The organism is Streptomyces sp. NPDC022552 (assembly GCF_055561875.1).
This window is the reverse complement of record NZ_JBVHGJ010000024.1, coordinates 1-52,026: the sequence shown is the minus strand read 5'-3', so window position 1 is coordinate 52,026 and position 52,026 is coordinate 1. Positions and strand designations below refer to the sequence as shown.

Genomic DNA, 52,026 nt, shown 5'->3' with positions numbered 1-52,026 from the left:
CCCGTCGAGCGCATGATGCGCGACGCCAAGATCACCCAGATCTACGAAGGCACCAACCAGGTCCAGCGCATCGTCATGGCCCGCAACCTCCCGTAATCGTCCGTCACCTGCCCGCTTGATCGCTTGAAAGGAGCCAGGCCGTGACCCTGAGGATCGCTGTCTGTGTGAAGTACGTACCCGACGCGACCGGCGACCGCGGTTTCGCCGACGACCTGACGGTCGACCGCGACGAGGTCGACGGCCTGCTGTCGGAGCTCGACGAGTACGCCGTCGAGCAGGCGCTGCGCATCTCCGAGGAGTCCGACGACGCCGAGGTCACCGTCGTCACCGTCGGCCCGGACGACGCCAAGGACGCGCTGCGCAAGGCGCTGTCGATGGGCGCCGACAAGGCCGTCCACGTCAACGACGACGACATCCACGGCACCGACGTGATCGGCACCTCCGCCATCCTCGCCAAGGCCCTGGAGAAGACCGGTTTCGACCTGGTCATCTGCGGCATGGCGTCGACCGACGGCACGATGGGTGTGCTGCCGGCGCTGCTCGCCGAGCGGCTGAGCCTCCCGCAGGTCACCCTCCTCTCCGAGGTCTCGGTGGAGGGCACCCTGGTGAAGGGCCGCCGGGACGGCGACGCCGCCACCGAGCTGATCGAGGCCCCGCTGCCCGCCGTCGTCTCGGTCACCGACCAGTCGGGCGAGGCGCGTTACCCCTCCTTCAAGGGGATCATGGCCGCCAAGAAGAAGCCGGTCGAGGAACTGGACCTGGACGACCTCGGCATCGACGGCGACGAGGTCGGTCTCGCCGGGTCCTGGACCCTGGTCGAGTCGGCCACCGCGCGCCCGGCCCGTACCGCGGGCACGATCGTCACCGACGAGGGCGACGGCGGCAAGCAGCTCGCCGCGTTCCTGTCCGCCCAGAAGTTCATCTGACCCACCGTCACTATCGTTCAGGAGCAAGGAATCATGGCTGAGATCCTGGTTCTCGTGGACCACGCCGACGGTGCGGTCCGCAAGCCGGCGCTCGAACTGCTCACGCTGGCCCGCCGGATCGGCGAGCCGACGGCCGTCGTGCTCGGCGCCGGCGAGGCCGCCGCGTCGATCGCCGCCACCGCCGGTGAGTACGGCGCGGCGACCGTGTACGTCGCGGACGGCGCCGAGTTCGCCGACCAGCTCGTCGTGCCGAAGGTCGACGCGCTCACCCAGATCGCGAAGGACAAGGGCGTCGCCGCCGTTCTGGTGACGTCCTCGGGCGAGGGCAAGGAGGTCGCCGCGCGCGTCGCGCTGCGCCTCGGCTCGGGTCTGATCACCGACGCCGTGGAGCTGGAGGCCGGTGACGAGGGCCCGGTCGCGACCCAGTCCGTCTTCGCCGCGTCGTACCAGGTGAAGTCGCGGGTCTCGCACGGCGTGCCGGTCATCACCGTCAAGCCGAACTCCGCCGCCCCGGAGGCCGCCCCGGCCGCCGGCACGGTCGAGAACGTCACCGTCGCCTTCACCGGCAACGCGGCCACGGTCGTCTCGCGCACCCCGCGCGTCTCCACCGGCCGCCCCGAGCTGACCGAGTCCGCGATCGTGGTCTCCGGCGGCCGTGGTGTCGGCGCGGCCGAGGGCTTCGAGGTCGTCGAGAAGCTCGCGGACTCGCTCGGTGCGGCCGTCGGCGCCTCGCGCGCCGCCGTCGACGCCGGCTGGTACCCGCACTCCAACCAGGTCGGCCAGACCGGCAAGCAGGTCTCGCCGCAGCTGTACATCGCGGCGGGCATCTCCGGTGCGATCCAGCACCGCGCGGGTATGCAGACCTCGAAGACCATCGTGGCCGTCAACAAGGACGCGGAGGCCCCGATCTTCGACCTGGTGGACTACGGCGTGGTCGGTGACCTCTTCGAGGTCCTGCCGCAGCTGACGGGCGAGATCGGCGCACGGTAGGGGCCGGTCCCCCAGCAAGCGGAAGCGGCCCGGTGGCACAGAGTGCCACCGGGCCGCTTCGTCGTGTCCTGATCAGATCCAGCCGTCGAGGGGGACCTCTTCGCAGAGCCGGACGACCGGCTGCCCCGCAGCGGCCGGGCGGGCGGACAGCCTGACGCGGACGCCGGGGCGTACCGCGTGCGGGGGTCCGTCGACCCGGCACCGTACGACGAAGCCCTCGGCCATGTGGACCGGCCACAGGTCGTTGTCGGCGGCGGCGACCCCGCGGCGCACGGAGATCACGCCCTCGCCCTCGCTCCGTTCGGGGGCCAGGTCGGTCGACCCGCAGGTCGGACAGAGCAGGCGCTGGAAGGTCGTGGTGTGGCACCAGCGGCAGAGCTGGTAGTAGAGCTCGGCGTCGTCGACCGATTCCTCGGCCCGGACGGCGGTGCTCCCGTTCCTCAGTGCTACGGACCCGGTGTGGAACACGATGCGTTCTCCTTGCACTCGGCGGCTCGACCGTGCATGGAGCAAAGATATGGCACTGAGTGCCATCAAATAAAGACCTGAGTTCCCTCAATTGAAGATACTGAGATCCCTCAGGCGTCTCTCAGCTCTCGCCGAGGCTCGACTCCACCTCGCGCACCACGCGCCACATCGGCGTCGACCGCTTGGTGATCACCACGACGACGTCCTCGGCCTCCTCGCCCTGGCCGGCACCGCCGCCCTCACCGCCCTCGCTCCACGTGTCGCGGACGAACCCCAGGGCCCGGTCCACCTCGGCCAGCGGATCGCCCTCGCCGCCCGAGCGCAGCCAGTGCCGGAGCGTGTGGTTGTGCGCGGCGACCACGGCGGCGGCGACCACGTTGGCCCGCAGGGTGCCGTCGCGCCGGTCCGCGTAGCGGGTGCGCAGGTAGTCGCCGAGGGTCTTCTCGTACCGCCACACGACCGACAGTTCGTACGTCCGCAGGCCCGTCACCTCACGGGTGAGGCGGTAGCGCTGGACGGAGAAGGTGGGGTTCTCGGCGTACATCCGCATGACGAGGCGGGTGGCGTCGCAGACCCTGACCAGCGGGTCGTCGGTGTCCCCGCTCGCGGCGAGGAACGCGGTCATGTCGGCGAGGCTCTGCTCGTGGTCGGGGAAGACCACGTCCTCCTTCGACGGGAAGTACCGGAAGAACGACCGGCGGCCGACCCCGGCGAGGGTGACGATGTCGTCGACGGTGGTCTGCTCGTACCCCCGCTCCAGGAAGAGCTGGAAAGCCGCGGCGATGAGGGAGTCCCGCATCGCGGGCTTCGCGGAGTTCGTCGAGGCTGTTCCCATGGCCAGAACCTAACATCCGGCGGAGGGTACGCGGCACTTGGTGCCAGCTTTCACCGGCACCAAGTGCTCTCTGGACGGGCGTGTCAGCGGGCAGCCATCCGGAGGGCCCCGTCCATCCGGATCGTCTCGCCGTTCAGGTAGTCGTGCTCGGCGACCATCGTGACGAGCCTGGCGTATTCGTCCGGGCGGGCCAGGCGCTGCGGGAAGGTGACGCTCGCGCCGAGCCCGGCGCGGATCTCCTCGCTGAATCCGGCCATCATCGGGGTGTCGACGATGCCGGGGGCGATGGTGACGACCCGGATGCCGAACTGCGCGAGGTCACGGGCGGCGGTGACGGTCATACCGGCGACACCCGCCTTGGAGGCGGCGTACGCGATCTGTCCGACCTGGCCCTCGAAGGCCGCGATCGACGCGGTGTTGACGACGAGACCGCGCTGGCCGTGCTCGTCCGGCTCCTGACGGGCGATGGCCTCGGCGGCCAGCCGCATCACGTTGAACGTTCCCAGCAGGTTGACGTTCAGGACGGAACGGAACAGGTCGAGGTCGTGCGGGCCCTTGCGGCCCAGGACACGGGCGGAGGGGGCGATGCCCGCGCAGTTGACGGCGAGCCGCAGCTCCGCGCCGTCGGCCTCGATCCGGGCGAGCGCCTCGCGGACCGGCGCCTCCTCGGTGACGTCGGCGGCGAGCAGGGTGACGCCCTCGGGCAGGGGCCCGGCCGCGGCGACGGCCTTGTCCAGGTCCAGGCCGTAGACGGTGGCGCCACGGGCGGCGAGTGCGGCGGCGGTGGCGGCGCCGAGACCGGATGCGGCGCCGGTGACGAGCGCGGCGGAGCCGGCGATGTCCATGGAACTCCTCGAAACGTCAGCGGGAAATCAGCGGGAGGGAGCGGGCGTGGGCAAGGGCGGGCGTCAGCGGACGAGCTGGCGGCTGATGACCAGCCGCTGGATCTGGTTGGTGCCCTCGAAGATCTGCATGATCTTGGCCTCGCGCATGTAGCGCTCGACCGGGAAGTCGCGGGTGTAGCCGTACCCGCCGAGGACCTGGACGGCGTCCGTGGTCACCTTCATGGCCGCGTCGGTCGCCGTCAGCTTCGCCACGCTGGCCTGGCGGCTGAACGGGCGCCCGAGGTCGCGCCGGCGGGCCGCGTCGAGGTAGGTGGCGCGGGCGGAGTCGACGGCGGCGGCCATGTCGGCCAGGAGGAAGCCGAGCCCCTGGTGGTCCACGATCTTCCGGCCGAAGGTGGTGCGCTCGTTGGCGTACGCGACGGCTGCGTCGAGCGCGGCCTGAGCGAGGCCCGTGGCGCAGGCGGCGATGCCGAGGCGGCCGGAGTCGAGCGCGCTGAACGCGATCTGGAGGCCCTGGCCCTCGTCGCCGATGAGCCGGTCGGCGCCGAGCAGCGCGCCGTCCCAGTGGGCGGAGGTGGTGGGGACGGCCTGGAGGCCCATCTTGCGCTCGGGCTTGCCGAAGGAGAGGCCCTCGGTCTCGCCGGGAGCGAGGAAGCAGGAGATGCCGCGGCTGCCTGGGGCCGTACGGGCGAAGAGGGCGTAGAAGCCGGCCTTGCCGCCGTGGGTGATCCACGCCTTGGTGCCGGTGACGCGGTACGCGGCGCCGTCCGGGCCGTCGTCCACGCGCTCGGCCTTGCAGGCCAGGGCGGCCGCGTCGGAGCCCGCCTGGGGCTCGGAGAGGCTGTAGCCGCCGATGGTCTCGCCGGCGAGCATCGCGGGGAGCCAGCGCTCCTTCTGCTCCGGGGTGCCGAAGGAGTGCAGGGGGTGGCAGGCCAGGGTGTGGACGCTGGTGGCGACGGCGACGGCCGCCCAGCGCGCCGCCAGCTCCTCGAGGACCTGGAGGTACACCTCGTACGGCTGGCCTCCGCCGCCGTACTCCTCGGGGTAGGCGAGGCCGAGCAGTCCGGCCCGGCCGAGTGTGGCGAAAAGACCCTCGGGATACGTCTCCGCGGCCTCGTGCTCGTCCACCCGGGAAGAGAGCTCCTTGTCGGCGATCTCCCGGGTGAGGGCGATGAGGTCCGCTGCCTCGGGGGTGGGAAGCAGGCGGTCGACATCCATGGCGACTCCATTGACACTCAGCCACTCAGCACCGTTGTAACGGTACTGCGGGCGGTACGGCAGTACCGCTTAGCGTAGCGCAGAAGGGGTCTGCCGTAACCCCCGGAACGGGCCGACCGGCATACTGTTCGGGTGATCGACACTCCAGCCCCCGGCGCCCCCAAGCTGACGGGCCGCGGCGCGGCCCGCCGGTCCGCCCTCTTCGAGGAGCTGGTGGAACTCCTCGTCGGAGAGGGCTTCGCCCAGCTGACCCTGGACGATCTGGCGGCCCGGCTGCGCTGCTCCAAGCGCACGCTGTACGGCCTGGCGGGCAGCAAGGAGCAGCTCGTGCGGGCGGCCGTCGTCCACTTCTTCCGCCGCGCGACCACCCGGGTCGAGGCGGTCCTCGCGGCGGAGCAGGACCCGGCGGAGCGGCTGGCCGCGTACCTGCGGGCGGTCGCGGCGGAGCTGGCTCCGGTCTCCCCGCAGTTCTTCGACGACGTCGCGGCGTTCGGACCGGCCGCCGAGGTCTACGAGCGCAATACGCGCGCGGCGGCCGGGCGGGTGCAGCAGCTGATCGAGGAGGGCGTGCGGGCGGGCGTCTTCCGCGAGGTCCACGTGACGTTCGCGGCCGATGTCATCGCCTCGGTCATGGTCCGCATCCAGCAGCGGCAGGTCGCGGCGACGACGGGCCTGGCGGACGCGGAGGCGTACGGCCAGCTGGCCGAGCTGCTTCTGAACGGCCTGCGCAAGAGCTGAGAGCGCCCCTCACAGCCCCCCGAGCCGCACCGGCCCTCCGACCCCGGCGCACCGATACCGGCCTTCCGGCCCCGGTGTACGGGGCCCGGTCCAGGCCGTTCCTTGCCGAAGGCGGGCGGGCGCCTGATCGGCCTCGCTTCTTGCGGTTGGCAACCTGGTCGGAGGGTTGAGGGATCACCGTCCGAATCCCGCGCCGGCGGAGATGGGTCCATCAACCAGCGATCGGATGATCCGCAGGAAACGGGCTAGCCCCGGGCCTCCTCGGCCGCGGCGATCTCGGGCGCCGTCGCTGTGGCCCGTCGGCCCGCTTGGACCTGCTGGAGTCGCTTGATCGTGGCAGCCAGTACGTCATGGGCGTCCGTGGTATCCCCGCCCGCGTCCTCGACGCGGACCCGGGCGATGACCGTGCCGGACCGGCTGTAGCCGTAGACCGTGCCGCTCGATCCGCTGTGCGCGAGGAAGACCGATTCCTCTCCGACCGAAGTGCGCACCTTGACGGGAGCCGATTCGTCCCTGTCCGGCCACCGGTCGTACGCAGCCTTCGCGTGGGCGGCGGTGTCGAACTGACAGACGTCCAGGTCGATCCCACGCGAGAGGGTCGATCCCTGGTAGTCGTAGTCGCCGCTGCCCGCTCGCTGCCAACCCGTCGGCGCGGGAGCCTTCAGGGGAGCGCAGTCATCGGGTTCCCCGGGCATGCTCTTGTGCAGGCTGCCGGGGTAGTAGTCGGGGACCACGTCCTCGGCGTCGGGGATCGCCTGGGTGAGCTCGCCCCGGTCGAGCTGCCTGGTCAGCGGCACGTCGGTGTCGTCCTTGAAAGGCTGCGGCTCGCCCTTTCCCCTCGCGGACGGCGCCCCGGCGGGCGGCGGTGCCCCCTCCGAAGCCTTGCCCGCCGAGCACGCGGAAAGCGTCAGGCACGCCAGAAGAGATGTGATTATCGCGATGTGACTGCGTGTCATGTGATCAACATAGCCTGGACGCGGCCACCGGACGGCCGGAGCCCGGGGCCGTCGCTTCGCTCTCGCCGAGCTGCACAGGCCCAGCGAGATCCGAGAGCCGTGCCCTAGAACTCGTCGTCGGTGTGCGGCAGTCGGGGTGTGCGCAGCGCGGCGTCGAGCGTGGCCGCCGCGCCCGGCGTGTGCTCCTCGACCAGGCCCGCGGCGACCAGGTCCACGACCTTCGTACCGCCGAGGTAGCAGGCCGCCAGGTCCCGTACGCCGAAGGAGAGGTCGACCGGGTCGCCCGTCGGCTCGTACCGCGTCCCGTCCGGGCCCGACGTCAGGCGGAAGCGGCCGGAATTGACCGGAAGGCGGCTGTCGTGCACTTCCAGGACGAGATCGACGCCGGCGAGCCAGCCCCGGGCCGTGAGCGCGGCACGGACGTCGATCAGCCGCACCCACAGCGCGGGGAACTGGCCGGTCACACGGACCTGGTCGCGGTCCGCGGCGAAGAGCAGCAGCGGGTCGTCGAGCGGCCGGCCCCAGGCGCGGACGGTGCCGGTCAGGTCGATGGAGGCGAGGTACCGCCAGAGCGCGGCGGCCACGGCCGGGGTGTCGGCCTCCAGCTCGTCGACACGGACCAGGCCGGGGGTGCGGGTGTCCTCGTCCTCGCCCTTGGTGCGGTAGACGGCGTACCCGGCGACGGGGTCGCCGAGGGCGACGGTCCGGGGCGGGGAGAGCTCGTCGTCCTCCTCGTCCTCGTCGGCGAGCCACTCCCCGCTCCAGCGCTCGTCGTCCCGCCCGATCCGGCCGGCCCGGTCCGCGCGCGTGGCCTCGAAGTAGGGCCCGACGACGGCCGGCGCGTCGGCCGGGTCGATGAGCCGCAGCGGGCGCTCGTCGGGGTCGATGCGCAGGGCGAGGGGACGCCGTGAGTCGATCTCGACGGTGACGCCCTGGGTGGCGGGGCCGAAGCCGAAGCGGCCGTAGATGGCGTCCTCGGAGGCCCAGAGCGCGGCGATCGGCACGGCGCGCTCGGCGGACCGGCGGAAGAGCTCGGCGAGCAGGGCGGAGAGCACGCCACGACGCCGGTGCGTCGGGGCGACGGAGACGAACGTCAGTCCGGGGCAGGGCAGTTCGCCGCCGGGCACGGAGAGTGTGAAGCGGTGGGCGGCGACGAAGCCGACGAGGGTCTCGCCGTCGTACGCCCCGATCCGCTCGCAGGGGAGCAGCAGTTCGCGGTGGTGCTTGCGCTGCTCCTCCTCGTGACGCTCGTGGAAGACGAGGTACGCGAGATCGAGGGCGCGGTCGAGATGCACTTCGGGTACGTCACGAATGTCCATGATCCGGACCCTAACCGCCGGGTGGACTGCCTCTCAGGCGACGGAACCTATCCGGCCATCGGGTGCGCGCGGTCCGTCGTGGTGGATCGGGGTGTGCGCGCCGGTGAGGGAGACGCCGGTGCCGCCGCGGCGGTTGGCGACGATCTCGGCGGCGATGGAGACGGCCGTCTCCTCCGGGGTACGGGCGCCGAGGTCGAGCCCTATCGGGGAGCGCAGGCGGGCGAGTTCGATCTCGGTGACACCGACCTCGCGCAGTCGCTCGTTGCGGTCCTCGTGGGTACGGCGGGAGCCCATCGCGCCGACGTAGGCGACGGGCAGCTTCAGGGCCGCTTCGAGGAGCGGGACGTCGAACTTGGCGTCGTGGGTGAGGACGCAGAGGACGGTCCGCCCGTCGACCTCGGTCGACTCCAGGTAGCGGTGCGGCCAGTCGACGACGATCTCGTCGGCCTCGGGGAAGCGAGCCGGCGTCGCGAAGACGGGCCGGGCGTCGCACACGGTGACGTGGTAGCCGAGGAACTTCCCGACCCTGACCAGGGCGGAGGCGAAGTCGATGGCACCGAAGACGATCATGCGTGGGGCGGGGACGGAGGACTCGACGAGGAGGGTGAGCGGCTGTCCGCAGCGGCTGCCGTCCTCGCCGATCTCGACGGTGCCGGTGCGGCCCGCGTCCAGCATGGCCACGGCCTCGCCGGCCGCGGTGCGGTCCAGCTCGGGGTGGCCGCCGAGGCCGCCCTCGTACGATCCGCCGGGACGGACCAGGAGCGCCCGGCCCATCAGGTCGGAGGGTCCGGAGACGATCCTGGCGAGGGCTGCCGCCTCCCCCGAGACGGCGGCGGCCAGGGCGGCGGGGAAGACCCCGCCGCGTACCGGGGTGACGAGGATGTCGATGATCCCGCCGCAGGTCAGGCCCACGGCGAAGGCGTCCTCGTCGCTGTAGCCGAAGCGCTCGACGACGGTTTCGCCGTCTTCGAGTGCCTGTCGGCACAGGTCGTAGACCGCGCCCTCCACACATCCGCCGGAGACCGAGCCGATCGCCGTGCCGTCGCTGTCGACGGCGAGCGCGGCGCCCGGCTGCCGGGGCGCGCTCCCGCCGACCGCCACGACGGTGGCGACGGCGAACGTGCGTCCCTGCTCGACCCACCGGTGCAGCTCTTCGGCGATGTCCAGCATCTCGAACTCCTCGATACGTGTGTGGAGGGCGACGTTACGGGCGTCAGCTGACGCCCAGCCAGCTCTCGATCGGATGGATGGCGAAGAACACGATGAAGATCGCGGTCAGGCCCCACATGAAGGCGCCGACTTCGCGCGCCCTGCCCTGCGCCGTCTTGATGACGGCGTAGGAGATGACACCGGCCGCGACACCCGTGGTGATGGTGTACGTGAACGGCATCAGCACCACGGTGAGGAACACCGGGATCGCGACGGAGCGGTCGCTCCAGTCGACGTGCTTGGCGTTCTGCATCATCATCGCGCCGATGACGACCAGGGCGGCGGAGGCGACCTCGGCCGGCACGATCGCGGTGATCGGGGTGAAGAAGAGACAGGCGGCGAAGAACGCGCCCGTGACGACGGAGGACAGACCCGTACGGGCGCCCTCGCCGACACCGGTCGCCGACTCGACGAACACGGTCTGGCCGGAGCCGCCGACGCCGCCGCCGATGACACCGCCGGCACCGTCGATGAACAGGGCCTTGGAGAGGCCCGGCATCCGGCCCTGGGAGTCGGCGAGCTTGGCCTCGGAGCCGACACCGATGATCGTGGCCATGGCGTCGAAGAAGCCGGCGAGCACCAGGGTGAAGATGATCATGGTGATCGTGATGTAGCCGACGTCGCCCCAGCCGCTGAAGGACACCTCACCGATGAGCGAGAAGTCCGGCGTGGAGACGGCGCTGCCGCTGAGCTCCGGCGGGCCGGAGAACCAGGCCTTGGCCGGCAGGTCGCCGACGGCGTTGACGATCGCGGCGATGACCGTGCCCGCCACGATGCCGATCAGGATGGCGCCGGGCACGTTGCGGGCCTGGAGCGCGAAGATCAGCAGCAGGGTGAAGGCGAAGATCAGGACCGGCCAGCCGGCCAGCTCACCGGCCGGGCCGAGGACGACCGGGCCACCGCCGGGCGAGGGGTTCTCGTGGACGAAGCCGGCCTTGACGAAGCCGATCAGCGCGATGAAGAGGCCGATACCGATGGTGATCGCGTGCTTGATCGCCAGCGGGATCGCGTTCATGATCATCTCGCGGAGGCCGGTGACCACCAGGAGGCAGATCACCGCACCGTAGGCCACACACATGGCCATCGCCTGCGGCCAGGTCATGACGGAGATGACCTGCGAGGAGAGGACACCGGAGACACTGAGCCCCGCCGCGAGGGCGAGCGGGACCTTGCCCCAGAAGCCCATCAGCAGGGTCGTCGCCGCGGCGGCCAGAGCGGTCGCCGTGATGAGGGCGGGCTGACTGAGGACGTTGCCGTCCACATCCTTGCCGCCGAGGATCAAGGGGTTGAGCAGGAGAATGTACGCCATCGCCATGAAGGTGGTGACGCCGCCGCGGATCTCCGTCGCGACGGTGGATCCTCTCTCCGAGATGTGAAAGTACCGGTCGAGCCAAGAGCGGCCGGCGGGGACGTTCGAGCCGGAGCCCGCGTCCTCCGAGGCGGTCTTGGGCTCCACTGACGACTGGGTCATGGGGCCTACTCCCAAGGTTCAAAGGGGCACCCGCATAAGACTTTCCGAAGGTCAGACAAGCTGCGGGATTTGGGATGCTGCGTGGGCTGCACGACCCGGGGGACGGCCCGAGACGAACTGTGTGAATCAGGTCAATCTGGTGCTGCTCGGTACTGCTGGTGGTGCTGGTGGTGCTGGTGGTGCTGGTGGTGCTCGGTACTGCTGGTGGTATCGGTGAGCGGTGATACCGGGGGCTGCTCCGGGCGGTGCGGGCGGGGAAGTGTGACGTTCCTGGGAGGCACACACCGCCCGGAGAGTTCTAGAGGGTGCCGGTGAGCGCCTCGGGGCGGACCGGCGTCTTGTTGAGCTCCAGGCCCGTCGCCGCCCGGATCGCCGCGAGGACGGCCGGGGTGGACGAGAGGGTCGGGGCCTCACCGATGCCGCGCACTCCGTACGGGGCGTTCGGGTCCGCCAGCTCGAGGTAGTCGACCGGGATGGTCGGCGTGTCGAGGATGGTGGGGATGAGGTAGTCCGTGAAGGAGGGGTTGCGCACCTTCGCGGTCTTCGGGTCGACGATGATCTCCTCCATCACCGCGACGCCCAGGCCCTGGGTGGTACCACCCTGGATCTGACCGACGACGGAGAGCGGGTTGACCGCCTTGCCGACGTCCTGGGCGCAGGCCAGTTCGATGACCTTGACCAGGCCGAGCTCGGTGTCGACCTCCACCACCGCGCGGTGCGCGGCGAAGGCGTACTGGACGTGGCCGTCGCCCTGGCCGGTGACGAGGTCGAAGGCCTGGGTGGGACGGTGTCGCCACTCCTCCTCGATCTCCACGGCCTGGTCCTCGAGGACGTCCGCGATGGAGGCGAGGGCCTCGCCGCCGTCGGTGACGACCTTGCCACCCTCCAGGAGGAGTTCGGCGTTGGCCCACGCGGGGTGGTACGAGCCGAACTTGCGCCGGCCGATCTCCAGGACCTTCTCGCGGACGAGCTCGCAGGAGTTCTTGATGGCGCCACCGGTCATGTACGTCTGGCGGCCCGCGGAGGTCGAACCGGCCGAGCCCACCTGGGTGTCGGCGGGGTGGATCGTGACCTGCTGGACACCGAGCTCGGTACGGGCGATCTGCGCGTGGATCGTGACACCGCCTTGGCCGACCTCCGCCATCGCGGTGTGGACCGTGGCGACGGCCTCGCCGTTGATGACCTCCATGCGGATCTTGGCGGTCGAGTAGTCGTCGAAGCCCTCGGAGAAGCCGACGTTCTTGATGCCGACGGCGTAGCCGACGCCCCGCACCACGCCCTCGCCGTGCGAGGTGTTGGAGAGGCCGCCCGGCAGCGCGCGGACGTCCGCGCCCTCGCCGGCGGTCTCCCACTGGCGCTCCGGCGGCATCGGGCGGGCCTTGACCCGGCGAAGCAGCTCGGCGACGGGGGCGGGCGAGTCCACGACCTGGCCGGTCGGCATGATCGTGCCCTGCTCCATGGCGTTGAGCTGGCGCAGCTCGACCGGGTCCATGCCCAGCTTCGCCGCGAGCTTGTCCATCTGGGCCTCGTAGGCGAAGCAGGCCTGGACCGCGCCGAAGCCGCGCATGGCGCCGCAGGGCGGGTTGTTGGTGTAGAGGCCGATCGCCTCGATCTCCACGTCCTCGATGACATACGGGCCGACCGAGAGGGAGGAGGCGTTGCCGACGACCGAGGCCGTGGACGAGGCGTACGCCCCGCCGTCGAGCACGATCTTGCACTTCATGTGCGTGAGCTTGCCGTCCTTGGTGGCACCGTGCTCGTACCAGAGCTTCGCCGGGTGCCGGTGGACGTGCCCGAAGAAGGACTCGTACCGGTTGTAGACCATCTTGACCGGCTTGCCGGTGCGCAGCGCGAGCACGGAGGCGAGGATCTGCATCGAGATGTCCTCGCGGCCGCCGAACGCGCCGCCGACGCCGGCCATCGTCATGCGGACCTTCTCCTCGGGCAGGCCGAGGCAGGGAGCGATCTGCTTGAGGTCCGAGTGCAGCCACTGGGTGGCCACGTACAGGTCGACGCCGCCGTCCTCGGCCGGCACGGCGAGGCCGGACTCGGGGCCGAGGAAGGCCTGGTCCTGCATGCCGAAGGTGTACTCGCCCGTGACGATGACGTCGGCCCGCTTGGCGGCCTCGTCGGCGTTGCCGCGGATGATCGGCTGGCGGTGCACGATGTTGGGGTGCGGGACATGACCGGAGTGGTGGTCGTCGCGGTTCTCGTGGACCAGGATCGCGTCCGGGGCGAGGGCCGAGGCCTCGTCCGTGATGACCGGGAGCTCCCGGTACTCGATCTTGATCTTCGCGGCGGCGCGGCGGGCGGTCTCCGGGTGGTCGGCGGCCACGAGGGCGACCGGCTCACCGTGGTGACGGACCTTGCCGTAGGCGAGGACCGGGGTGTCCTGGAACTCCATGCCGTAGTTCTTCGCGGCCGGCAGGTCCTCGTGCGTCAGGACGGCGTAGACGCCGTCCATCGTGAGGGCCTCGGAGGTGTCGATGGACAGGATCTCGGCGTGCGCGACCGTGGAGCGCAGGATCTGGCCCCACAGCATGTCCTCGTGCCACATGTCCGAGGAGTACGCGAACTCACCGGTGACCTTGAGGGTGCCGTCCGGGCGGAGAGTGGACTCCCCGATGCCGCCCTTGACGTGGTTCTGCGTGACTTCGGTGGGCGTGCCCACCGGAACCGTGCGTGTGTTCTGAGCCATCGTCAGACCGCCTCTCCCTGACGCTCCTGGCGAGCGGCCGCGAGGCGGACCGCGTCGAGGATCTTCTCGTAACCCGTGCAGCGGCAGAGGTTGCCGGAGAGCGCCTCGCGGATGTCCGCGTCCGTCGGGGACGGGTTGCGCTCCAGCATCTCGTCGGCCGCGACCAGCAGACCGGGGGTGCAGAAACCGCACTGCACGGCACCGGCGTCGATGAACGCCTGCTGGATCGGAGACAGTTCGACGCCCTCGCCGGTCTGCGAGTCGCCCGGCTTGGCCTGCCACCGCTTGGCGGCGTCCAGGCTGGTGCCGCAGCCGCCGGTGCCACAGGCGCCGCCCGGGTGGGCGTCCTCGCGGTGCTGGGCGTAGTCCGCCAGACCCTCGACCGTGACGACCTCGCGGCCCTCGGCCTGGCCGGCCGCGACCAGACAGGAACAGACCGGCACGCCGTCGAGACGGACGGTGCAGGAGCCGCACTCGCCCTGCTCGCACGCGTTCTTGGAGCCGGGCAGGCCCATCCGCTCACGCAGAACGTAGAGGAGGGACTCGCCTTCCCAGACGTCGTCGGCTTCCTGCGGACGACCGTTGACCGTGAAATTGACGCGCATGGTTATGCAGCTCCCTCAAGCGTGCGGCCGGTGCCGCGGTACTGCTCCCAGGTCCAGCCCAGCTGGCGGCGGGCCATGATGCCCACGGCGTGGCGGCGGTACTTGGCGGTGCCACGGACGTCGTCGATCGGGTTGGCGGCGCCCGAGCAGAGCTCCGCGAACTGCTTGGCGATCGACGGGGTGATGATCTTTCCGCTCTCCCAGAAGCCGCCCTCCTCCAGAGCCGCGTTCAGGAAGGCCTCGGCCTCCTTGGCGCGGATCGGGGTGGGCGCGGCCGAACCGATGCCGGTGCGGACCGTGCGGGTCTCCGGGTGGAGCGCCAGGCCGAAGGCGCAGACCGCGATGACCATCGCGTTGCGCGTACCGACCTTGGAGTACTGCTGGGGGCCGTCCGCCTTCTTGACGTGGACGGTCTTGATGAGCTCGTCGGGTTGCAGCGCGTTGCGCTTCACGCCCGTGTAGAACTCGTCGATCGGGATGAACCGGTTGCCACGCACCGACTCGACCTCGACCTCGGCACCCGCGGCGAGCAGCGCGGGGTGCGCGTCACCGGCGGGGGACGCGGTGCCCAGGTTGCCGCCGACGCCGCCGCGGTTGCGGATCTGCGGGGAGGCCACGGTGTGCGAGGCGAGCGCGAGGCCCGGCAGCTCGGCCCGCAGGTTCTCCATGATCTGGGTGTACGGAACGGAAGCGCCGAGGCGGACGTTCTCCTCGCCGACCTCCCACTCGCGCAGCAGCTCGATTCGGTTCAGGTCCAGGAGGCACTCGGGACGCCGGTGGTCGAAGTTGATCTCGACCATGATGTCGGTACCACCCGCGATGGGCACGGCCGTGGGGTGCTCGGCCTTGGCGGCGAGCGCCTCCTCCCAGCTGGCGGGGCGAAGGAAGTCCATGGTGGCTCTCTTCTAGTGCTTCTAGTGATCGGGGGTCGGTCGGTCTGACGGGCCCGGGGGGACGGCCGGCCCTCGACTTCGAATTCATGTTCACGTGCTGTTAACGCGATGTGTGGCCTAGTACACAAGGCCTGCCCGCCGGGGTGCAGTCACCGAAAACATGAAGGAGTTGGCTGGTGACCTTGTTCGTCTTGTAGATTCGAACGAACGGCGGTACTCGGCAACCTCGCCGTTTCCCCCTGGAAACAGTGGCACCGGGCCACCGACGACAACGCGACAGTCTTGGTGACCGTCGGACGTGCCGTCGGCCCCGGGGGGCGCGACGGGCGAGTACCCCCGAAAGTGACAGACGAGTGACGGACGAGAAGGAACGGCGGCAACGAGATGCGGCTGCGCGCACTGCTGGAAACCGACGCGCTGGGGCTGCGCCTGCTCGGTGGTGAGGACGAGCTGGACCGCACCGTCCGCGGCGTGATGACGACGGACCTCAAGGACCCCAGCCGGTATCTGTCCGGCGGCGAGCTGGTCCTCACCGGCCTCGCCTGGCTCCGGGACCCCGAGGACGCCGAGCCGTTCGTCCGGATCCTGGCCTCCGCCGGGGTGGCCGCGCTCGCGGCCGGCGAGGCGGAGCTCGGGGACATCCCCGACGATCTCGTACAGGCGTGTTCTCGCCATCGGCTGCCGTTGTTCGCAGTCAACGAGACCGTTGCGTTCGCGACGATCACCGAACATGTTGTTCGACAGGTGTCCGGCGAACGGGCGGGCGACCTGGCGGCGGTCGTCGACCGCCACCGGCGGCTGATGACCTCCGGACCGGCGGGCGGCGGGCCCGAGGTCGTTCTGGACCTCCTGGGCTCCGACCTGGACCTCCGGGCCTGGGTCCTCTCCCCCACCGGCCGCCAGATCGCCGGCGCGGGCGAGCCCCTGGAGGCCTCGCTCGCCGCGACCCTGGCCGGCGAGCACCTGGCGGCGACGAGGACCGGACGGCGCGGTCCGCACCGGCTCAGCGCCGCCGGAACCACGTACTCCCTCTTCCCTATCCGCAACACCGGGCGCGGCGCGGCCCCCGCCGTGCGTGACGTACGGGAGACCGTGCTGTCCGACTGGCTGCTGGCCGTCGAGGCCGACGCGGGCGACTGGCCGGCGGCCCGGCTCGACCTGCTCCAGGGCGTCACGCAGCTGATCGCCGTGGAGCGTGACCGGCGGGACGCGGCCCGTACGGTACGGCGCCGGCTCGCGCAGGAGGTCCTGGAACTGGTCCAGACGGGCGCCGCCCCGGCCGAGATCGCCGCGCGTCTGCGGGTCGCCGCCCCGGTGCTGCTGCCGGGCCTCGGGACCGCCCCGCACTGGCAGGTCGTCGTCGCGCGCGTCGAATGGGAGCCGGAGGGCGGGCAGAGCCCGGTGGAGACCGGTCCGGTCGCCCAGGCGCTCCTCGAGGAGATCCTCGTCGACCCGGCGACCGTGGGCCCCGAGTCCACCGACCGGATCGCGGTCGCGCACCACGGGGACGAGGCCATCGCCCTGGTGCCGCTGCCCACGGGCCCGCTCCCCGACAGCGAGGACGAGGGCACCACCGGCATCGGGCTGCACGCCGACGCGCTGCTGGCGGCCGTACGGGACCCCCTGTCGTCCGGTCTCGCCGACGACGGCCGGCTCACGCTCGGCGTCAGCGCCGCCGTCCACTCGGCGGAGGGCCTGCGCGGCGCCCTGGAGGAGGCCCGGCACGCCCGTCGTGTCGCCGCCGCCCGCCCGGGCCGCGTCTGCGCCGCGGGCCACCACGAGCTCGCCTCGCACGTGCTGCTGCTGCCGTTCGTCCCGGACGACGTCCGCCGCGCCTTCACGGCCCGGCTGCTCGACCCGCTGCGCGACTACGACCGCCGCCACCGCGCCGAGCTCATCCCCACGCTGGAGGCCTTCCTCGACTGCGACGGCTCCTGGACCCGCTGCGCGACCCGGCTTCACCTGCATGTGAACACCCTGCGCTACCGGGTGGGGCGGATCGAGCAACTGACGGGCCGCGACCTGTCGCGTCTGGAGGACAAGCTCGACTTCTTCCTGGCACTGCGCATGAGCTGACCCTCCGGGGCCGAGGGACGCCGTCTGCCCGGAGCCGGGGCGGGCACGCGGGGCCTGGCACGTCGGGGCCGGGCCGGTGCGCGGGGCCGGGCGCCTGGGCCACGCGGGTCACCCGCGTGGCCCAGGCGCCCGCGAATCCCGGGCCGTCACCCGAAGGGATCATGGCGGGATTCATCTCTTCGGGGGAATGCGGGCCCGAGCGGTACGGAAGGTGCCGAGGCCCTGACGGAGCGGCGGCCCACGCGCCGTGGCGCCCCCCAGAGGCAGGCCACAGGCGGAGCGGATCGGCCATCGGGCCATGCCGAACGCACGCGTCCGCATAGCGGTCAAGGTCCAGCACTTGTGAAAAGTTTCACCTGACCCCTTGGCCAGCGCCACGCGTTCGTGCTGAGATGCGGGCCTGACTCAACAGCTCAATGGCGCGCTCGGGGAGGGCAATGTGGCGGACACCGCCATGTCTGGTTCCGAAACAACGGGTGGCGACGATCCGTCCCTTGGCTACGGCGGGGCGACCCCGATGGAGACGGCCATATGGCGTCTCCGCTCGCGCGGCTGCTGGACGGACGCCGCTGCCCTGCTCACGCCCCGCGCGGCGGAACCGGCGGCGGCACTGGAACGGGCGGCCCTGCTGATCGAACGGTGTCTGTACACCGAACAGGGGTGGGCGGACGCCGAGGAGGCGCTCCGGGCGGCCGAGGCCGTGGCCCAGACGGACGAGGAGCGAGGTGCGGCCGCGTGTGAACGCGGCTATCTCGCCTACGCGTCGACGCTGCTCGGCGTCCGCGACCGGGCCGACGAGGCGACCGCGGCGCTCGGGCGGGCGGCAGCGCTGATCAGCCCCGAGGGCGAGGGGCGCCCGCTGCTCGACTACCGGCGCGGGCTGATGGCACAGAACCTCGGCGACTCACCCCAGGCCGCCCGCGCCGCCTACCGTCGCGCCCACGCGGGCGCGACGGCCCAGGGGGACGAACTGCTGCTCTCCTCCACCTGGCGCCACCTCGCCGGACTCGCTTTACGGGAAGGCGAGTTGGCGGAGGCACGGCACGGCTTCGCGGAGTCCCTCCGCATCCGTGAGGAGCTCGGCTACCTGGTCGGTACGGCCCCGGCCCTGACGGCCCTCGCCGACACGGAGACGGAGCCCGAGGCGGGCCGCCTCCGAGCCGAGGCGGGCCGCCTGTTCCGCCTCCTGGGCGGCGTACCGACCTGGCTCGCGGCCCAACTGACTCCTCGGCCCGCGATCTGACGGAGCGTCCAGAGACTGGGGGTGGGCGGAGAGTGATCCGCCCACCCTTTGCCGAGCCCCCGGAAGACGCGGCGCACCGTCACGAGCGCCGACGTACATGACGTACCGTCACCTCGCCCGGCCTGTCCCCCGATGCAGGCAGAGCAGGCCCTCCTCCATCCCCACCACCAGCGCCCCGTCGGGCGTCAGGGCCACCGCGCGGACCGGCGGTCCGGGACGGAAGGTACGGCGGGTCCGGCTGTCGAGGTCGTGGAGTTCGACGAGTCCGTCCGCCCAGGCGATCGCGAGCGACGGACCCTCGGCAGTCTCGGCGGCGTGCAACGACACGACCGCGGCCCGGCGTTCGGCGATCGGGGCCGGGTCCGGGTCCCGGCCCGGGATCCAGCGGCGGACCGTGCCGTCGAGGCCGCCGCTGCAGAGGAACGGGGTGGCCGTCTCGACCGCCGTGACGGCCGTGACGCGGCCGCTGTGCAGCGCGGCCTGGTGAATGCCCGTCAGGCCGAAGGCGTGGACGGAGCCGAGCCGGTCCCCGACCACCACCGAGCCGCTGATCGCCGCGAGCGCGCTGCCCGGGTGCCGGGTGAGGGTCGCCGCGACGGCCGTCGTGAGCCGCTCCAGATAGGGCGGCCGGGGCTCGGGCCCGGGGACAGGTTGCAGCCGACCCCGCTCGTCCAGGAGCAGCACCGTGCCGTCCGGCGCGGGCGCCAGCGCCTTGACCCGGCCGCCCGAGGGGGTCCGCAGGGGCTCGCCCGCGGGGGTCGCGTCGGCCGCGTCGAGCACCCGCACCTCGTCCGTCGTACCCGCGACGAGGAGGCGGTCGCCGATCGCGCCCAGGGCCGTGACCGGGCCCGGCCAGGGCGGGGTCAGGTCGCCCCGTACCCGGGTCCACCGCACCCGCCAGGGCGCGTCGGCGGCGAGGGTGCGCAGCGCGGGACGGAGCCGAGGGTCCGCGCCGTCGCCGAGGGCACCGAGCAGGACGACGGCCCGGTCCGCCGGGTTCTGGTCGCGGCAGAGGGACTGGCCCGCCCGCAGCCAGGCGGTCCGCAGACCGCCGCGGTCGTCGCCGGGGCCGGTGGCGTACACGGTGGTGACGCGCAGCGGGTCGACCGTGCACACGGCGACCGGGTCGGCCAGATCGACCGCGTGGCGCGCCTCGTACGGCTCGGAGGGGACCCCGTGCGCCGACTCCCCCCGCTCGGCGCCCTCCTGGGCCTCCTCGGCCGTCTCGGCGTCCCCGTCGAGGTCCACGACCGTGACGCGGCGGTCGGCGAGGAGGGCGTACGACGGCGTTCCCGTACAGGTCTCCACGACGAGCCGGACACGGCCCGACGCGGCGAGCTCCCCCACGAGTTCGGCGATCGCCTCCGGCTCGGCGGCGGCATGGAGGTCCGGCAGGACGAGGGCCACGCGCCGCGCCTCGGTGGTGGCGACGGCCTGGACGAGTTCGCCGGGCGTCCTGGCCACCACACCGAGCCGGTTGGCGATCGTCCAGGCGGCGCCGAGCGCGCACTGGCCGGTGAGCGGGATCAGCTCGCGCGCCGCACGCCGGCGGCGCGCCCCGGGGCGGGTGCCGTGCGCGGCGAGCCAGGAGAGCAGGGCGGACTTGCCCCGGCGGGGGCCGCCGACGACCAGGCAGAGGCGCGGGGCCTCCGGGTCGGTGAGCCAGCCGAGCAGGGCCGCCGCCTCGGCCTCCGTACCGGCGGGGCGGTCTCCGCGGACGGATCCGGTCACGGGCACCTTCCCCGTGCCGAAGACGGAGTCGCGGACGGCATGGGACACCTCACGGACGGCGCGGTACGGGCGGGACGACGGCAACAGCCAACGGCGGCACGGGCCAAGGGCACCGGCCGACGGCACTGACCTTAGTCGTCACTCCGCCGATCCGGTGAAATGCTCTCTGACAAGTGACTGCACGACGGTGACATCCTGGGCGATCAGGGCGTCGAGGAGGGCGGTGTGTTCCGCCGCGTCCGCCACGAGGTCGCCGTGCCGGGTCACCGGGCCGCTCACCAGGGGCCACTGGGAGCGGCGGTGCAGGTCGTCGGCGACGGTGAGGAGCTGTTCGTTCCCGGCGAGGGAGAGGACGGCGCGGTGGAAGGCGCGGTCGGCCTCGGCGTAGTGGGCGCGGTCGCCGCGGGCGGCGGCGGCCCCGGTCGCCTCGGCGAGCGGCCGGAGCTCGGCCCAGCGGGCGGCCGGGACCGTGCGGGCGAGGCGGAGCATGATCGGGATCTCGATGAGCGCGCGGACCTCGGCGAGCTCGGCGAGCTCGCGGGGGGTGCGTTCGACGACCCGGAATCCGCGGTTCGGCACGACCTCGACGGCGCCCTCGATCGCGAGCTGCTGCATGGCCTCGCGCACGGGGGTCGCGGAGACGCCGAAGCGCTCGGCGAGGACGGGGGCGGAGTACACCTCGCCCGGGACCAGCTCGCCGCCGACGAGGGCGGTGCGCAGGGCCTGGAGGATCTGGCCCCGTACGGAGTGGCGCTGCACGGTACGGGGGGCGGCAAGGCCCGGCACGGCCCGCTCGCCGTGAGTCGGCTCCCCGTGGGTGAGCTCCCTCCGGGTGAACTCTCCGTGGGTGTGTTCGCCACGCGCCTGCTCGCCGCGCGCCTGTTCCGGGACCCGTGCCGCGCCGTCGTGCGGCGGGAGCGGACGGTCGGCCGCCCGCTCGCGCGCTCTGCCCTGCTCCACCCGGGTCCTCCTGCGGGGTCGTGCCGGGCCTGGCATGCGATACCGAGGCCCCGTGTGCACCATAGGCGGACAGGGCTGCAGTTCAAACATCGATGGCATCGGGTAAGGTAAGGCTAACCTGCTAACGATCGCGATTCGGTGGTCCCCGTATGGCCCTCCCCGCCCTGCTCCCCGCCCCGTTCACCTCCCCCGTCGCGGCCTCTTACGCCCGCCTCGGCGAGGTGTTCCCCGGCCTGCGGATAGAGGAGCTGGACAGTGGCGAGCAGTCGCCACGCGGGGCCGGCTGGGTCGGCGCGGACGAGCTCGCGGCCGGCGGTGCCGTGCTCGACGCCTTCCTCGCCTGGGACAACGCCCAGGTGCTGCGCGACTACGGACAGCAGGCCCGCCCCGACGTGGTCGCGGGCTTCGGACTGCACCGGTACGCCTGGCCCGCCTGCCTCCTGGTCACCGTCCCCTGGTTCCTGCACCGCAGGGTCCCGCGGCTGCCCGTACGGAACGTGGCCTTCCAGCGGGCCCTCGGACGGATGACCGTCCGGATCGAGGAGTTCGCCTGCCTGCCCGACGACCCCGCAGCCGCCCTGCCCGGCGCCCGGGTCGTCCCGGACGAGGAGGCGCTGCGCGCCGAGGTCAGGGACTCCCTCGCCGAGCACTTCGAGTCCATCCTGGCCGGTTTCGGGCCGCGGATGCGGCGCGGCAGGCGGGCGCTGTGGGGCATGGCGACGGACGAGATCGTCGAGGGACTCTGGTACGTCGGGGCGCTGTTCGGCGAGGAGCCGCGGGCCATGGCCGAGCTGGAGCTGCTGCTGCCCGGCACCGCCAAGCCGTACGCGGGATCCGCGGGCTTCCGCGAGCTCGCCGGCGCCGAGGCACCCGACGGGACACCCCGCACCACCCGGGACCGCGCGGCGTGCTGCTTCTTCTACACACTGCGCCCCGAGGACACCTGTCTGACGTGTCCGCGTACGTGTGACGCCGAGAGGGTCCGCAGGCTCACCGAGGCCGCCTGACCGTCGGACGGATTACGCCACTCGTACGGGTGGCGTGAATCGAACACAACTCCCTTGCTCCGTGCGGTCGTTCGAGCAGATCGCACCTATTCGTATGCCGTTCGGCCCCAATGGCGTGCTCTTGCCGCGAAACCCCTTGAGCGGCCTCCGGGGTCGGCCAGTATGGGCGGCCGAAACGCCCTACTGCGATGCAAGGGACACCGCATGAGACTGACCGACATATCGCTGGACTGGCTGCTTCCGGGTGGCGTCATGGTGGCCGGAGTCCTGACGGCGGTGGCGGTGCTCGCGCGCGGCAAGCGCGCCGGTGACCAGGCCGCGGCGGACGACTCCTGGGAGCGCAGTGAGGAACGCCGCCGACGCAAGGAAGCGATCTACGGAACCGCCTCCTACGTCCTGCTCTTCTGCTGCGCGGCCGTGGCCGCCGCGCTCTCCTTCCACGGCCTGGTCGGCTTCGGCCGGCAGAACCTGAACCTCACCGGGGGCTGGGAGTACCTCGTCCCGTTCGGCCTCGACGGCGCGGCGATGTTCTGCTCGGTGCTCGCGGTGCGCGAGGCCAGCCACGGTGACGCGGCCCTCGGCTCGCGGCTCCTGGTGTGGACGTTCGCGGGCGCGGCCGCCTGGTTCAACTGGGTCCACGCCCCCCGGGGTCTGGACCACGCGGGCGCCCCGCAGTTCTTCGCGGGCATGTCCCTCTCGGCAGCGGTCCTCTTCGACCGGGCCCTCAAGCAGACCCGCCGGGCGGCACTGCGCGAGCAGGGCCTGGTCCCCCGTCCGTTGCCGCAGATCCGGATCGTACGGTGGCTGAGGGCGCCCAGGGAGACCTTCGCCGCCTGGTCGCTGATGCTCCTGGAGGGTGTACGGACCCTGGACGAGGCGGTCGACGAGGTCCGTGAGGACCGGCGCGAGAAGGAGCAGAACCGGATGCGCAGGCGCGAGCGGGAGAAGCTCGACCGGGCCAGGATCAAGGCGATCAACCGCCAGCACCGCGCCTTCGGCCTGGGCCGCGGCGGGCGCCAGGTCGAGGTGCCGGCCCTGAACTCCGGCGCGGGCTCCGCGACTCCGTCCGTGGGGACGGCCGTCGCGGAGCCTGCCATAGCGGACCCCGGACAGCTGCCGCTTCGACACCGGCCCTCCCTCCAGGCCGTGAAGGGTACTGAGCCACGGACGGTGGACCTCACCGCCGAGGACGACACCCAGACACTGCCCCGGCTCGACTCGCTGGAGCGCAAACTGAAGGACCTGGAGCAGCAGTTCGGCTGAGACGCCGACGCGAACGGCGGGGCGGCGTGAGAGCACTCACGCCGCCCCGCCGTTCAGCTCGAACCACACGACCTTGCCCACGCCGTGGGCCTCCACGCCCCAGGAGTCGGCCAGCTCCTGGACCAGGACCAGACCCCTGCCGTTCGTACCGTCGTCGGCGATCGGTACGCGCGGCTCGGGGATCCCGGAGACGAAGTCACGCACCTCGACCCGGAGGCTGTCCGGGACGACGGTCGCGGTGACCACGGCGCCGTGATCGGTGTGGATCAGCGCGTTGGTGACGAGTTCGCTGATGAGCAGCTCCGCGACGTCGGAGGCGCCCGGTCCGCCCCAGGTCCGCAGCATCTTGCGCAACGCATGGCGCACCTCCGGCACAGCGGTGAGATCCTCGCATCCCACCTTTCTCAGCAGTTGAGTCGGCTGTCGCGCCTCCCCGGCCATAACCCCCACCCACATGTCGGTACACATCTCCTCGAACAGGCTCACGGAGATGCATGCCCCACCGACCGGCCCGCATTCATCGAGGGCAGCTGTCGCGGAAGTCGCCGGTGCCGGATCCCGCCGTGGGCGGCGTCGTTGCCGTTGACGCCGTCCCGGGGTGTCGGGGTTGCCGTTGCCCGCGTCGCCGTAGCGAGGTCCGCCGGCTAGGGCCGGGGAACGTTCCGCAAGTTCGAGCGGGCCATCTGGAGCATGCGGCCGACGCCGCCGTCGAGGACGATCTTGCTTGCCGAGAGGGCGAAGCCGGAGACCATCTCGCGGCTGATCTTCGGGGGAATCGAGAGCGCGTTGGGGTCGGTCACGATGTCGACGAGCGCCGGGCCCTTGTGCTTGAAGGCGTCCTTCAGGGCGCCCGCGAGGTGCTTGGGCTTCTCCACGCGGATGCCGTAGGCGCGCGCCGCTCGGGCGACGGCGGCGAAGTCGGGGTTGTGGTTCGTCGTTCCGTACGAAGGGAGGCCGGCGACCAGCATCTCCAGCTCGACCATGGAGAGCGAGGAGTTGTTGAACAGGACGATCTTCACGGGGAGGTCGTACTGGACGAGGGTGAGGAAGTCACCCATCAGCATCGAGAATCCGCCGTCGCCGGACATCGAGATCACCTGACGGCCCCGGTCCGTGAACTGCGCGCCGATGGCCTGCGGCAGGGCGTTCGCCATCGAGCCGTGCGAGAAGGAGCCGATGATGCGACGCCGCCCGTTGGGCGAGACGTAGCGCGCGGCCCAGACGTTGCACATGCCCGTGTCGACGGTGAACACCGCGTCGTCGTCGGCCAGTTCGTCCAGCACCGAGGCGACGTACTCGGGATGGATCGGGACGTGCTTCTCGACCTTGCGGGTGTACGCCTTGACGACGCCTTCGAGCGCCTCGGCGTGCTTCCTCAGCATCCTGTCGAGGAAGCGGCGGTCCGTCTTCGCCCGGACGCGCGGGATGAGGCAGCTCAGCGTCTCCCGGACGTCGCCCCAGACCGCCAGGTCGAGCTTGGAACGGCGGCCGAGGCGCTCGGGCCGGACGTCCACCTGGACGATCCTGACGTCGTCCGGCAGGAAGGCGTTGTAGGGGAAGTCCGTGCCGAGCATGATCAGCAGATCGCACTCGTGGGTGGCCTCGTAGGCCGCTCCGTAGCCGAGCAGCCCGCTCATCCCGACGTCGAACGGGTTGTCGTACTGGATCCACTCCTTGCCGCGCAGCGCGTGCCCGACGGGCGCCTTCACCAGCTCGGCGAACTGCATCACCTCCGCGTGCGCCCCGGCTGTACCGCTGCCGCAGAACAGCGTCACCCGTTCGGCCTCGTCGATCATCCGCGCCAAGGCCGTGATCTCGGCGTCACTCGGACGAACGGTGGGCCGGGAGGTGACGAGCGCGGTCTCCCAGGCCTTGTCCGGGGCCGGTTCGGAGGCGATGTCGCCCGGCAGCGAGACGACGCTGACCCCGCTCTGCCCGATGGCGTGCTGAATGGCCGTCTGGAGCAGCCGTGGCATCTGGCGGGGGTTGGAGATCAGCTCGCTGTAGTGACTGCACTCGGAGAAGAGCCGGTCCGGGTGGGTCTCCTGGAAGTAGCCGAGGCCGATCTCGCTGGAGGGGATGTGCGAGGCGAGCGCCAGGACCGGGGCCATGGAGCGGTGTGCGTCGTACAGGCCGTTGATCAGGTGGAGATTGCCCGGGCCGCAGGAGCCGGCGCACGCCGCGAGCCGGCCGGTGATCTGCGCCTCGGCTCCGGCGGCGAAGGCGGCGGTCTCCTCGTGCCGGACCTGGATCCAGTCGATGTCGGGCGTACGGCGGATGGCGTCGACGACGGGGTTCAGGCTGTCACCGACGACTCCGTACAGCCGCTTGACGCCGGCCCGGACCAGGATGTCGACGAACTGTTCTGCGACGTTCTGCTTGGCCATGGATCCATCAACCCATGGGGCGGACCGTTACGCCTCCCAGACGGCCACGCCCGTACGGTCGTCGGCGTACCCCTTCACCCGCAGCTGGGTGTCGGCGAGGAAGGCGGCGAGCCCGGGCGGCTCGGGGGCCGCCCAGCGCTCCGCGAGCTCCTTGGCGAGGGCCGGTTCGCCGCGCATCGGCTCGGCGAGACCGTTCGAGGCGAGGAGGAGGGTGTCACCGGGACGGGCGACGGAGGCGCGGAATCGGAACGGTTCGGCGGGCGGCGTGAGCGAAGCGGTACGGGGGTCGCCCCAGCCGGAGGCCGGGGGCGGGTTCTCGCCGACGGGGGTGCCCGGGGGGCCGGTGACGCCGAGTCTCATGGTCTGGCGGTCGCCCTCCGCCGTCTCCGCGGGGGGCGAGCCGAAGCCGACGACGGGAGCGCCGGTGAGCGCGGCGGGCTCCGGGAGCAGGGGTTCGATGTCCTGCCAGGCGCCGTCGCGGAGGCGGAAGAGGCCGCCCGCTCCGATCCCGAAGAAGACGCGCGTGCGGCAGGCGGGGTCGGCGGAGAGCAGCAGACAGCGCAGGCCCGCGGTGTACTCCTCGGGCCCCACGCCCAGTTCGGCGGCTCGGGCGCGCAGCTTGCCGTAGGTACGGTCGGTGAGCCGGTGGAGCCCCGACTTCAGATCGCCGCGGCGGCCGGAGCGGATGTCCTCGGCGAGCCGGGCGTGGCTGCGGCCGACCGCCTCGCCGATCCAGCGGCAGGCGTCGGCCGCGGCGAGATGGGCGGCCTCGGCGGCGCGGGCGCCGCTCGCCACGGCGACGAGGACGAGCGCGGCCTCCTCCTGGCCGAACCGAGCGGTGAGCAGGGCGTCCCTGCGGGGTTCGCCGCGGTAGCGGGCGGAGTCGCCGCGCTGGGAGGCGGCGCGCAGGGTGTACGAGCCGTAGCGCGCGCCGTCGAGGACGGTGTCGGCGACCAGCTCGCCGAGCTCTCCGGGCCTGGCCGCGGGAAGCGCGGTGGGCTCGGCCTCGTAGGTGGGCGGGCGGTTGCCGATGTGGGCGGTACGGGGACGGGGCACGGGTACGGCGTCCGCCTCCGGCGCGCGCGGCCCGGGATCGCCGTCGGCCGGGGCAGGGGGCGCGTCCGCGTCCGGCCTGGGGGTCGGGGGCGCGTCAGGACTGGGGGCGGGGGGCGCGTCCGGCCTGGGGGCGGGGGGCGCGTCCGGCCTGGGGGCGGGGGGCGCGTCAGGCGCCGGGGCCGCGGCCGCGGCCGGCCTGGGGGCCGGGGGCGCGTCAGGCGCCGGGGCTGGGGGCGCGACCTGCGCCGGTGCAGGGGGAGTGTCCGGGACTGGCGGCGCGGGGGGCGCCGGTGGGCGGGGCGGGGGTGCGGGGAAGGAGCGTGGTTCAGGGGCGGAGCCGGGGTCGTCGAGCGGCTCCCAGGGAGCCCGGGGCGACATCGCCGCCGCGCCGCCCGCCGGCAGGGGCGACGCCGGCGGGGATGCCGTCGCCGGAGGCGCCGTCGTCGCCTGCGACGCGGAGTCGAAGCGGTCGTCGAGCGTGTCGCCCGTCGTGGTCGGTGCCGTGTCCGGCGCCGACTCGTCGTAGAGCTTGTCCCACCAGTTGTCCCCCTGCTGAGTCATGCCCTTATTGTCCACCGCACAGGCCCGCAGAAAACGGGACATGACGAAAAAGGGGTCCGCCGGGCGACCCCACCCCCCACGGGAAGGACGCCCGGCGGACCGGCGTGATCAGCGCACGTCGTAAGCGCGGACCACGGTCTGGGTGACGGAGTTGCCGTTGGCGTCCGTCAGTTCGGTCTTCAGGGTGACCGGCTTGCCGGCCGCGCCCGCGTGGTTCACGGTCGCGGTCCAGGCGCCGCCCTGCTTCGAGACCTGCGCCTCCGTCCAGGTCGTGCCTCCGTCATAGGAGTACGAGAGCCTGGCCGAGGTGAGAGCGGCGGACTTGTAGCCCGCGTGACCCGTCGCGGTGAGGCCGATCTTCTGGCCGTCGGTCGCGGCGAGGGTCTTGAGTCCGTCCTCCGGAAGGGTGTACCGGGGGAAGAGAATCGGGATGCCTTGAGAGTAGACGCTCTCGTCGGCCTGGGAAGTGAATTCCCACACCGAGTTGACGGATGTGGAGCGGTTCCAGACCTTGCTGCCGATCTTCATGGTGTTCTGTTCGAGCGTGTACGCGCCGCGCTCGGACGGGACTTCGAAGACCCCGAACGGCCATCCGGTCTCCCCGAGCGCCTCACCGTCCCTGCTCAACCGGAGGTTGCCGATGTCGCCGAAGGATCCGGGCTGGGAGTAGTGGGTGCTGTCGCCCCACATGGAGTCGGCGAAGCCGATCAGGTTGCCCTGACGCTCGGCGACGAGGGCCGGTTCGCCGGACGCGTCGAGCGGGGCGGTCGGGGCGACGACGCCGTCGTACCAGCGCTCGGTGCGCTTCTCCCCCGCCTTGTAGGCGTGCTTGGCCCCGATCATGAACTCGCCGAACGGGAAGCTGGAGGACAGCACCTGGTCCCACTGGGTGTCCCCGGCCGTGTAGTACTCCGTCCGCGTGCCAGGCGCGGGGACCGGCTCGATGGCACCGAAGAAGATGGCCGTGCCGTTCGGCCGGTACGCGGCCGCGTTGTCGATGAAGTCGGTGGCCACACCCATGGAGCCGTAGGTGGACTCGGTGCGGCCCAGCTGTCCGTCGCGGACCCGGTAGGTCCTGGCGTCCCTGACCTGACCCGACTCGGGGAACGCGAGGCTGTAGAGGTACGGGCTCTTCGCGGTGGCCTTCCAGGAGAGGGTGACCTCGCCGGCGGAGAGCTTGGCCAGAAGCGCCTGGCCCTCGGCGGAGCCGACTGCGAGGACCGGGAGACCGGCTCCCCCGAAGCCCGCGGTCGGGATCCAGCGGATGGGCGAGGTCCGGTACGCCAGGACCGCGACGGCGCCTGCGGCCTTGGCGTTCCGTGCGACGGTGGCCACGAGGGTGGAGGTGTCGGGGATGCGGACCAGGGCGACACGGCCCTGGACGTCGGCGGCCGTCAGCTCCTCGGGGGTTCCGGTGCCCGCGTCGACGAGCCGGGCGGAGCCGGTTCCGTCGAGGTTGTCGGAGCCGAGGGAGGTCGTGTACGGCTGTAGGACGGTGCCGTCGCCCGTCTTCAGCTCGGAGACCTGCGGGGCGGCGGTGCGCCAGTAGCTGCCGAACTCGAAGTCGCCCTCGTCGGCGCTGCCTTCGACCGAGGCGTAGTAACCGCGGATCGAGCGCGTACCGGCGGCCGAGCCGGAGTGCATCCAGGTGTCGTCCCAGGAGCGGGAGAACGCCAGGGTGGTGCCGCGCTGCTCACCGGGCCTGTCGGTCCTCACCGACAGCCTGTGGGCCTTGCGGGCGTCGAGGACGACGGTGGTGTCCCTCTTCACCTCGATCTGCGGGCGGGCCAGGTAGCTGAGCGAGTCGTTCAGCGTGGCGCCCTCGCCGGCGTCGGGGGTGGTGACGAAGGAGGTGAGGAAGTAGCTGCCGGGCCGGACCTGGAAGACCTGGTCGGTGGCGCCCTCGTTGAAGCGGCGCTCGCCGCTCGCGGTGTCGGTGCCTATGAGGTCCAGGGACGAGGCACCCGCCGCGGGCTTGCCCTGACGGTCGATCAGCTTGACCCGCAGGGTGACGGTCTCGGGCTGGACGTAGAGCGAGAACGGCGTCGAGACGTGGACGCCGCCGGGGGCGGTGGCGAGGACGCGGCCGGTGACGTCGCCGTACTGGGCGCGCTCCAGACCGGCGGTCGGGTCCAGGTGCAGCGGGACCTCGACGGTCGCGCCGGCCGGGACGGTGACGGTGCGCTTGCCGAGCCGGGCGACGGAGGACCGTACGCGTGAGCCGTCGTTGCCGGTGACCCTCTCGACGGCGAGCGTCAGGGTGACGGCCTTGTCGGAGGTGTTCGTGTACGGGACGGAGACCGAGGTGCGGTCGCTGGTGTCCTGGGGCCAGTTGAAGGTGCCGCCCTGGACGGCGTCGGCGCCGAGGATCCTCTGGTCGATCGCGGCCTTGACGTCGAGCCGGCCGCCGCCGACCTCGCGTACGTCGCCGGGGACGGAGCTCTCGGCGGAGGAGACGAGCGCGGCCTTGATCTGCTGGGCCGTCCAGTCGGGGTGGCGCTGCTTCACGATGGCCGCGGCGCCCGCGACGTGCGGGGTGGCCATCGACGTACCGGACATGCCCTGGTAGGCGTACACGCCCCGGCCGCCCGCGGCCGCGGCGGAGATGCCGACGCCGGGGGCCGCGATCTCCGGCTTGAGGGTGTGGCTGAGGGTCGTCGGGCCGCGACTGGAGAAGGACGCGGTGGAGTCGTCGCGGTCGGTGGCGCCGACGGTGAGGACGCTCGGCGCGCAGCCGGGCGAGGAGACCGTGTTGAGCGAGGGGCCGGTGTTTCCGGCGGCGACGACGAACAACGTGCCCTCGTTCTGGGCGAGTTCCTCGGCGGCGATGCTCATCGGGTCGGTGCAGTCGGTCTCGGAGGGGTTGCCGAGACTCATGGAGACGACGTCGGCCCCTTGGGCGACGGCCCACTCCATGCCGGCGATGATCCAGGAGGTGGCGCCGGAGCCGGAGTCGTTGAGGACCTTGCCGTTGAGGAGGTCCGCGCCGGGCGCGACACCCTTCTTCCTGCCGTCGCTCGCCGCGCCGGAGCCGCCGACGGTGGAGATGGTGTGGGTGCCGTGACCCTGGCGGTCGTCGGCGCTGTCGGAGTCGGTGAAGTTCTCCGAGGCGACGACCCGGCCCTTGAGGTCGGGGTGCTCGACGTCGGCGCCGGTGTCGAGGACGGCGACCTTGGTGCCCTTGCCGTCGAAGCCGGCGGCCCAGGCCTCGGGCGCGTGGACCTGCCGGGTCGACCGCTCCAGGGTGGCCTGAACCTTGCGGTCGAGCCAGAGCTTCTTCAGGCCGGAGGCCGACCGGGCGGCGGGGGTGTTCACATCCGCCCAGAAGGCGGCGGCCTGCTTCTTGTCGGCCTTGAGCGCGACGCCGTCGACGGCCTTGAGGACCTGCCCGCGGCCGGCTCCGCGGGGCGCGGCCGGGACGGAGCGGGCGAGGTCGGAGCCATAGACCGCGATCAGGGGGAGCGTCTCGCTGCCGGCGTCGTCGTAGCCCTGCCGGATCAGGCCGGTGACGTTGAAGAGCTCCTCGTCGACGCGGCCCGCGGCGAGGGCGGCGGCGGCGCCCTCGGGGTAGACGTACAGGTCCTGGCCCGAGCGGCGGGTCTGGACGAAGGGCACCGTCCCGTCCTCGCGGGGCAGCGCGGCGGCGGCCGGGTTCCCGGCCGCGTCCCGGGTGACGACGACCCGGTCGCCCGTGACCAGCGTGACGGTGGCGGCCCGCTCCCCGGCGCGGGCCTGGGCCTCGCTGCCGACCAGCGGTCGATTGCCGGTCGTGTCGTCCTGCGGCGCGGCGGCCGAGGACGGCGCGACCGCGGTGACGGCCAGGACGGCGGCGGTCGCCGCCCCCAGGGCCGTACGCGAAATCGGGCGCATCGCTCTCCCCATCTGAATCCGGACCAAAGGCACGCAAAAGGCCCATGCCCGGAGGCTGTTGGTGCTGCGGTGACGCCACATTGGCAGAGGTGAGGGTGGTGCAGGGATGATGGGCGCGGCGGGAATACGTCGTGGCCGATTTCCGCCAGGGGGCCAACGGAACGAATGCGTCCGGTGAACGTCCTGGGAATGCCCGGGACGTCCCAGGACGTCCGGCGAGGGGTGGGACAGCGATGCTCGGAGCGATAGGTCTCGACGAACGGCAGGAATCGGCGTACCGCGCGCTCGTCGCGCTGGGGGCGGCGGAGGTCGCGGATCTGGCACACCGGCTCGCCCTGCCCGAGACGGACACCGAGCGGGCGCTGCGGCGCCTGGAGTCGCAGGGCCTGGCCGCGCAGTCCTCGGCACGGACGGGCCGGTGGGTCGCGGCGCCACCGGGGGTGGCCCTGGGCGCGCTGCTGACGCAGCAGCGGCACGAGTTGGAACAGGCCGAGCTGGCGGCGGCGCTGCTCGCGGAGGAGTACCGGGCGGAGGCGGCGGAGCCGGCCGTCCACGACCTGGTGGAGGTGGTGACCGGCGCGAGCGCCGTCACCCACCGCTTCCTCCAGCTCCAGCTGGGCGCGACCGACGAGGTCTGCGCGCTGGTGACGGGCAAGCCGATCGCGGTCACCGGGATGGAGAACGACGCGGAGGAGCTGGCGGCGGGGCGGGGCGTCTCCTACCGGGTGGTCATCGAGCGCGAGGTGCTGAGCCTGCCGTCGGGGATCGTCGAGCTGTCAGCGGCGCTCGGCCGTGACGAGCAGATCCGGGTGGTGGACCGGGTCCCCACCAAGCTGGTGATCGCGGACCGGACCCTGGCGATGGTCCCGCTGACCGGACGCGGGGCGGAGCCCGCGGCGCTCGTGGTTCACGCGAGCGGGCTCCTGGAGTCGCTCATGGGCCTCTTCGAGGCGGTCTGGCGCGACGCGCTGCCGCTGCGGCTCGGGGCGAGCGCGCAGATCACGGAGGCGGATGTGGCGGGTCCTGACGTGACGGACCTGGAGATCCTCTCGCTGCTCCTGGCCGGCATGACGGACGCGAGCGTGGCCAAGCAGCTCGACCTGGGCCTGCGTACGGTGCAGCGCCGGGTGAAGGGCCTGATGGAACTCTCGGGTGTGACGACCAGGCTCCAGCTGGGCTGGCACGCGTACGAGAAGGGGTGGGTGGCCCGCCGCTAGCGACGGACGAGCGCCCGGACGGCGGACGGACAGGGAGCGGGCGCTACGGAGGCCGGAGCCGGACAGGGGGTGGACGCGCCCCGGACGGCGGAGCAGAGAGGTGGGTGGGCCCCCCGTACGTACCCTGCGACCTGCGGGAAGATCATGGGTCCTGCACGCTGGGCAGATGGGTGTGTGGCAGCTGTTGCTCGTCGCGATGGTGATGCTGCTCGGCCTGTTCGGGGTACTGGCTCCCGGCGTGCCGGGGCCGTGGCTGGTGTGGGCGGCCATGCTCTGGTGGTCGCTGCACGAGCAGAGCGGCCTCGCCTGGATCCTGCTCGTCGCCTCGACCGCGCTGCTCCTGCTCACCCAGGTGGTGGTGTGGCTGCTGCCGCAACGCCGGATCCGCGGCGTCGGCATCACCCGGCGGATGGTGACGTACGCCGGGCTCGGCGCGTTCCTCGGCTTCTTCCTGATCCCCGTGATCGGCGCCGTCCCCGGTTTCATCGGCGGGATCTACCTCTGCGAACGGCTCCGCCTGGGCGGTCACGGCCAGGCCATGGCCTCCACGCGGACGGTCATGCGGGCGGCCGGGACGAGCATCCTCGTGGAGATGTTCGCCTGCCTGCTGATCGTCGGCGCGTGGGCCGGCGCGGTGATCTGGGGCTGAGGACCTAGGACCACGGCCCCCTGCCTCGTCGGTCGCACCGCCGATGCGCACGGCCCGGGACGGGAGCGATGCTGACCGTATGAGGGATTTCGAGGGATTCAGCGTCGCCGAGCTCGCCTACCTCCGCACCCAGCGGCTCGGTCGCATGGCCACGGTCGACCCCTCCGGCCAGCCGCAGGCCAACCCGGTGGGCTTCTTCCCCCAGGAGGACGGCACGGTCCTGGTCGGCGGGCTCGCGATGGGCCGCTCGAAGAAGTGGCGCAACCTCCGCGCCAACCCCAAGGTGGCGCTGGTGGTCGACGATCTCGCGAGCGTCCGTCCGTGGCGGGTGCGCGGGGTGGAGATCCGGGGCGAGGCCGAGCTGCGGGTGGGGCCGCACGAGCTCGGCCCGCACTTCAGCCAGGAGGTCATCCGGATCCACCCCCGCCGCATCCACAGCTGGGGGCTCCCGGAGAGCGTCACGGACCCTTCGGAAGATCGATCTGGTACTTGATGAAGCCGGTGTCGCGGGCGACCTTGTCGTAGAGGTGCCGGGCGGTGGTGTTGGACGCCTGGGTGTTCCAGTAGACACGGTCGCAGCCCTGCTCCTTCGCCCAGTCGGCCACGGCCGCGATCAGGGCCCGCGCCACGCCCCGGCCGCGCGCCTCGGGGTCGGTGAACAGGTCCTGCAGGTAGCAGACGTCCGGCCCCGAGGTGTTGGGGTGGACGAAGAAGTGGGTGAAGCCGACGAGCCGGCCGTCGAGCCGCGCGGCCCGGGCGTGCACCCGCGTGCCGTCCTGGAAGGCGGCCCAGGCCCGCTCGTAGAGGGCGTCGGGCTCGCTGCGGCCGTAGAAGTCCAGGTACGCGCGGAAGAGACGCTCCCAGGCGTCACGGTCGTCAGGGCCGAGCAGGTCTGTTTCGATCATGTAGTCATTCTGACGTGCGGGGTCCGAGCTCCCGATACCGGTGGGCGTACGACCGCCAGGGCCTCCATGCCTCGGAGCGGGCCCCGCCCCCGGGGTCCACGTCGGGGTCGCCGAGGGCCCGCATGCGGATGAGGGTGGCGTGGGCGGGCGAGACTCCGGGGACGGCGCGCAGGGCGATCTCGGCCTCGTCCCGGTCGGCGCCCGGATCGAGGCGTACGGCTCCGCCGGCGAGCGCCGTGGCCAGGGGGCCGGCCTGGGGGTGGGCGGTGAGCGCGGCGGGCTCGGGGAAGAGGTGGGTGAGGGTGCCGCAGGCGTTCTCCAGGGCCGTGCCCTGGGTGCGTACCAGCCGCGCCGCCTCGTCCGGACCGACCACGGTCCGCAGCGCGAACTCCTCGGGGTCGGCGGCGCCGGGCGACCGCAGGCCGGGGCGGGCGGCGACCCGCGCGGCGAGGGCGGGGTCGGCGCCGAGGCGCTCGGCGACGGCGTACGGGTCGGCGTCCAGGTCGAGGAGGCGGCGCAGCCGCTGGACGGCGGTGGTCAGGTCACGCAGGTCGGTGAGGTGGATCCGGGCCTCCAGCCAGGGCCCGGCGGCGCGCTCGTCGACGGAGACGATGCCGGTGCCGTACGGGAGGCGGAGCGTACGGCGGTAGGTGCGGGACCCGGGGTCGCCGAGCACCTCCTCGACGCCGGGCAGGGCCTCGGCGGCGAGCAGGCCGAAGACCTCGCGGGCGGCGTACGGGCCCCGGTGGGCGAGCCGGAGCGGGACGCCGGCGGCGAGTGCCGTACGGGGCCCCGCGCCGGTGCCGGACTCGGTGCGCAGCTCGGTGGGGGTACGGGCGTAGATGCGGCGGATCGTGTCGTTGAACTGGCGCACGCTGGCGAAGCCGGAGGCGAAGGCGATCTCGGTGACCGGCAGCCCGGTGGTCTGCAGGAGCAGCCGGGCGGTGTGCGCCCGCTGGGCGCGGGCGAGGGCGACGGGGCCCGCGCCGAGCTCGGCGGTGAGCTGGCGCTGCACCTGCCGGGCGCTGTAGCCGAGCCGTCCGGCGAGCCCGGGGACGCCCTCGCGGTCGACGACGCCGTCTCCGATCATGCGCATCGCGCGCCCGACGACGTCGGCGCGGACGTTCCACTCGGCGGACCCGGGCACGGCGTCCGGCCGGCAGCGTCGGCAGGCGCGGAAGCCGTGGCCTTGGGCGGCGGCGGCGGTCGGGAAGAACGTGACGTTCTTCCGCTTGGGGGTGACGGCGGGGCAGCTGGGCCGGCAGTAGATGCCGGTGGTCTCGACACCGAAGAAGAACGCCCCGTCGAACCGGGCGTCCCGACTGCTGACCGCCTCGTACCGGGTGTCCTCGCTGGTGACCGAAGTCAGTTCCTGGTGCCTCACGAGATCCAGTGTGCGGGGGGGTGATGGCCCGGCGCTGGCGGTTTTCGGACACGACGATGGCGGTCCACGGGATGCCGCCGGACCAGCCCGGTCACCCCGGGAGGGCCGGGCAGCCAGCCGCGCCGGCCGCAGGGCCGGGCGGGCGGGCCGGCCTGCCGGGCCGACGGCCGGGGGCCGCCCGGCCAGCGGGCCCAGCGGACTGACAGGCCAGCGTTTCGCCGCGAGCGCCCGATTCGGCCCGCTGGCCATCGGACGAGCGGCCAACAGCTCGGCGGCGTGCCGACGGGCTGACAGGCCGGCGGACCCCCGGCCGACGAAACGACCGCAGGCGCCCCGACGAGCCTGCTGACCACGGGCGGCGAACCCGACCGGCCAGCAGGACGACCGCCTTGCGACTCGGCGGCCTGCCGACTGTCGGGCGACAGGCCGCAGGCCATCGTCGGCGGGCCGGACGGCGGGGCAGGCGGCCTGCCGCCGAGCCGGGCGGCGGGCCGGCGGGGTGGTCGCCTAGCGGCCCGTGTGCCGGCCGCCGCCGCGCTTTGCTTCCATTGCCGCGCGGCCCTCCGCGCCCTTTCGCTTCCAGTCCTTGAGGATCTCGGCGCGCACGCGGGCATCCGTCTTGGCGACGATGCGCTGGTTCTCGCGCAGGAGCTTGCGGTAGCTCTCCAGCCGGCGCACGGACAGGGTGCCGTCATCGACCGCCGCCGTCACGGCGCAGCCGGGCTCCGCCTCGTGGGCGCAGTCGTGGAACCGGCAGCCATCGGCCAGGGCCTCGATCTCCGAGAAGACCTGGCCGACACCGGTCTCGGCGTCCCAGAGCCCGACGCCGCGCAGACCCGGCGTGTCGATGAGCACACCGCCCCCGGGCAGCGCGAGCAGGTTGCGCGTGGTCGTGGTGTGACGGCCCTTGCCGTCCACGTCACGGGCCGCCTGGACGCTCATCACGTCCTCGCCGAGGAGCGTGTTGGCGAGCGTGGACTTCCCGGCGCCGGAGACCCCGAGCAGCACGCTCGTCCCGCCCCCCACGACCGCGCGGAGCACGTCCAGCCCCTCGCCGGTCGCCGAGCTGACGGGAATCACCTGCACGCCCGGCGCCACGGTCTCCACGTCCTCGACGAGGTACGAGAGGCCGACCGGGTCGGGCACGAGGTCGGTCTTGCTGAGCACGACGAGCGGCTGGGCGCCGGACTCCCACGCCAGGGCGAGGAAGCGCTCGACGCGGCCGAGGTCGAGCTCGACGGCGAGGGAGACGGTGATGATCGCGTGGTCGACGTTGGCGGCGAGGATCTGGCCCTCGGACCGCTTGGACGACGTGGATCGCGCGAATGCCGTGCGGCGCGGGAGCAACGCCCGTACGTAACGGGGATCGCCGTCCGCGTCGACGACGGCCCAGTCGCCCGTGCAGATGACCTTCAGCGGGTCGCGCGGCACGACGAACTCGGTGTCGGCCCGCACGACGCCGACCGGGGTCATCAGGTCGCACTGACCGCGGTCGACCCGCAGCACCCGGCCGGGCAGAAGCCCCTGCTCGGCGTAGGGAGCGAACGCGGCCTCCCACCCTTCGTCCCAGCCGTACGGGACGAGAGCGTGCGAGAGAGAAGAGGAGGAACGGACAGGAGAGGAGAAAGACAAGGGGAACCCTTCGAAGGGTGGCCCCGGCACACGCCGAACGGCGTGGAAGAAAGGAAGAGTCAGCCGGCGGCCACGGAGGTGTCGTGGAAGACGTACGCGAAGCGGGCAGCGCCCGACGTGACAGCAGCCATCGGTCCACACCTCCTGAAGAGAACACGCTCGACTGACCGGCGGCCGTCAGTCGGCCGCCGAAGAACACGAGGATCGTAACCACGGCCCCTGGAGGCCCGCCACCCATTTTTCCGACCACGGCTCCATCCGCGGCCTGGCGCCCCCTGCACACCAGGGATGCACAAGCAACGCACCATCCACGAGCCGGTGTTGATGCAGACTCGGCCCACATGACTCCCCATCAGGAACCCCAGGACGCGTCGCGGGACGCGATCGCGCGGGGCTTCGCGGACGCGCTGTACGAGTGGGCCGCCGAGCGCGCCGCGCCGTACTGCACGGGGAGCGGGTGGCGATCCCGGCCCTCGCCGAAGGTCTTCGGCCGGCCGATGCCCACCGGCGGCAGCGTGTGGAGCATGCCCTTCGCTCCGGACGCCACACCGGCACCGTCGTCGCGGCGGGGCACTGCTGTCCGCCGGGCAGGACGGGGCACCGTACGGCTCCGGCAGACCGATCCCGCCGTGGCCAAGGCGTCTCTGCGCGCGTCGACGGCGCTCCGCCATGACCCCCGACGTCTGGAACGAGTTCGTGTCGCCCGCCCTGCCCTACGACCCGCCGTGCGGCTCACGACACCGGAGGCCGGAAGGCCTCAGACGACGACCACCTCGACCGTGGCCACGGGGTTGCAGCCGTAGCCCTGGGCGTTCCACGGGGCGCGGTCGGGCTGGGTGGCGCCGTGGGAGTCGGTCGCGCGGGCCAGGAGCCGGTACCGGCCCGGGCGGCGCGGCGTCCAGCGGTACGACCAGCCCGTCCAGGCGTACGGGCCGGTGGGCGGCTCGAGTTCGGCGTCGTGCCACTCCGCTTCCGGGACCCCCTCCCCCGGGCCGGTGCCGTCCTCGTCCTCGGCCCGGATCTCGACCCGGCCCACGGTCCGGCCGGCACCCGACCAGGCCCTGCCGCGTACGACGGTCTGTGTGCCGCGGCGCAGATCCTCGTCCGGTTCGGGCGCGGTGATGAGCGACTTGACGCGGATGGCCGTGACGGGACCGTCGGGGGCGCCGTCCGAGGCGATGTAGACGTACTCCTCGGTCTGGAAGACGCCGGTGAAGGGCTCGGTGACGGCCCGCGCCCCGGTCAGCCACTTCACGTCAGCGACCGCGTACCGCCCGGGGACCACGAGCCGGACCGGGGCGCCGTGCTCGGGCGGGAGCGGTTCGCCGTTCATGTGGGTGGCGAGAAGGGTGTCCGGGTGGAGGGCCTCGGCGAGCGGGAGGGCGCGCTCGAAGGCCGTGCGGTGGCCGTGGACGGTGCCGGCGTCGGCTCCGGCGAAGACGAACTCGACCGTCGCCGGGTCGAGGCCGGCCCGGTCGGCGACGAGGTGGAAGGGCACGCCCGCGAACCGGGCGCAGCCGACGGCCCCTCGGCCCCAGGGCAGCCCTGGCGGGCGCGGGTTCATCAGGGCGCGTCCGTTGCCCGCGCACTCCAGGACGACGTCGAACTCGCGGCGGCCGGGGCGCCCGAGGGCGATGAGGTCCTCGTAGTCCAGGGTGAGCGGCGCGGTCACGGCGCCGTCGACGCGCAGCCGCCAGTGGGCGGTCTCCGTGGGCGGGACGCCGAAGTGGTCCCGTACGAAGAGGGCGTCGGCGGGCGTGACCGGATCGGCCAGCGCGGCCATCGGCGTCTGCGCGTTGTACGGCTCGGTGGTCACCGTCTCGGGCACCCAGGCGGTCGCGCCGGGCCCTCGGGGAATGGCCGATGCGGTCATGCCGACACCTCCGTGGGGCGCGGTCCCGCTCTCAGCGTACGTCCGGCCAGGCCGGGCTACCCGACGAGCGGACGAGGTGCCCCGGAGGTGGCGGTTCCGCTGACATGGACGGGACCGTCGAACCGAGCGCGGCCCTCGGTCCCAACTCCGTCCCCCTCCGACCCCTCCGCCCTCCGCCCTCCGCCCTCCGCCCCACCCGACGTCCGATTCGTACAAGACCGCGTATCCGCCCCCTGCCTACCGTTGCCCCATGAACACACCACGACTGGACGTCATCGGCCTCGTCGTCTCCGACATGGCCGCCTCGCTCGCCTTCTACCGGCGGCTCGGGCTCGACATTCCGGCCGACGCCGACACCGCGCCGCACGTGGAGGCCGCTCTGCCCGGAGGGATGCGGATCGCGTGGGACACGGAGGAGGTCATCGCCTCCTTCGACCCCGGCTGGAGCCGGCCCGAGGGCGGTGACCGGGTCGGGCTCGCGTTCCTCTGCGACTCTCCACGGGAGGTGGACGCCACGTACGAGTCGCTCGTCGCCGCCGGGTACCGGGGACATCTGAAGCCCTGGGACGCCGTGTGGGGGCAGCGCTACGCCGTCGTGCTCGACCCGGACGGCTGCGGGGTCTCCCTCTTCGCCCAGGCCGACGCGTAGGCGGTCAGGGTCGTGCCGGCCAGCGCCCTGGTCTCGCGTGCCAGGTGGGCCTGGTCGGCGCAGCCCGCGCCGAGCGCGGCCTCGGCGTAGGGAACCCCGGCCCTGACCAGGGCGAGCGCGCGCTGGAGGCGGAGGATCCGGGCCAGGGTCTTGGGCCCGTAGCCGAAGGCGTCCAGGGACCGCCGGTGGAGCTGCCGCGCGCCGACGCCGACGGCGTCGGCCGTCTCCCCGACGGGCCGGCCGGCGGCGAGGCGCCGGGCGACGGCGCGGATCAGCGGGTCGGGCTCCGGGGCGTCGGCGGCGCGGCGGACGGCGACGCCCTCGAGGGCGGCGGCGGGGTCGGGCGCGGCGGAGATCCGTTCGCCGAGCCGCCGGGCCCGCGCCTCTCCCCACAGCGCGCCCAGCTCGACCCGCCGGTCGCACAGGGCGCTCGCCGGTACGCCGAGCAGCGCGGGTGCGTCACCGGGTGCGAACCGGATCCCGGCGTAGCGGCCCGGGCCGCCCTCGGGGAGGAACGCGAAGGTGTCGGGGCCCGCGACGAGCAGCCGGCCGTCGCACCACAGCAGGTCCATGCACCCGTCGGGCAGTACCGGTACCGGACCGGCGCCCGCGGGGCGTGGCGTGAGGGTCCAGACGACCGCGCCGTCCAGGCGCGCGGGGCGTTCCTCGTACACCCTCCCGAGCCTAGGCCCGGTGCTAGTCCTTCTCCCAGCCGGAGTGGAGTCGTGACTTCACGTCGTCCGGGGGGAGGAAGCGGGACCAGCGTTCGGGGAACTCCGACGGCATGTCCGGGTCGTCCTCGTCCACCTCCTCCGCCTCCGCGCGCAGCCGCGCGACCAGCTCGGCGGCCTGGGCGGCGCGGACGCGGTCGCTGGCCTCGCGGGCGGCGGCGGTGGCGACCGAGGGCCAGACCCGGTCGATCGCCGCGTTGACCGCCGCGCCGACGAGCACGGCGAAGGCCGAGATGCCGATCCAGAGGAGGACGGCGATGGGCGCCGCGAGGGAGCCGTAGATGGTCGGGCCCTCGACCTGGCTGGTGAGGTAGATCCGCAGCAGGAAGCTGCCGAGCACCCACATCGCGAGCGCCACCAGCGCGCCCGGGATGTCCTCGATCCACGGCGATCTGACGGGCACGGACACGTGGTAGAGCGTGGTGAGGAACGCGATGGAGAGCAGGATGACGACCGGCCAGTACAGGACGGAGGCGACTTCCGTGCCCCAGGGGATCAGCTCCACCACCCGGTCGGGTCCGACCACGGCGAGCGGCAGCACGACCGCGCCGATGAGCAGCGCCACGATGTAGAGCAGGAAGGCGAGGAGCCGGGTCTTGACGATGCCGCGGTGGCCGTCGAGTCCGTACATCACCGTGATGGTGTCGATGAAGACGTTCACGGCGCGCGAGCCGGACCACAGGGCGATGGCGAAGCCGAGCGAGACCAGTTCGGGGCGGGTGCCCTGGGTGACGTCGTCCAGGAGCGGTTTGGCGATCTGGCGTACGCCCCGGTCGGAGAGGACCGTCCGGGCCGCGTTGAGGATGTTCTCCTCGATGCTGGCGACGGTGTCGGTGTTGGTCCAGTCGTCGGCGTAGCCGAGGAGCGCGATCAGTCCGAGGAGCAGCGGGGGCAGGGACAGCAGGGTGAAGAACGCCGCCTCGGCGGCGAGACCGAGGATGCGGTACTCGATGCACGAGTTGACGGTGTCCTTCAGGAGCAGCCAGACCATCTTCCGCTTGGATACGTTGCGGTAGAGGACGCGCGCCCGGTGGAGTCTGTTCCCGGGCCGCCGCTCGGGTGTTTCGTTTGCTGCCTGCACCTCCTTACCGTATCGGCATGGCACCCAGCACCCACACCGTGACCAACCAGCCTCCGCCCCTGGTCGGATACGACGTGTTCACGGCGGACCGGGCACTCGCGGAGGCGGTGGAGCGGCATCTGCCGCCGGAGGTCTTCGCGGACGCACGCGAGGATCTGGCGGACCTCGGCCGCTCCGCCGGGTCGGCGCAGGCGGCGGAGTGGGGGGTGCTGGCTAACGAGCACCCCCCACGGCTGCGGACCCACGACCGGTACGGGAACCGGATCGACGAGGTCGCGTTCCACCCCGCCTGGCACCGGCTCCTGGGCCGGGCCGTGGGCGCCGGTCTCACGGACGCGTGGGGCCGTCCGGGTGGTCATGTGCGACGGGCGGCCGCCTTCGTCCTCACGACGCAGGTCGAGGCGGGGCACGGCTGCCCGGTGTCCATGACCCACGCCGCGGTTCCCGTGCTGCGCACGGACCCGGAGCTGGCCGCCGTGTGGGAGCCGCTGCTGACGTCCCGTGTGTACGAGGAGGAGCTGCGGCCGCCGCAGGAGAAGAGCGGGGTGCTCCTCGGGATGGGGATGACGGAGAAGCAGGGCGGCAGCGACGTCCGGACGAACACGACCGAGGCGCGGGCGCTCTCGGGGGCGGACGGGGACGGGTACGTACTGACGGGGCACAAGTGGTTCTGTTCGGCGCCGATGTCGGACGGCTTCCTGGTGCTCGCGCAGGCGCCCGGGGGGCTGACGTGCTTCCTGGTGCCGCGGGTCCTGCCGGACGGGACGCGCAACGCGTTCGCGATCCAGCGGCTCAAGGACAAGCTCGGCAACCGGTCCAACGCCTCCGCCGAGGTCGAGTTCGACGGGACGACGTGGGCGCGCCGTGTCGGCGACGAGGGGCGCGGGGTCCGCACGATCATCGGGATGGTGGCGGCGACGCGCCTCGACTGTGTGCTGGGCTCGGCGGCGCTGATGCGGCAGGCGGTCGCGCAGGCCGTGCACCACGCCTCGTACCGCCGGGCGTTCGGGGGCGAGCTGATCGACAAGCCGCTGATGCGCAATGTGCTGGCCGATCTGGCCCTGGAGTCGGAGGCGGCGACGGTCCTCGGGATGCGGCTCGCGGCGGCGTACGACGCCGACTCGGAGGCGGAGCGGGCGTTCGCGCGGATCGCGGTGCCGGTGGCCAAGTACTGGGTGACGAAGCGGTGCACGCCGCTGGTGGCGGAGGCGCTGGAGTGCCTGGGCGGCAACGGCTACGTGGAGGAGTCCGGGATGCCGCGGCTGCTGCGCGAGTCGCCGCTCAACTCGATCTGGGAGGGCTCCGGCAACGTCCAGGCCCTGGACGTGCTGAGGGTCCTGCGGCAGGAGCCGATGGCGCTGAACGCGTTTTTGACGGAGGTCGGCAAGGCGCGGGGCGCGGATCACCGGCTCGACCGGGCGATCAAGGGGATGCTGACCGAACTGGCCGATCTGGACGGGATCGAGGGGCGCGCGCGGCGGCTGGTGGAGCGGATGGCGCTGGTCCTCCAGGGGGCGCTGCTGGTGCGGTGGGCCCCGGCGGAGGTGGCGGACGCTTTCTGCGCGTCACGGCTCGGCGGCGACTGGGGTGCGGCGTTCGGGACGCTGCCGTCGACGCTGGATCTGGCCGCGGTGGTGGAACGGGCGCGGGCGGAGGTCTGATCAGGTACGTCGCCGGGCCGGCCGGCGTCGCCCGGCGCGTCCGCCGAGGGCGCGGCGCATACGAAAAGCGGTGGGTGGTGCTGCGCCGACACGGCACCACCCGCCGCTCGCACCACCCTCATGCACGAGAGCGGTTGCTTCCAGAGTTGCAAAGGGTTGCAGGATTACCCGAACCGCCCTTCGCGGGGGAGTTCAGGACGGCACGATGGGCACCAGGGCTCCGCAAATCTGCAGAACCGATACAGCGCCGCGGGTGGCTGGGAGAGACCGATGACGAACACTCGGCTGAACAACACGCGTCTCGACATGAAGCGGCTCGCCGCCATGGACGCCGCCCAGGCGACCCGACTGCTGCATCGCGTACGGGAGGAGACGCTGGCCGGCCGCACGCCGCCGATCGCTCCCAGACCGGTCATCGACGCCTCCTGGCAGCGGATGTTCCGGCTGGGTCTCGACCCGGACCAGGGCACGAGCACGGTGCTGCTCCAGCGGGACGAGCTGGAGGAGCGCCGGCGCACGACGGTCCTCGGCGAGGTGATGCGCACGCTGAGCACGATGCTGACCGGGATCGCGGACGCCTCGATGCAGATCATGGTGGTGACGGACGAGCAGGGCCGGGTGCTGTGGCGCGAGGGCAACCTCGCGGTGATGCGGCAGGCCAACGGCATCTGTCTGGAGGAGGGCGCGGCCTGGACCGAGCACACCACCGGGACGAACGCGGTGGGGACGGCGCTCGCGATGCGGCGGGCCGTCCAGGTCCACTCGGCCGAGCACTACGTCCATACGCTGCACAACTGGACCTGCGCGGCGGCCCCGGTCCACGATCCGCGCGACCACCGGCTGTTGGGGATCGTGGATGTGAGCGGGCCGGCGTCCAGCTTCCATCCGTCGACGCTCGCGCTGGTCGGTTCGGTCGCCCAGCTCGCGGAGGCGGAGATGCGTGACCGTCATCTGCGGTCGATCGAGCGGCTGAGGTCGGTGGCCGCCCCGATCCTGTGCCGGGTGGGGGGACGGGCGGTCGCGGTGGACACGCACGGCTGGACGGCGGCGGTGACCGGGATGGCGCCGGTGGACCGGATCGTGCTGCCCAAGTCGTTCCGCGCAGGGCGGGTGTGGCTGCCGTCGCTCGGGATGTGCGCGGTGGAGCCGCTGCCGGGCGGCTGGCTGCTGCGGGTCGAGGACGAGGACCGGGCGGGCGCGGCGCCGGCCGGGGAGTCGGCGAGCCGGGTGGTGCTCGACCTGAGCCGGCCACGCCGGTGGTCGGTCGCGGTCTCGGGGGCGGCGGGGAGCTGGTCCCAGCAGCTGAGCCCGCGCCACGCCGAGCTGCTGTACGTACTGGCGCTGCACCGTGACGGGCGGACGGCGGCGGAGCTGGCCGAGGACGTGTTCGGCGACCGGACGAGGACGGTGACGGTACGGGCGGAGATGTCGCGGATCCGCCGGAACCTGGCGAGTGTGCTGGCCCACCGCCCGTACCGCTTCAGCGAGGAGGTGGAGGTCGCGATCGTGACCCCCGAGCACCCGGCGGACCTCCTCCCCCACTCGACGGCCCCGGCGGTACGGTCCGCCCGGCTGGGGCGGGGGTAGGCGGGGAGGCTGCGCGCCGCCTGGCGGGTGGCTCTCCCGCGGTCGACCGAGCCCGCTTGTCCACCATGTGGACAGGTGGCCCACACGGCCGGTCCCGGTACACCGCCCGGCGCCTCCGGCGGCGCTCACCGAGCCGGGGCCGCCCTGGGAATCCTGGGCTCCGCATGATCCGATGAGGTCATGCGCATCACTCTCACCACCTGGTCCCTCGAACAGACCTCGCCGTCCGATCTGCGTCCCGCCACCCCGCCGGAGGGGGACGACCTCACGATCCGGCGCGCCGAGGTGCCCTCCCCCGAGTACAGCCGCTTCCTCTATACGGCGGTCGGCGGCGACATCCGCTGGAACGACCGGCTGTCGCTGACGTACAAGCAGTGGCAGGAGATCGTCGAGAAGCCCGGGGCCGAGATCTGGGTGGCGTACGAGAAGGGGACGCCGGCCGGGTACGTGGAGCTGGACCCGCAGGACGACGGTGTGGTGGAGATCGTCTACTTCGGACTGATCCCCGCCTTCCGGGGCCGCCGGATGGGCGGGCATCTGCTCTCGTACGGGGTCCAGCGCGCCTGGGACCTGGCCGAGCGCTGGCCGGAGCGGGAGGCGACCCGTCGGGTGTGGCTGCACACGTGCTCGCTGGACGGCCCGCACGCGATGGACAACTATCTGCGCCGGGGCTTCCGGCTCTTCGACACCAAGGTGGAGGAGGTCGAGGAGTCCGAGACGCCCGGCCCCTGGCCCGGCGCGCACTGACCGGTCGCCCACGTCCGTCCCGGGCCCGCGGGAGGGCCCGGGACGTGACCCACGCCACACCGTCTCGCGATGCGGGACACTCATGTCCACATTGCGGACGAAGCTGGACTGAGTCCAAAGCCCCGTGACACGCTTCCGTCATGTCTGGAACTGGAATTGCCTTGGTGAGTCGGCGGCACGTCGACCTCGGCCGCATGTCCAGCGCCATGTGTTCGGCGCGCTGAGAGAACCAGCACCTCCCCGAGCACCTTTCAGACCGACCCTGCTGCGCACCGTCGCGCCATCCCCTGACCCATGTACGAGTGTGCAGGTCAGAGCCGCCCTCCCGCAGTCCCGAAGGACACATCGCCATGGCCGCCACCCCGGAAAACCCCGCACCCGCAACGCCCCGCCGCAAGGTGAGCCGTCACCGTGGCGAGGGCCAGTGGGCCGTGGGGCACTTCACCCCGCTGAACGGCAATGAGCAGTTCAAGAAGGACGACGACGGTCTCAATGTGCGGACACGCATTGAGACGATCTACTCCAAGCGCGGATTCGACTCGATCGACCCCAACGACCTGCGGGGCCGCATGCGCTGGTGGGGTCTGTACACCCAGCGCAAGGAAGGCCTCGACGGCACCAAGACCGGTGTCCTGGAGCCGGAGGAGCTGGACGCGGAGTACTTCATGCTCCGGGTCCGCATCGACGGCGGCCGGCTGACGACCGAGCAGCTGCGGGTCATCGGCGAGATCTCGCAGGAGTTCGCGCGCGGGACGGCGGACATCACCGACCGGCAGAACGTGCAGTACCACTGGATCCGGATCGAGGACGTCCCCGAGATCTGGAACCGCCTGGAGGCCGTCGGCCTGTCGACCACCGAGGCCTGCGGTGACACCCCGCGTGTCATCCTCGGCTCCCCGGTCGCCGGGATCGCCGAGGACGAGATCATCGACGGCACCCCCGCCATCGAGGAGATCTACCGCCGGATCGTGGGCAACAAGGACTTCTCCAACCTGCCCCGCAAGTTCAAGTCGGCCGTCTCCGGCTCGCCGCTGCTCGACGTGGCGCACGAGATCAACGACATCGCCTTCGTCGGCGTGAACCACCCGGAGCACGGCCCCGGCTTCGACGTCTGGGTCGGCGGCGGCCTCTCCACCAACCCCAAGCTGGGCGTCCGCCTCGGCACCTGGGTCTCCCTCGACGAGGTCCCGGACGTCTACGAGGGCGTCATCTCGATCTTCCGCGACTACGGCTACCGCCGGCTGCGCACCCGCGCCCGGCTGAAGTTCCTCGTCGCCGACTGGGGCCCGGAGAAGTTCCGCCAGGTCCTGGAGGACGAGTACCTGAAGCGCAGGCTGACGGACGGTCCCGCCCCGGAGCAGCCGGCCGGCCAGTGGCGCGACCACGTGGGCGTCCACCGGCAGAAGGACGGCCGCTTCTACGTCGGCTTCGCCCCGCGCGTCGGCCGCGTCGACGGCACCACGCTCACCAAGATCGCGGAGATCGCCGAGGCGCACGGCTCGGGCCGGGTCCGTACCACCGCCGAGCAGAAGATGATCGTCCTGGACGTCGAGGAGGCGCAGGTCGAGTCGATCGTCTCCGCCCTCGAGTCCCTGGACCTGCGGGTCAACCCCTCGCCGTTCCGGCGCGGGACGATGGCCTGCACCGGCATCGAGTTCTGCAAGCTGGCGATCGTCGAGACCAAGGCGCGCGGCGCCTCCCTGATCGACGAACTCGAGCGCCGCATCCCCGAGTTCGACGAGCCGATCACCATCAACATCAACGGCTGCCCCAACGCCTGCGCCCGCATCCAGGTCGCGGACATCGGTCTCAAGGGCCAGCTGGTCCTGGACGACGAGGGCAACCGTGTCGAGGGCTACCAGGTGCACCTGGGCGGCGCCCTCGGCCTGGAGGCCGGCTTCGGCCGCAAGGTCCGTGGCCTGAAGGTCACGTCGGCCGAGCTGCCGGACTACGTCGAGCGGGTCCTCACGCGCTTCCAGGAGCAGCGCGAGGACGGCGAGCGCTTCGCAACCTGGGCGGCGCGCGCGTCGGAGGAGGCCCTCTCATGAGCGAGCGTGCCGCGCCCTTCTACTGCCCGTACTGCGGCGACGAGGACCTGTTCCCGCACGAGAACGGTCACGGGGCCTGGGAATGCCGGGCGTGCAGTCGAGCCTTCCAGTTGAAGTTCCTGGGGCTCCTCGCCCCCGGTACTTCGAGCAACTCCACTGGAGGGGAACCGATATGACGACGACTCAGGCGATCACCGAGGACACCGACCTGAAGGCGCTCGCCGAGCAGGCCGGACGCGACCTGGAGGACGCCTCCGCGCTGGAGATCCTCCGGTGGGCGGGGGAGACCTTCGGCAAGCAGTTCTGCGTCACGTCCTCCATGGAGGACGCGGTCGTCGCCCACCTCGCCTCACGCGCCATGCCCGGGGTCGACGTCGTCTTCCTCGACACCGGCTACCACTTCCCCGAGACCATCGGCACCCGTGACGCGGTCGACGCGGTGATGGACGTCGACGTCATCACCCTGACCCCGCGTCAGTCGGTCGCCGAGCAGGACGCCGAGTACGGCCCGAAGCTGCACGACCGGGACCCGGACCTGTGCTGCGCGCTGCGCAAGGTCAAGCCGCTCGAAGAGGGCCTGACCGCGTACCGCGCGTGGGCGACCGGCCTGCGCCGCGACGAGTCCCCGACCCGGGCGAACACCCCGGTCGTCGGCTGGGACGAGAAGCGGCGGAAGGTCAAGATCTCCCCCATCGCCCGCTGGACGCAGGACGACGTCGACGCGTACGTCGCCCAGCACGGCGTCCTCACCAACCCGCTCCTCATGGACGGTTACGCCTCCGTCGGCTGCGCGCCCTGCACCCGCCGCGTCGCGGAGGGCGAGGACGCCAGGGCCGGCCGGTGGGCCGGCCGGGCCAAGACGGAATGCGGGCTGCACGGCTGATGACCACCACTGAGACTTCCCAGGAGAACCACGTGACCGGTGCCACCATCTGGCTCACGGGCCTGCCCAGCGCCGGCAAGACCACCATCGCGTACGAGCTCGCCGCCAGGCTGCGCGGCGAGGGCCGCCGGGTCGAGGTGCTCGACGGCGACGAGATCCGCGAGTTCCTCTCCGCGGGCCTCGGCTTCAGCCGCGAGGACCGGCACACCAATGTGCAGCGGATCGGCTTCGTCGCCGAACTGCTCGCCTCGAACGGTGTGCAGGTGCTGGTCCCGGTCATCGCTCCGTACGCGGACAGCCGGGAGGCCGTCCGCAAGCGTCACGAGTCCGAGGGCACCCCGTACGTCGAGGTGCATGTCGCCACTCCGGTGGACGTGTGCTCCGTACGCGATGTGAAGGGGCTGTACGCCAAGCAGGCCGCGGGCGAGATCAGCGGCCTGACCGGGGTCGACGACCCGTACGACGAGCCGGCCGACCCCGATCTGCGGATCGAGTCCCAGAACCAGACCGTGCAGGAGTCGGCGGCGCAGCTCCACGCGCTGCTCACCGAGAGGGGCCTGCTGTGAGCGACGCGCGCGCGGCCGCTCAGCCGCAGACGGATACCCAAGCCGCGCCCCTGCGCCGCGCGGGCGGAGAAGCTCACGAAAGGGGTGCAGCGTGACCATCGTTGCCCATGTTCATGAGGAGACCGACAGCCCGTTCGCGCTGTCGCACCTGGACTCGCTCGAGTCCGAGGCCGTCCACATCTTCCGCGAGGTGGCGGGGGAGTTCGAGCGGCCGGTGATCCTCTTCTCCGGCGGCAAGGACTCCATCGTCATGCTGCACCTGGCGCTCAAGGCGTTCGCGCCGGCGCCGGTGCCGTTCACGCTGCTGCACGTCGACACGGGGCACAACTTCCCCGAGGTCATCGAGTACCGCGACCGGGTCGTGGCCGAGCACGGGCTGCGGCTGCACGTCGCCTCCGTCCAGGAGTACATCGACGCCGGGAAGCTGCGGGAGCGTCCCGACGGGACGCGCAACCCGCTCCAGACCGTGCCGCTGACCGAGGCGATCCAGCAGCACCGTTTCGACGCCGTCTTCGGCGGCGGCCGGCGCGACGAGGAGAAGGCCCGCGCGAAGGAGCGGGTGTTCTCCCTGCGCGACGAGTTCTCGCAGTGGGACCCGCGGCGCCAGCGCCCCGAGCTGTGGCAGCTCTACAACGGCCGCCACGCGCCCGGTGAGCACGTCCGCGTCTTCCCGCTCTCCAACTGGACCGAGCTGGACGTCTGGCAGTACATCGCCCGCGAGTCCATCGACCTGCCGGAGATCTACTTCGCCCACGAGCGCGAGGTCTTCGCCCGCAACGGCATGTGGCTGACGGCCGGCGAGTGGGGCGGCCCCAAGGACACCGAGACGGTGGAGACGCGGCTGATCCGCTACCGCACCGTCGGTGACATGTCCTGCACGGGCGCCGTCGACTCCGACGCCACCACGCTGGACGCCGTCATCGCCGAGATCGCCGCCTCCCGCCTCACCGAGCGGGGTGCGACCCGCGCCGACGACAAGATGTCCGAGGCCGCGATGGAAGACCGCAAGCGCGAAGGGTACTTCTAGCCATGACGAGCACCACCGAGCAGTTCGCCGACGTCTCGGCGACCACCCTGCTGCGTTTCGCGACCGCCGGATCCGTCGACGACGGCAAGTCCACGCTCGTGGGCCGCCTCCTGCACGACTCCAAGTCGGTCCTGACGGACCAGCTGGAGGCCGTGGAGGCGGCGTCCATCAAGCGCGGCCAGGAGGCCCCGGACCTGGCGCTGCTCACCGACGGCCTGCGGGCCGAGCGGGAGCAGGGGATCACGATCGACGTGGCGTACCGCTACTTCGCCACGCCCCGGCGCCGGTTCATCCTGGCCGACACCCCCGGGCACGTGCAGTACACCCGGAACATGGTCACCGGCGCCTCCACCGCCGAGCTGGCCGTGGTCCTGGTCGACGCGCGCAACGGCGTGGTCGAGCAGACCCGCCGTCACGCGGCCGTCGCGGCGCTGCTGCGGGTGCCGCACGTGGTCCTGGCCGTCAACAAGATGGACCTCGTCGACTACGCGGAGCCCGTCTTCGCCGCGATCGCCGAGGAGTTCACGACGTACGCCTCCGAGCTCGGCGTCCCGGAGATCACCGCGATCCCGATCTCCGCGCTGGCCGGCGACAACGTGGTGGAGCCGTCCGCCAACATGGACTGGTACGGCGGCCCGACCGTCCTGGAGCACCTGGAGACCGTGCCGGTCAGCCACGACCTGACGGCCTGCCACGCGCGGTTCCCCGTCCAGTACGTGATCCGCCCGCAGACCGCCGAGCACCCGGACTACCGGGGCTACGCCGGTCAGATCGCGGCCGGTGCCTTCCGGGTCGGCGAGCAGATCACCGTACTGCCGTCGGGGAAGACCTCCACGATCACCGCGATCGACGCGCTGGGCGAGTCGGTGGACATCGCCTGGGCGCCGCAGTCGGTCACGATCCGGCTGGCGGACGACATCGACATCTCGCGCGGCGATCTCCTCGCCCCGAGCGGTGACGCCCCGGCCACCAGCCAGGACGTCGAGGCGACGGTCTGCCATGTGGCGGACCAGCCGCTGACCGTGGGCCAGCGCGTGCTGCTCAAGCACACCACGCGCACGGTCAAGGCGATCGTCAAGGAGATCCCGTCCCGGCTGACCCTGGACGACCTCTCCCAGCACCCCGAGCCGGGGCAGCTGGTCGCCAACGACATCGGCCGGGTCAAGGTCCGTACCGCCGAGCCGCTCGCGCTCGACGCGTACGCCGACTCTCGCCGTACGGGTTCGTTCCTGCTGATCGACCCCGCGGACGGCACCACGCTCGCGGCCGGCATGGCGGGCACGTCCTTCGCCGACGCCAAGGTCGTGACGGCCGTCGCGGACGACGAGGGCTGGGACTTCTGACATGACGTACGACGCCTACGGCACCTTCGCCAAGGAGGGCGGCCGTGTGGGTTCCGGCGCCCTCGGCGCGGGCAGCGGAGGGGTCGCGCGATGTGCGTGCTGATGCCGGCGCGTCGCGTACGCGGCGCGATTCCGCCCCACCCGTTCCACGACCGACATAGCCGAAGAAGCCTTCGAAGACCCTGAGGGGAACCACCTCCGTGCCTGCCTCCCGTACGACTCCACGCCGCTCACTCGTCGCCGCCGCGGCCCTGCCGCTGCTGATCGGCGCGCTGGCCTCCTGCGGCTACGGGTCCCAGGCGAAGAGCGACGAGCAGAAGGTCGCGGCGGTGGGCGAGAAGCTCTCGGCCGACACGGTCCGGCTCGGGTACTTCCCGAACCTGACCCACGCCACCGCACTCGTCGGTGACGAAGAGGGCATCATCCAGAAGGAGCTGGGCGGAACCCGGCTTAAGGTCTCCACCTTCAACGCCGGTCCCTCCGCGATCGAGGCGCTGAACGCCGAGTCGATCGACATCGCGTACATCGGCCCCTCTCCCGCGATCAACGGCTACACGAAGTCCCAGGGCAAGAACCTGCGGGTCATCGGGGGTTCGGCCTCCGGCGGTGTGAAGCTGGTCGTGAACCCGGAGAAGATCAAGACCCTGGACGACGTCAAGGGCAAGCGGATCGCCACCCCGCAGCTCGGCAACACCCAGGACGTCGCCTTCCTCAACTG

47 protein-coding genes and 1 pseudogene are annotated in these 52,026 nt (G+C 72.2%); 23 read left to right on the top strand and 25 right to left on the bottom strand.

Annotated elements, in window-relative coordinates; translation table 11 throughout:
* From ACZ3OF_RS35445 to ACZ3OF_RS35435, 3 genes are all read left to right on the top strand, one after another.
* A partial coding sequence (locus ACZ3OF_RS35445) for an acyl-CoA dehydrogenase family protein (RefSeq protein ID WP_157849844.1) occupies positions 1-96 on the top strand: 96 nt, incomplete at its 5' end.
* A 44-nt stretch (positions 97-140) separates the two neighbouring features.
* Positions 141-926 (top strand): electron transfer flavoprotein subunit beta/FixA family protein, encoded by a 786-nt coding sequence (locus tag ACZ3OF_RS35440; RefSeq protein ID WP_361674353.1) that lies wholly within the window; start codon positions 141-143, stop codon positions 924-926.
* Positions 927-959: 33 nt separating this feature from the next.
* Positions 960-1,916: an electron transfer flavoprotein subunit alpha/FixB family protein gene (locus tag ACZ3OF_RS35435; protein ID WP_391802234.1), complete on the top strand. Its 957-nt coding sequence runs from the start codon at positions 960-962 to the stop codon at positions 1,914-1,916.
* A 72-nt stretch (positions 1,917-1,988) separates the two neighbouring features.
* On the opposite strand, the gene ACZ3OF_RS35430 is transcribed toward ACZ3OF_RS35435, so the two are convergent.
* The 4 genes from ACZ3OF_RS35430 to ACZ3OF_RS35415 all read right to left on the bottom strand — a co-directional run bounded on the left by ACZ3OF_RS35430 (position 1,989) and on the right by ACZ3OF_RS35415 (position 5,282).
* Positions 1,989-2,384, bottom strand: coding sequence for a Zn-ribbon domain-containing OB-fold protein (locus ACZ3OF_RS35430; RefSeq protein ID WP_467308959.1), 396 nt, complete (start codon positions 2,382-2,384; stop codon positions 1,989-1,991).
* A 121-nt stretch (positions 2,385-2,505) separates the two neighbouring features.
* A complete protein-coding gene (locus ACZ3OF_RS35425; protein ID WP_467308957.1) occupies positions 2,506-3,219 on the bottom strand; it encodes a TetR family transcriptional regulator in 714 nt (237 codons plus the stop codon).
* 83 nt (positions 3,220-3,302) lie between these two features.
* Entirely contained in the window at positions 3,303-4,064 is a 762-nt protein-coding gene (locus tag ACZ3OF_RS35420) for an SDR family NAD(P)-dependent oxidoreductase (protein ID WP_361674361.1), read from the bottom strand.
* A gap of 63 nt (positions 4,065-4,127) precedes the next feature.
* Positions 4,128-5,282, bottom strand: a complete 1,155-nt coding sequence (locus tag ACZ3OF_RS35415; RefSeq protein ID WP_361674363.1) for an acyl-CoA dehydrogenase family protein — start codon at positions 5,280-5,282, stop codon at positions 4,128-4,130.
* A 132-nt stretch (positions 5,283-5,414) separates the two neighbouring features.
* Between ACZ3OF_RS35415 and ACZ3OF_RS35410 the strand changes: the two genes are divergently transcribed.
* A complete protein-coding gene (locus ACZ3OF_RS35410; RefSeq protein WP_361674365.1) occupies positions 5,415-6,020 on the top strand; it encodes a TetR/AcrR family transcriptional regulator in 606 nt (201 codons plus the stop codon).
* A gap of 106 nt (positions 6,021-6,126) precedes the next feature.
* On the opposite strand, the pseudogene ACZ3OF_RS35405 reads toward ACZ3OF_RS35410, so the two are convergent.
* From ACZ3OF_RS35405 to ACZ3OF_RS35370, 8 genes and pseudogenes are all read right to left on the bottom strand, one after another.
* Positions 6,127-6,222 (bottom strand): annotated as a pseudogene (locus ACZ3OF_RS35405) (IS5/IS1182 family transposase); the annotation flags it as partial.
* A 43-nt stretch (positions 6,223-6,265) separates the two neighbouring features.
* A complete protein-coding gene (locus tag ACZ3OF_RS35400) occupies positions 6,266-6,817 on the bottom strand; it encodes a hypothetical protein (protein WP_467308954.1) in 552 nt (183 codons plus the stop codon).
* Between the two features lie 263 nt (positions 6,818-7,080).
* Complete coding sequence (locus ACZ3OF_RS35395; RefSeq protein WP_467308952.1) at positions 7,081-8,295, bottom strand: GNAT family N-acetyltransferase; 1,215 nt, start codon at positions 8,293-8,295, stop codon at positions 7,081-7,083.
* Between the two features lie 33 nt (positions 8,296-8,328).
* Positions 8,329-9,465, bottom strand: coding sequence for an XdhC family protein (locus ACZ3OF_RS35390; RefSeq protein WP_467308950.1), 1,137 nt, complete (start codon positions 9,463-9,465; stop codon positions 8,329-8,331).
* A 43-nt stretch (positions 9,466-9,508) separates the two neighbouring features.
* Positions 9,509-10,975, bottom strand: coding sequence for an NCS2 family permease (locus ACZ3OF_RS35385; RefSeq protein ID WP_361674375.1), 1,467 nt, complete (start codon positions 10,973-10,975; stop codon positions 9,509-9,511).
* Between the two features lie 298 nt (positions 10,976-11,273).
* Entirely contained in the window at positions 11,274-13,673 is a 2,400-nt protein-coding gene (pucD, locus tag ACZ3OF_RS35380; RefSeq protein WP_467308948.1) for a xanthine dehydrogenase subunit D, read from the bottom strand.
* Between the two features lie 2 nt (positions 13,674-13,675).
* Positions 13,676-14,278 carry a (2Fe-2S)-binding protein gene (locus ACZ3OF_RS35375; protein ID WP_361674379.1) on the bottom strand — a complete coding sequence of 201 codons (603 nt, stop codon included), beginning with the start codon at positions 14,276-14,278 and terminating at the stop codon, positions 13,676-13,678.
* A gap of 2 nt (positions 14,279-14,280) precedes the next feature.
* On the bottom strand, positions 14,281-15,171 hold the full coding sequence (locus tag ACZ3OF_RS35370; protein WP_467308945.1) for an FAD binding domain-containing protein: 891 nt from the start codon (positions 15,169-15,171) through the stop codon (positions 14,281-14,283).
* A gap of 384 nt (positions 15,172-15,555) precedes the next feature.
* Here ACZ3OF_RS35370 and ACZ3OF_RS35365 point away from each other — a divergent pair, with 384 nt between their 5' ends.
* On the top strand, positions 15,556-17,247 hold the full coding sequence (locus tag ACZ3OF_RS35365; protein ID WP_361674381.1) for a PucR family transcriptional regulator: 1,692 nt from the start codon (positions 15,556-15,558) through the stop codon (positions 17,245-17,247).
* A 454-nt stretch (positions 17,248-17,701) separates the two neighbouring features.
* Complete coding sequence (locus ACZ3OF_RS35360; protein WP_467308943.1) at positions 17,702-18,490, top strand: hypothetical protein; 789 nt, start codon at positions 17,702-17,704, stop codon at positions 18,488-18,490.
* A 108-nt stretch (positions 18,491-18,598) separates the two neighbouring features.
* On the opposite strand, the gene ACZ3OF_RS35355 is transcribed toward ACZ3OF_RS35360, so the two are convergent.
* The gene (locus tag ACZ3OF_RS35355) at positions 18,599-20,221 is read right to left on the bottom strand and encodes a WD40 repeat domain-containing protein (protein WP_467308941.1); all 1,623 of its coding nucleotides are present in this window, start codon (positions 20,219-20,221) and stop codon (positions 18,599-18,601) included.
* A 138-nt stretch (positions 20,222-20,359) separates the two neighbouring features.
* Entirely contained in the window at positions 20,360-21,181 is an 822-nt protein-coding gene (locus tag ACZ3OF_RS35350) for a GntR family transcriptional regulator (RefSeq protein WP_361674387.1), read from the bottom strand.
* 149 nt (positions 21,182-21,330) lie between these two features.
* Between ACZ3OF_RS35350 and ACZ3OF_RS35345 the strand changes: the two genes are divergently transcribed.
* Both ACZ3OF_RS35345 and ACZ3OF_RS35340 read left to right on the top strand, forming a co-directional pair.
* A complete protein-coding gene (locus tag ACZ3OF_RS35345) occupies positions 21,331-22,188 on the top strand; it encodes a (2Fe-2S)-binding protein (RefSeq protein WP_361674389.1) in 858 nt (285 codons plus the stop codon).
* Positions 22,189-22,392: 204 nt separating this feature from the next.
* The gene (locus tag ACZ3OF_RS35340; RefSeq protein WP_361609447.1) at positions 22,393-23,451 is read left to right on the top strand and encodes a DUF2637 domain-containing protein; all 1,059 of its coding nucleotides are present in this window, start codon (positions 22,393-22,395) and stop codon (positions 23,449-23,451) included.
* A gap of 36 nt (positions 23,452-23,487) precedes the next feature.
* On the opposite strand, the gene ACZ3OF_RS35335 is transcribed toward ACZ3OF_RS35340, so the two are convergent.
* The 4 genes from ACZ3OF_RS35335 to ACZ3OF_RS35320 all read right to left on the bottom strand — a co-directional run bounded on the left by ACZ3OF_RS35335 (position 23,488) and on the right by ACZ3OF_RS35320 (position 31,325).
* Positions 23,488-23,892 carry an ATP-binding protein gene (locus ACZ3OF_RS35335; RefSeq protein ID WP_361674752.1) on the bottom strand — a complete coding sequence of 135 codons (405 nt, stop codon included), beginning with the start codon at positions 23,890-23,892 and terminating at the stop codon, positions 23,488-23,490.
* A gap of 203 nt (positions 23,893-24,095) precedes the next feature.
* Positions 24,096-25,838, bottom strand: a complete 1,743-nt coding sequence (locus ACZ3OF_RS35330; protein ID WP_467308938.1) for a pyruvate dehydrogenase — start codon at positions 25,836-25,838, stop codon at positions 24,096-24,098.
* A 27-nt stretch (positions 25,839-25,865) separates the two neighbouring features.
* The gene (locus ACZ3OF_RS35325) at positions 25,866-27,455 is read right to left on the bottom strand and encodes a protein phosphatase 2C domain-containing protein (RefSeq protein ID WP_467308936.1); all 1,590 of its coding nucleotides are present in this window, start codon (positions 27,453-27,455) and stop codon (positions 25,866-25,868) included.
* A gap of 108 nt (positions 27,456-27,563) precedes the next feature.
* A complete protein-coding gene (locus ACZ3OF_RS35320; protein ID WP_467308934.1) occupies positions 27,564-31,325 on the bottom strand; it encodes a S8 family peptidase in 3,762 nt (1,253 codons plus the stop codon).
* A 233-nt stretch (positions 31,326-31,558) separates the two neighbouring features.
* On the opposite strand from ACZ3OF_RS35320, the gene ACZ3OF_RS35315 reads away from it, so the two are divergent.
* From ACZ3OF_RS35315 to ACZ3OF_RS35305, 3 genes are all read left to right on the top strand, one after another.
* Positions 31,559-32,542 (top strand): helix-turn-helix domain-containing protein, encoded by a 984-nt coding sequence (locus tag ACZ3OF_RS35315; protein WP_361674397.1) that lies wholly within the window; start codon positions 31,559-31,561, stop codon positions 32,540-32,542.
* 166 nt (positions 32,543-32,708) lie between these two features.
* Positions 32,709-33,191 (top strand): DUF456 domain-containing protein, encoded by a 483-nt coding sequence (locus ACZ3OF_RS35310; RefSeq protein ID WP_361674398.1) that lies wholly within the window; start codon positions 32,709-32,711, stop codon positions 33,189-33,191.
* Between the two features lie 79 nt (positions 33,192-33,270).
* Complete coding sequence (locus tag ACZ3OF_RS35305) at positions 33,271-33,684, top strand: PPOX class F420-dependent oxidoreductase (protein ID WP_361674400.1); 414 nt, start codon at positions 33,271-33,273, stop codon at positions 33,682-33,684.
* On the opposite strand, the gene ACZ3OF_RS35300 is transcribed toward ACZ3OF_RS35305, so the two are convergent.
* The 5 genes from ACZ3OF_RS35300 to ACZ3OF_RS35280 form a co-directional block, all read right to left on the bottom strand.
* Positions 33,650-34,096 (bottom strand): GNAT family N-acetyltransferase, encoded by a 447-nt coding sequence (locus tag ACZ3OF_RS35300; protein ID WP_361674402.1) that lies wholly within the window; start codon positions 34,094-34,096, stop codon positions 33,650-33,652. The two genes, ACZ3OF_RS35305 and ACZ3OF_RS35300, sit on opposite strands and share 35 nt — an antisense overlap.
* A gap of 4 nt (positions 34,097-34,100) precedes the next feature.
* Positions 34,101-35,480 (bottom strand): bifunctional transcriptional activator/DNA repair enzyme AdaA, encoded by a 1,380-nt coding sequence (locus ACZ3OF_RS35295; RefSeq protein ID WP_361674404.1) that lies wholly within the window; start codon positions 35,478-35,480, stop codon positions 34,101-34,103.
* 507 nt (positions 35,481-35,987) lie between these two features.
* Positions 35,988-37,112, bottom strand: a complete 1,125-nt coding sequence (rsgA, locus tag ACZ3OF_RS35290; RefSeq protein WP_467308930.1) for a ribosome small subunit-dependent GTPase A — start codon at positions 37,110-37,112, stop codon at positions 35,988-35,990.
* Positions 37,113-37,464: 352 nt separating this feature from the next.
* Entirely contained in the window at positions 37,465-37,659 is a 195-nt protein-coding gene (locus tag ACZ3OF_RS35285; RefSeq protein ID WP_467308928.1) for a hypothetical protein, read from the bottom strand.
* A gap of 210 nt (positions 37,660-37,869) precedes the next feature.
* Positions 37,870-38,985, bottom strand: a complete 1,116-nt coding sequence (locus ACZ3OF_RS35280) for a sulfite oxidase (protein ID WP_467308926.1) — start codon at positions 38,983-38,985, stop codon at positions 37,870-37,872.
* Positions 38,986-39,235: 250 nt separating this feature from the next.
* On the opposite strand from ACZ3OF_RS35280, the gene ACZ3OF_RS35275 reads away from it, so the two are divergent.
* Positions 39,236-39,634: a VOC family protein gene (locus ACZ3OF_RS35275; RefSeq protein WP_361674412.1), complete on the top strand. Its 399-nt coding sequence runs from the start codon at positions 39,236-39,238 to the stop codon at positions 39,632-39,634.
* Here the strand turns inward: ACZ3OF_RS35275 and ACZ3OF_RS35270 are convergent.
* Together ACZ3OF_RS35270 and ACZ3OF_RS35265 are read right to left on the bottom strand one after the other, a co-directional pair.
* A complete protein-coding gene (locus ACZ3OF_RS35270) occupies positions 39,571-40,308 on the bottom strand; it encodes a helix-turn-helix domain-containing protein (protein ID WP_467308924.1) in 738 nt (245 codons plus the stop codon). The genes ACZ3OF_RS35275 and ACZ3OF_RS35270 overlap by 64 nt on opposite strands.
* A gap of 22 nt (positions 40,309-40,330) precedes the next feature.
* On the bottom strand, positions 40,331-41,446 hold the full coding sequence (locus ACZ3OF_RS35265) for a YihY/virulence factor BrkB family protein (RefSeq protein ID WP_361674416.1): 1,116 nt from the start codon (positions 41,444-41,446) through the stop codon (positions 40,331-40,333).
* A gap of 17 nt (positions 41,447-41,463) precedes the next feature.
* Between ACZ3OF_RS35265 and ACZ3OF_RS35260 the strand changes: the two genes are divergently transcribed.
* The 11 genes from ACZ3OF_RS35260 to ACZ3OF_RS35210 form a co-directional block, all read left to right on the top strand.
* Positions 41,464-43,107 carry an acyl-CoA dehydrogenase family protein gene (locus ACZ3OF_RS35260; RefSeq protein WP_361674418.1) on the top strand — a complete coding sequence of 548 codons (1,644 nt, stop codon included), beginning with the start codon at positions 41,464-41,466 and terminating at the stop codon, positions 43,105-43,107.
* 270 nt (positions 43,108-43,377) lie between these two features.
* Positions 43,378-44,694, top strand: coding sequence for a helix-turn-helix domain-containing protein (locus ACZ3OF_RS35255; protein WP_361674420.1), 1,317 nt, complete (start codon positions 43,378-43,380; stop codon positions 44,692-44,694).
* A 180-nt stretch (positions 44,695-44,874) separates the two neighbouring features.
* Positions 44,875-45,441, top strand: a complete 567-nt coding sequence (locus ACZ3OF_RS35250; RefSeq protein ID WP_361674422.1) for a GNAT family N-acetyltransferase — start codon at positions 44,875-44,877, stop codon at positions 45,439-45,441.
* 140 nt (positions 45,442-45,581) lie between these two features.
* Positions 45,582-45,665 carry a putative leader peptide gene (locus ACZ3OF_RS35245; protein WP_352077884.1) on the top strand — a complete coding sequence of 28 codons (84 nt, stop codon included), beginning with the start codon at positions 45,582-45,584 and terminating at the stop codon, positions 45,663-45,665.
* Positions 45,666-45,791: 126 nt separating this feature from the next.
* A complete protein-coding gene (locus ACZ3OF_RS35240; protein WP_467308920.1) occupies positions 45,792-47,489 on the top strand; it encodes a nitrite/sulfite reductase in 1,698 nt (565 codons plus the stop codon).
* Entirely contained in the window at positions 47,486-47,665 is a 180-nt protein-coding gene (locus tag ACZ3OF_RS35235; RefSeq protein WP_361674425.1) for a hypothetical protein, read from the top strand. Before ACZ3OF_RS35240 ends, ACZ3OF_RS35235 begins: the two co-directional genes overlap by 4 nt.
* Positions 47,662-48,372, top strand: a complete 711-nt coding sequence (locus tag ACZ3OF_RS35230) for a phosphoadenylyl-sulfate reductase (RefSeq protein ID WP_361674427.1) — start codon at positions 47,662-47,664, stop codon at positions 48,370-48,372. Before ACZ3OF_RS35235 ends, ACZ3OF_RS35230 begins: the two co-directional genes overlap by 4 nt.
* A complete protein-coding gene (gene cysC / locus ACZ3OF_RS35225) occupies positions 48,372-48,938 on the top strand; it encodes an adenylyl-sulfate kinase (protein WP_467308918.1) in 567 nt (188 codons plus the stop codon). Before ACZ3OF_RS35230 ends, cysC begins: the two co-directional genes overlap by 1 nt.
* Before the next feature lie 91 nt (positions 48,939-49,029).
* Positions 49,030-49,965: a sulfate adenylyltransferase subunit CysD gene (cysD, locus tag ACZ3OF_RS35220; protein WP_361674430.1), complete on the top strand. Its 936-nt coding sequence runs from the start codon at positions 49,030-49,032 to the stop codon at positions 49,963-49,965.
* Between the two features lie 2 nt (positions 49,966-49,967).
* A complete protein-coding gene (locus ACZ3OF_RS35215; protein ID WP_361674432.1) occupies positions 49,968-51,308 on the top strand; it encodes a sulfate adenylyltransferase subunit 1 in 1,341 nt (446 codons plus the stop codon).
* 200 nt (positions 51,309-51,508) lie between these two features.
* A partial coding sequence (locus tag ACZ3OF_RS35210) for an ABC transporter substrate-binding protein (protein WP_467308915.1) occupies positions 51,509-52,026 on the top strand: 518 nt, incomplete at its 3' end.

What these genes read in the sequence shown, in the direction of transcription:
- ACZ3OF_RS35345 (WP_361674389.1), top strand. Translation starts at nt 21,331, where the DNA reads ATGGCCCTCCCCGCCCTGCTCCCCGCCCCGTTCACCTCCCCCGTCGCG.
- ACZ3OF_RS35275 (WP_361674412.1), top strand. Translation starts at nt 39,236, where the DNA reads ATGAACACACCACGACTGGACGTCATCGGCCTCGTCGTCTCCGACATG.
- ACZ3OF_RS35395 (WP_467308952.1), bottom strand. Translation starts at nt 8,295, where the DNA reads ATGGACATTCGTGACGTACCCGAAGTGCATCTCGACCGCGCCCTCGAT.
- ACZ3OF_RS35320 (WP_467308934.1), bottom strand. Translation starts at nt 31,325, where the DNA reads ATGCGCCCGATTTCGCGTACGGCCCTGGGGGCGGCGACCGCCGCCGTC.
- ACZ3OF_RS35315 (WP_361674397.1), top strand. Translation starts at nt 31,559, where the DNA reads ATGCTCGGAGCGATAGGTCTCGACGAACGGCAGGAATCGGCGTACCGC.
- ACZ3OF_RS35255 (WP_361674420.1), top strand. Translation starts at nt 43,378, where the DNA reads ATGACGAACACTCGGCTGAACAACACGCGTCTCGACATGAAGCGGCTC.
- ACZ3OF_RS35385 (WP_361674375.1), bottom strand. Translation starts at nt 10,975, where the DNA reads ATGACCCAGTCGTCAGTGGAGCCCAAGACCGCCTCGGAGGACGCGGGC.
- ACZ3OF_RS35240 (WP_467308920.1), top strand. Translation starts at nt 45,792, where the DNA reads ATGGCCGCCACCCCGGAAAACCCCGCACCCGCAACGCCCCGCCGCAAG.
- ACZ3OF_RS35390 (WP_467308950.1), bottom strand. Translation starts at nt 9,465, where the DNA reads ATGCTGGACATCGCCGAAGAGCTGCACCGGTGGGTCGAGCAGGGACGC.
- ACZ3OF_RS35360 (WP_467308943.1), top strand. Translation starts at nt 17,702, where the DNA reads ATGTCTGGTTCCGAAACAACGGGTGGCGACGATCCGTCCCTTGGCTAC.
- ACZ3OF_RS35310 (WP_361674398.1), top strand. Translation starts at nt 32,709, where the DNA reads ATGGGTGTGTGGCAGCTGTTGCTCGTCGCGATGGTGATGCTGCTCGGC.
- ACZ3OF_RS35375 (WP_361674379.1), bottom strand. Translation starts at nt 14,278, where the DNA reads ATGCGCGTCAATTTCACGGTCAACGGTCGTCCGCAGGAAGCCGACGAC.
- ACZ3OF_RS35235 (WP_361674425.1), top strand. Translation starts at nt 47,486, where the DNA reads ATGAGCGAGCGTGCCGCGCCCTTCTACTGCCCGTACTGCGGCGACGAG.
- ACZ3OF_RS35330 (WP_467308938.1), bottom strand. Translation starts at nt 25,838, where the DNA reads ATGGCCAAGCAGAACGTCGCAGAACAGTTCGTCGACATCCTGGTCCGG.
- ACZ3OF_RS35260 (WP_361674418.1), top strand. Translation starts at nt 41,464, where the DNA reads ATGGCACCCAGCACCCACACCGTGACCAACCAGCCTCCGCCCCTGGTC.
- ACZ3OF_RS35420 (WP_361674361.1), bottom strand. Translation starts at nt 4,064, where the DNA reads ATGGACATCGCCGGCTCCGCCGCGCTCGTCACCGGCGCCGCATCCGGT.
- ACZ3OF_RS35280 (WP_467308926.1), bottom strand. Translation starts at nt 38,985, where the DNA reads ATGACCGCATCGGCCATTCCCCGAGGGCCCGGCGCGACCGCCTGGGTG.
- ACZ3OF_RS35305 (WP_361674400.1), top strand. Translation starts at nt 33,271, where the DNA reads ATGAGGGATTTCGAGGGATTCAGCGTCGCCGAGCTCGCCTACCTCCGC.
- ACZ3OF_RS35230 (WP_361674427.1), top strand. Translation starts at nt 47,662, where the DNA reads ATGACGACGACTCAGGCGATCACCGAGGACACCGACCTGAAGGCGCTC.
- ACZ3OF_RS35335 (WP_361674752.1), bottom strand. Translation starts at nt 23,892, where the DNA reads ATGGCCGGGGAGGCGCGACAGCCGACTCAACTGCTGAGAAAGGTGGGA.
- ACZ3OF_RS35325 (WP_467308936.1), bottom strand. Translation starts at nt 27,455, where the DNA reads ATGACTCAGCAGGGGGACAACTGGTGGGACAAGCTCTACGACGAGTCG.
- ACZ3OF_RS35425 (WP_467308957.1), bottom strand. Translation starts at nt 3,219, where the DNA reads ATGGGAACAGCCTCGACGAACTCCGCGAAGCCCGCGATGCGGGACTCC.
- ACZ3OF_RS35215 (WP_361674432.1), top strand. Translation starts at nt 49,968, where the DNA reads ATGACGAGCACCACCGAGCAGTTCGCCGACGTCTCGGCGACCACCCTG.
- ACZ3OF_RS35245 (WP_352077884.1), top strand. Translation starts at nt 45,582, where the DNA reads ATGTCTGGAACTGGAATTGCCTTGGTGAGTCGGCGGCACGTCGACCTC.
- ACZ3OF_RS35370 (WP_467308945.1), bottom strand. Translation starts at nt 15,171, where the DNA reads ATGGACTTCCTTCGCCCCGCCAGCTGGGAGGAGGCGCTCGCCGCCAAG.
- ACZ3OF_RS35300 (WP_361674402.1), bottom strand. Translation starts at nt 34,096, where the DNA reads ATGATCGAAACAGACCTGCTCGGCCCTGACGACCGTGACGCCTGGGAG.
- cysC (WP_467308918.1), top strand. Translation starts at nt 48,372, where the DNA reads ATGACCACCACTGAGACTTCCCAGGAGAACCACGTGACCGGTGCCACC.
- ACZ3OF_RS35435 (WP_391802234.1), top strand. Translation starts at nt 960, where the DNA reads ATGGCTGAGATCCTGGTTCTCGTGGACCACGCCGACGGTGCGGTCCGC.
- ACZ3OF_RS35250 (WP_361674422.1), top strand. Translation starts at nt 44,875, where the DNA reads ATGCGCATCACTCTCACCACCTGGTCCCTCGAACAGACCTCGCCGTCC.
- ACZ3OF_RS35340 (WP_361609447.1), top strand. Translation starts at nt 22,393, where the DNA reads ATGAGACTGACCGACATATCGCTGGACTGGCTGCTTCCGGGTGGCGTC.
- ACZ3OF_RS35415 (WP_361674363.1), bottom strand. Translation starts at nt 5,282, where the DNA reads ATGGATGTCGACCGCCTGCTTCCCACCCCCGAGGCAGCGGACCTCATC.
- pucD (WP_467308948.1), bottom strand. Translation starts at nt 13,673, where the DNA reads ATGGCTCAGAACACACGCACGGTTCCGGTGGGCACGCCCACCGAAGTC.
- ACZ3OF_RS35365 (WP_361674381.1), top strand. Translation starts at nt 15,556, where the DNA reads ATGCGGCTGCGCGCACTGCTGGAAACCGACGCGCTGGGGCTGCGCCTG.